Origin of the sequence: Veillonella sp. CHU740 (genome assembly GCF_003992055.1) — a bacterium.
Classification (GTDB): Bacteria; Bacillota; Negativicutes; order Veillonellales; family Veillonellaceae; genus F0422.
The window spans coordinates 230,685-286,421 of sequence record NZ_RQVD01000001.1 but is presented as its reverse complement, the minus strand read 5'-3'; the positions used below and the strand labels follow the sequence as shown (position 1 = coordinate 286,421).

The 55,737-nt window shown below is 37.0% G+C and carries 46 protein-coding genes; 43 read left to right on the top strand and 3 right to left on the bottom strand.

The genetic code is table 11. The annotated features are described in order from the left end of the window. Positions 1-293 precede the first annotated feature (293 nt). Positions 294-11,618, top strand: a complete 11,325-nt coding sequence (locus EO115_RS01325; protein WP_126937190.1) for an ESPR-type extended signal peptide-containing protein — start codon at positions 294-296, stop codon at positions 11,616-11,618. A 359-nt stretch (positions 11,619-11,977) separates the two neighbouring features. Further along, positions 11,978-15,250 (top strand): YadA-like family protein, encoded by a 3,273-nt coding sequence (locus EO115_RS01320; RefSeq protein ID WP_164724021.1) that lies wholly within the window; start codon positions 11,978-11,980, stop codon positions 15,248-15,250. A gap of 259 nt (positions 15,251-15,509) precedes the next feature. On the opposite strand, the gene EO115_RS01315 is transcribed toward EO115_RS01320, so the two are convergent. Further along, positions 15,510-16,331: a MetQ/NlpA family ABC transporter substrate-binding protein gene (locus EO115_RS01315; RefSeq protein ID WP_126937188.1), complete on the bottom strand. Its 822-nt coding sequence runs from the start codon at positions 16,329-16,331 to the stop codon at positions 15,510-15,512. Between the two features lie 349 nt (positions 16,332-16,680). Then, on the bottom strand, positions 16,681-17,586 hold the full coding sequence (gene menA, locus EO115_RS01310) for a 1,4-dihydroxy-2-naphthoate octaprenyltransferase (protein WP_126937187.1): 906 nt from the start codon (positions 17,584-17,586) through the stop codon (positions 16,681-16,683). A 316-nt stretch (positions 17,587-17,902) separates the two neighbouring features. On the opposite strand from menA, the gene EO115_RS01305 reads away from it, so the two are divergent. From EO115_RS01305 to EO115_RS01295, 3 genes are read left to right on the top strand one after another with little or no spacing between them, the layout of a single operon-like run. After that, positions 17,903-19,360 (top strand): nicotinate phosphoribosyltransferase, encoded by a 1,458-nt coding sequence (locus EO115_RS01305; RefSeq protein ID WP_126937186.1) that lies wholly within the window; start codon positions 17,903-17,905, stop codon positions 19,358-19,360. 12 nt (positions 19,361-19,372) lie between these two features. Continuing rightward, the gene (locus EO115_RS01300; RefSeq protein WP_126937185.1) at positions 19,373-20,185 is read left to right on the top strand and encodes a hypothetical protein; all 813 of its coding nucleotides are present in this window, start codon (positions 19,373-19,375) and stop codon (positions 20,183-20,185) included. A 4-nt stretch (positions 20,186-20,189) separates the two neighbouring features. Beyond that, positions 20,190-21,161: a hypothetical protein gene (locus EO115_RS01295; protein WP_126937184.1), complete on the top strand. Its 972-nt coding sequence runs from the start codon at positions 20,190-20,192 to the stop codon at positions 21,159-21,161. Between the two features lie 2 nt (positions 21,162-21,163). Here the strand turns inward: EO115_RS01295 and EO115_RS01290 are convergent, their stop codons facing one another. Continuing rightward, complete coding sequence (locus EO115_RS01290; protein ID WP_126937183.1) at positions 21,164-21,667, bottom strand: methylated-DNA--[protein]-cysteine S-methyltransferase; 504 nt, start codon at positions 21,665-21,667, stop codon at positions 21,164-21,166. A 127-nt stretch (positions 21,668-21,794) separates the two neighbouring features. Between EO115_RS01290 and EO115_RS01285 the strand changes: the two genes are divergently transcribed. The 38 genes from EO115_RS01285 (at position 21,795) to EO115_RS01105 (ending at position 55,457) form a co-directional block, all read left to right on the top strand. Continuing rightward, positions 21,795-22,169 (top strand): RidA family protein, encoded by a 375-nt coding sequence (locus EO115_RS01285; RefSeq protein ID WP_126937182.1) that lies wholly within the window; start codon positions 21,795-21,797, stop codon positions 22,167-22,169. Between the two features lie 469 nt (positions 22,170-22,638). Beyond that, positions 22,639-23,142, top strand: a complete 504-nt coding sequence (locus tag EO115_RS01280) for a hypothetical protein (RefSeq protein WP_126937181.1) — start codon at positions 22,639-22,641, stop codon at positions 23,140-23,142. Between the two features lie 5 nt (positions 23,143-23,147). Then, positions 23,148-23,738 carry a hypothetical protein gene (locus EO115_RS01275; protein WP_126937180.1) on the top strand — a complete coding sequence of 197 codons (591 nt, stop codon included), beginning with the start codon at positions 23,148-23,150 and terminating at the stop codon, positions 23,736-23,738. Next, positions 23,738-24,133, top strand: coding sequence for a hypothetical protein (locus EO115_RS01270; RefSeq protein ID WP_126937179.1), 396 nt, complete (start codon positions 23,738-23,740; stop codon positions 24,131-24,133). The genes EO115_RS01275 and EO115_RS01270 overlap by 1 nt, the downstream gene beginning before the upstream one ends. A 2-nt stretch (positions 24,134-24,135) precedes the next feature. Beyond that, positions 24,136-24,441 (top strand): hypothetical protein, encoded by a 306-nt coding sequence (locus EO115_RS01265; RefSeq protein WP_126937178.1) that lies wholly within the window; start codon positions 24,136-24,138, stop codon positions 24,439-24,441. Beyond that, on the top strand, positions 24,422-24,607 hold the full coding sequence (locus EO115_RS01260) for a hypothetical protein (RefSeq protein ID WP_126937177.1): 186 nt from the start codon (positions 24,422-24,424) through the stop codon (positions 24,605-24,607). The genes EO115_RS01265 and EO115_RS01260 overlap by 20 nt, the downstream gene beginning before the upstream one ends. Before the next feature lie 8 nt (positions 24,608-24,615). After that, positions 24,616-24,957 (top strand): hypothetical protein, encoded by a 342-nt coding sequence (locus EO115_RS01255; protein WP_126937176.1) that lies wholly within the window; start codon positions 24,616-24,618, stop codon positions 24,955-24,957. A gap of 2 nt (positions 24,958-24,959) precedes the next feature. Beyond that, positions 24,960-25,337, top strand: a complete 378-nt coding sequence (locus EO115_RS01250; RefSeq protein WP_126937175.1) for a hypothetical protein — start codon at positions 24,960-24,962, stop codon at positions 25,335-25,337. A 12-nt stretch (positions 25,338-25,349) separates the two neighbouring features. Further along, a complete protein-coding gene (locus tag EO115_RS01245; RefSeq protein WP_126937174.1) occupies positions 25,350-25,769 on the top strand; it encodes a hypothetical protein in 420 nt (139 codons plus the stop codon). Continuing rightward, positions 25,751-27,394 (top strand): DnaB-like helicase C-terminal domain-containing protein, encoded by a 1,644-nt coding sequence (locus tag EO115_RS01240; RefSeq protein WP_126937173.1) that lies wholly within the window; start codon positions 25,751-25,753, stop codon positions 27,392-27,394. Before EO115_RS01245 ends, EO115_RS01240 begins: the two co-directional genes overlap by 19 nt. Then, complete coding sequence (locus EO115_RS01235) at positions 27,394-29,241, top strand: DNA polymerase (protein ID WP_126937172.1); 1,848 nt, start codon at positions 27,394-27,396, stop codon at positions 29,239-29,241. The genes EO115_RS01240 and EO115_RS01235 overlap by 1 nt, the downstream gene beginning before the upstream one ends. Beyond that, a complete protein-coding gene (locus EO115_RS01230; protein ID WP_126937171.1) occupies positions 29,228-29,626 on the top strand; it encodes a hypothetical protein in 399 nt (132 codons plus the stop codon). Before EO115_RS01235 ends, EO115_RS01230 begins: the two co-directional genes overlap by 14 nt. Next, positions 29,623-30,075, top strand: coding sequence for a hypothetical protein (locus EO115_RS01225; RefSeq protein ID WP_126937170.1), 453 nt, complete (start codon positions 29,623-29,625; stop codon positions 30,073-30,075). The genes EO115_RS01230 and EO115_RS01225 overlap by 4 nt, the downstream gene beginning before the upstream one ends. Next, a complete protein-coding gene (locus EO115_RS01220) occupies positions 30,068-30,433 on the top strand; it encodes a hypothetical protein (RefSeq protein ID WP_126937169.1) in 366 nt (121 codons plus the stop codon). Before EO115_RS01225 ends, EO115_RS01220 begins: the two co-directional genes overlap by 8 nt. A 225-nt stretch (positions 30,434-30,658) precedes the next feature. Further along, positions 30,659-30,877 (top strand): hypothetical protein, encoded by a 219-nt coding sequence (locus tag EO115_RS01215; protein ID WP_126937168.1) that lies wholly within the window; start codon positions 30,659-30,661, stop codon positions 30,875-30,877. 15 nt (positions 30,878-30,892) lie between these two features. Then, positions 30,893-31,090, top strand: a complete 198-nt coding sequence (locus EO115_RS01210) for a hypothetical protein (RefSeq protein WP_126937167.1) — start codon at positions 30,893-30,895, stop codon at positions 31,088-31,090. After that, positions 31,050-31,871, top strand: a complete 822-nt coding sequence (locus tag EO115_RS01205) for a hypothetical protein (protein WP_126937166.1) — start codon at positions 31,050-31,052, stop codon at positions 31,869-31,871. Before EO115_RS01210 ends, EO115_RS01205 begins: the two co-directional genes overlap by 41 nt. 3 nt (positions 31,872-31,874) lie before the next feature. After that, positions 31,875-32,072, top strand: a complete 198-nt coding sequence (locus tag EO115_RS01200; protein ID WP_126937165.1) for a hypothetical protein — start codon at positions 31,875-31,877, stop codon at positions 32,070-32,072. Beyond that, positions 32,069-32,311 carry a DUF3310 domain-containing protein gene (locus EO115_RS01195; RefSeq protein ID WP_126937164.1) on the top strand — a complete coding sequence of 81 codons (243 nt, stop codon included), beginning with the start codon at positions 32,069-32,071 and terminating at the stop codon, positions 32,309-32,311. The genes EO115_RS01200 and EO115_RS01195 overlap by 4 nt, the downstream gene beginning before the upstream one ends. Beyond that, positions 32,308-32,541, top strand: a complete 234-nt coding sequence (locus EO115_RS01190) for a hypothetical protein (RefSeq protein ID WP_126937163.1) — start codon at positions 32,308-32,310, stop codon at positions 32,539-32,541. Before EO115_RS01195 ends, EO115_RS01190 begins: the two co-directional genes overlap by 4 nt. A gap of 13 nt (positions 32,542-32,554) precedes the next feature. Further along, entirely contained in the window at positions 32,555-34,066 is a 1,512-nt protein-coding gene (locus EO115_RS01185; protein WP_126937162.1) for a portal protein, read from the top strand. After that, positions 34,050-34,784: a hypothetical protein gene (locus EO115_RS01180; protein ID WP_126937161.1), complete on the top strand. Its 735-nt coding sequence runs from the start codon at positions 34,050-34,052 to the stop codon at positions 34,782-34,784. The genes EO115_RS01185 and EO115_RS01180 overlap by 17 nt, the downstream gene beginning before the upstream one ends. A 14-nt stretch (positions 34,785-34,798) precedes the next feature. Beyond that, complete coding sequence (locus EO115_RS01175) at positions 34,799-35,770, top strand: phage capsid protein (protein ID WP_126937160.1); 972 nt, start codon at positions 34,799-34,801, stop codon at positions 35,768-35,770. A gap of 108 nt (positions 35,771-35,878) precedes the next feature. Further along, positions 35,879-36,451 (top strand): hypothetical protein, encoded by a 573-nt coding sequence (locus EO115_RS01170; protein WP_164724020.1) that lies wholly within the window; start codon positions 35,879-35,881, stop codon positions 36,449-36,451. A 1-nt stretch (position 36,452) separates the two neighbouring features. Beyond that, complete coding sequence (locus tag EO115_RS01165; RefSeq protein WP_126937158.1) at positions 36,453-38,783, top strand: hypothetical protein; 2,331 nt, start codon at positions 36,453-36,455, stop codon at positions 38,781-38,783. A 19-nt stretch (positions 38,784-38,802) separates the two neighbouring features. Continuing rightward, the gene (locus EO115_RS01160) at positions 38,803-39,567 is read left to right on the top strand and encodes a hypothetical protein (protein ID WP_126937157.1); all 765 of its coding nucleotides are present in this window, start codon (positions 38,803-38,805) and stop codon (positions 39,565-39,567) included. Positions 39,568-39,569: 2 nt separating this feature from the next. Continuing rightward, on the top strand, positions 39,570-41,609 hold the full coding sequence (locus EO115_RS01155; RefSeq protein ID WP_126937156.1) for a hypothetical protein: 2,040 nt from the start codon (positions 39,570-39,572) through the stop codon (positions 41,607-41,609). A gap of 27 nt (positions 41,610-41,636) precedes the next feature. Beyond that, on the top strand, positions 41,637-46,241 hold the full coding sequence (locus tag EO115_RS01150; RefSeq protein WP_126937155.1) for a glucosaminidase domain-containing protein: 4,605 nt from the start codon (positions 41,637-41,639) through the stop codon (positions 46,239-46,241). After that, positions 46,195-48,372 (top strand): phage tail fiber protein, encoded by a 2,178-nt coding sequence (locus tag EO115_RS01145; RefSeq protein ID WP_126937154.1) that lies wholly within the window; start codon positions 46,195-46,197, stop codon positions 48,370-48,372. The genes EO115_RS01150 and EO115_RS01145 overlap by 47 nt, the downstream gene beginning before the upstream one ends. Before the next feature lie 43 nt (positions 48,373-48,415). Beyond that, positions 48,416-48,817 carry a hypothetical protein gene (locus tag EO115_RS01140; RefSeq protein WP_126937153.1) on the top strand — a complete coding sequence of 134 codons (402 nt, stop codon included), beginning with the start codon at positions 48,416-48,418 and terminating at the stop codon, positions 48,815-48,817. A 2-nt stretch (positions 48,818-48,819) separates the two neighbouring features. Continuing rightward, a complete protein-coding gene (locus tag EO115_RS08355; protein ID WP_164724019.1) occupies positions 48,820-48,960 on the top strand; it encodes a hypothetical protein in 141 nt (46 codons plus the stop codon). Continuing rightward, on the top strand, positions 48,960-49,538 hold the full coding sequence (locus EO115_RS01135) for a phage holin family protein (protein WP_126937152.1): 579 nt from the start codon (positions 48,960-48,962) through the stop codon (positions 49,536-49,538). Before EO115_RS08355 ends, EO115_RS01135 begins: the two co-directional genes overlap by 1 nt. After that, entirely contained in the window at positions 49,525-50,028 is a 504-nt protein-coding gene (locus EO115_RS01130; RefSeq protein ID WP_164724018.1) for an N-acetylmuramoyl-L-alanine amidase, read from the top strand. The genes EO115_RS01135 and EO115_RS01130 overlap by 14 nt, the downstream gene beginning before the upstream one ends. Continuing rightward, positions 50,012-50,581 (top strand): hypothetical protein, encoded by a 570-nt coding sequence (locus EO115_RS01125; RefSeq protein WP_126937150.1) that lies wholly within the window; start codon positions 50,012-50,014, stop codon positions 50,579-50,581. The genes EO115_RS01130 and EO115_RS01125 overlap by 17 nt, the downstream gene beginning before the upstream one ends. Positions 50,582-50,640: 59 nt before the next feature. After that, positions 50,641-51,888: a DNA (cytosine-5-)-methyltransferase gene (gene dcm / locus EO115_RS01120; RefSeq protein WP_126937149.1), complete on the top strand. Its 1,248-nt coding sequence runs from the start codon at positions 50,641-50,643 to the stop codon at positions 51,886-51,888. A 24-nt stretch (positions 51,889-51,912) separates the two neighbouring features. Then, the gene (locus EO115_RS01115) at positions 51,913-52,125 is read left to right on the top strand and encodes a hypothetical protein (RefSeq protein ID WP_164724017.1); all 213 of its coding nucleotides are present in this window, start codon (positions 51,913-51,915) and stop codon (positions 52,123-52,125) included. Between the two features lie 109 nt (positions 52,126-52,234). Further along, positions 52,235-53,965: a phage terminase large subunit gene (gene terL / locus EO115_RS01110; protein WP_126937147.1), complete on the top strand. Its 1,731-nt coding sequence runs from the start codon at positions 52,235-52,237 to the stop codon at positions 53,963-53,965. Between the two features lie 1,060 nt (positions 53,966-55,025). Further along, positions 55,026-55,457 carry a hypothetical protein gene (locus tag EO115_RS01105; protein ID WP_126937146.1) on the top strand — a complete coding sequence of 144 codons (432 nt, stop codon included), beginning with the start codon at positions 55,026-55,028 and terminating at the stop codon, positions 55,455-55,457. The last annotated feature ends 280 nt before the right edge of the window (positions 55,458-55,737 follow it).

The window sequence follows — 55,737 nt, the reverse complement described above, 5'->3', positions numbered from 1 at the left end:
ACTTGTATATATTGTTTAAATATGTAATTATACCAATTTTGAATATCAAGATAATTTGTATTGAAAAAAATCAAAAGTGGAATATATAATAAGGATAACAAAAATTAAATATAGATAAAGTAAGAAATGCAAGACCTTTATAAATTTATAAATATAAGTAAACTTATGTATTAACCGACTATAGCTTCATCACAGATCGAGTTATAGTCGTTTTTTTATAAAGGTATGCATGTAAAAACTGTGTATATTATCTACTTGTGTATTGGTAGTTTGGAATAAAGGAGAATGGAGATATGTCAGTCAATCATATATATAAAGTTGTTTGGAGTAAAACAAAAGGTTGTTATATTGTTGTATCAGAACTAGCAAAACGAGTAGGTCGCAATAAGGCGAAAGCTATTGTCATTAGCTCTGCTGCTATGGCTATGGCGGTGAGTTCAGTGATGGCAAGTACAGTCAGTGCGACTATAAATCAGGCAGGCACAGGGGGAAATGAGAGTGTTGCTTTTGGAGAGCAATCGACTGCAGGGGGAGCTGGCGCTGTAGCCTTGGGAAAAACGGCTACAGCTAGTGCTTCTGGTACAGTAGCCTTGGGACAAGAAACAAAAGCTGAGAAGAACAATGGTGTGGCCATAGGTAAAGGAGCACAATCTACAGAAGACAGTGCAATTGCCTTAGGTTTTGGATCTAAATCTACTGGTAACTGGTCAGTTGCTATTGGGTTGGAGACTAAAGCAAATAATAAGCAAGCAGTGGCAGTAGGTTCCAGAAGTCAAGCAAGTGGTGAGAATTCCATTGCTATCGGTAATGCTGCAAATGCATCGAATGAATTCAGTGTTGCCTTGGGTAGTAGTACAACATCAATGAATAAGTTCACCACAGCGGTCGGTGGAAAAGCTTTTGCGAATCAAGAAGGAGCTACAGCTTTAGGATATGAGGCTAGAGCTACTGCTACAAATACAATTGCTATAGGTAACTCAGCAAAGGCAGAACAAGAAGGAGTCTTAGCCTTGGGAGCGCAAGCATATGCAAAAGCAGCTGATACAATAGCAATTGGTAACTCAGCAACTGCCAAACAAGTGGGAGATATCATCATTGGTAAGGATGCAAAAAGCCGTGACCAAGGTGGGGGACGTAGTATTGCCATTGGCTTTAAAGCCATTGCGGGTAGTAATAGAAATGGTCATGTAAAAGATGATGCTAGTACGGAAAAACGGGGTGATGACGGTAGTGTGGCTATTGGTACGAATGCCTATACAGGACTTAATAAGAATAATACTGCCGTTAATAATTCAGTTGCGCTTGGTGCTGGTGCAGGGGTAGGGTATCGCTCCGTAGGGGCTGATGGAACCCCTCTTGGCGTTGGTACAGATGCCGATGATAATACAACCGTGTTGGTGAAAGCTTTTGGAGGCACTACCAGCAAAGTAGATTATTTTAAAAATACAGGAGCTGCCAACAAGGATGGATTCTTCTCATTTCAAGGCGTAGATATTAATGAAGGTACAGCCTTAGGCCGTAACACCCGTGCCATTGGTGACCAATCAGTAGCCATTGGTGCGCAATCTGTAGCCGGTATGGGATCTATCGTTATCGGTGGTAATGATATTCAAGCCTATGACCAAAAGAATTACTTCAAAGCAAAAAATCCTAATAGTGGAGAGGCTAAAGGCGTCAATGATTATAATGCTGAGGTAACTCCCGGGACTGGAAAAAATGGACAACCTATTACGATTACCAATAAATATAAGGAGCTTGTAGGTGTAGGTTTAGATAGAAGTTGGCGTGCCAGCTATGGTCAAGATGGGTCTACGGTTATCGGCATGCAGGCACATTCAACTACACCATTAGGCGTGGCGATTGGTACAAACTCTATCGTTCGAAAAGGTGCTTTTGGTGCTACAGCCATCGGTTCTGGTGCTTCTGTAGTGGCGAATGCAGAGGCGGCAGTCGCCATTGGTATGGGCTCGGAAGCACGAGGTAATTATGCAGTAGCGGCTGGTACAGCTGCACGAGCAAAGGAGTCTGCAGTAGCTTTTGGTTATAGTTCTCAAGCAGATGTAAATGCTGTTGCTGTGGGTAATAAATCAGTATCAAAAGGTTCTGCCGTTGCTGTTGGTGATGAGTCCCAAGCAGTTGAAGCTTCTGTAGCCGTAGGTCAATTGGCAAAAGCTAAAAAAGTGGCAGATATTGCGGTAGGTCAAGGTGCTGTTGCTTCTGGTGAGCAAGGTGCTATTGCTATGGGCTTAGGAACACAGGCACAAGGTGATTCCTCTATTATGATTGGTGGTTCCGAAATTACTAAGGTAGCTGCACAAACTGTGAACTATCAAAAAGAGAAAAAAGATGCACAAGGCCACACGATTATCAAATCCACTAAAAAGACAGAGACCATTGGCGGAGAACAAATTGAACGAACCATCCGTTCGGTAGAAATGGAGAACACTAGTGGTACTATCCAACAAGCTTATGGAGAGTTAACAAATGGAGGCACCTTAAATACAACTACATTAGATTATTCCTCAACAACAAATAAAAATGGTCATGGATCTATTTCTATGGGGGTACATTCCTTATCTACTGGAGATTTAGGAACGGCGATTGGTACAGGTGCTCGTGTGACAAAATTAGGTGGTGTAGCTTTAGGTACAGGCGCTATTTCTGAGTTACAAAATGGGGTAGCTATCGGGACTGGTTCTAGAGCTGATATGAATTCCATTGGTACTCGTCAAACAGATATTTCTTATGATAACGAAGGTAAAATTGTACCCTTTGATAGTAAAAAAGTAGCTTATACATTCTATTGGGCAGGTGGCACAAATACTTCTGAAGGTGACGTAGTTTCTTTTGGTTCACCAGGGGCAGAACGTCAATTGAAAAATGTAGCAGCTGGCCGAATTGCCGATGATTCTACAGATGCTATTAATGGTTCTCAGTTGAACTCCGTTACAAAGCGTATGTCTAATGGTTGGTCTGTAGAAGCTGAAAAAGATAAAACTAGCTCTGGTGTATTGAAATTAAATGGAGCGCTAGCTACAAAAGGAACTGAAGTACATTCTGCGGATGGTAAAACAACAACACGAGAAAACCCTGGAACAGCTACAGGCAATATCGATAAGATTCGCCTTAGTGATGAATTAAAAATTCGTGTAGGCGATAATTTGGTGTTACATCAAGAAGATGCATCTAGACCAGTCTATGAAGATCCAGATCATCCAGATCGTCAAACAGGAACTCGTGTAACCTCTAAATTTACTTATTCCTTGAATCCAGAATTAACGGGACTAAAAAGCGCTCAGTTTAAAAATGATGCAGGAGATACGACTACTATCAATGGAGCAGGAGTGACCGTCACTCCAGTAACCGCGGGAAAACAACCTGTTTCTTTAACGACTACAGGTTTGAATAATGGTGGTAATGTGATTTCTAATGTGGCAGGTAATTTGCCGAGCACTAAAAATAACGATGCAACTACAGGATCAAGTAATGCTACTACATCCCAAGCAGCCCCAATATTAGGGAATGCTGCTAATCAAGTGAATCCGACCAATGCAGCCACTGTATCTGACGTGTTGAATGCTGGTTGGAATTTACAAGGTAATAACAAAGCGGTAGATTTCGTGAAGCCTTATGATACAGTGAACTTTGTCAACGGAGATGGCACGACAGCTACTGTAGAAAGTACAGATGGCAAAACATCTACTGTAAAATACAGCGTAAACCTTGGCGAGGGTTTGAAAAAAGACGATAACAACAATATCACTGTGAAAGCAGTAGATAAATCCTTAACCGTAGGAACTGGTGGCGTTAAGGTGAACCCAGGTGATAAGTCATTAAAAACAACTGATGCTGGGTTAATCGTTAATACAGCTGACAAATCTTTAGAAGTAACTGATGCGGGCTTAAAGGTCAAAGCTGGGGACAACACGTTAACTACTGATGAAAAGGGTTTAAAAGTTAATACTGGTGACATCGAACCTGTTACTACTGGTACTAATCCAGGTACTGTGAAAGTAAAAGATGGCGATGCTGGCAAAATCGCTACCGTAGATTCTGTAGTCAATGCTGTAAATAGTGCAGCATGGACAGCAACATCTGCAGCAACATCAGCAGGTGAATTAGGGGCAGAAGCTAAGGATCAAGCTGTGAAAGCAGGCGACAAAGTCACTTTTGAAGCAGATAAAAATATTAAGATTACACAAGCAGGTAGTAAATTTACCTTTGCTACAAAAGATAATGTATCTTTTGATACTGTGCAAGTAGGTGGAGATCAGGGTCCTAAATTAAGTAAATCTGATGCGGGAGACCTTAAAGTATCTGGTACTAATGGTACGGATCCAGTGAAAGTTACTAATGTAAAAGATGGTGAAATCTCTGCAGATTCTAAAGATGCTATTAACGGTAGTCAATTCCATAAACTAGCGAACAATACTATCCAATTAAAAGGCCAAAACGGTACTGATGCCGCTACTGAAACTAAGAAACAAGAGTTAAATAAAAAAGATGGAATCGCTTTCACTGTTAAATCTAGCGATGGTACTTTGCTAGAAGTAAGTGCAGAAGAGGATACAATCACATTAAAACCAAAAACAGCGACCCTTACAACAGGAGCTGATGGCGTGCCAACAGCGGATACGACAAATGGCAAATTGGTGACTGCTGATCAATTGGTGAATACCTTAACAGAAATGGGTTGGAAAGCGACAGCAGATAAAGATGGCTCTGGTACAGTGTCTGGTGCTGCTACAGAATTAATCAAAGCTGGAGATACTGTAACTTTCAAAGCTGGTGACAATTTAGCCGTTAAACAAGATGGTAAAAACTTTATCTATTCTTTACAAAAAGAATTAACTGGTCTAACAAGCGCTGAATTTAAAAACCAAGCTGGTGACAAAACTGTAATCAATAGTGATGGTGTAACAATCACACCTGCTACTAATGGTAAACAACCAGTATCTTTAACAAAAGATGGTTTAAATAATGGTGGTAACCCAATTACTAATGTAACAAGTAATTTAGTTAACTATACGGACCCTGAAGTAAATGGTGTACAACCAGCTAAAAATGGTTTGCGTAACCTTGATGATAATTCTGTAGCGAATACAAATGCTGCTACTGTAGGAGATTTGCGCAACATGGGTTGGATTGTGTCCTCCGATAAAACAACAGGGGCTAAGGGAACAACAACTGCCACTGCATATTCTGAAGCAGTAAAAAATGCCAATGAAGTACGATTTGTCGGCGAAGGTAGTGCTATTGTATCTGGTAAAACAGAGGGTAATGTTCGTACTATCACTGTAAAAGTAGATAATCAAACAGGTGTTAACAAAACTGTGACTCCTGTGAATTACACAAAAGCAGATGGTACTAAAGTATATCCTCAAGAAGTGGATAATGGAGATGGAACTAAGACTGTTAAATTCTTTGAAAATCCAGATGGTACAGGTAAAGAAATTCCAAGTACAGAAGTCATTACCTCTGTGAACGGACCAAAAGGAACAACTACGCCAACTACATTGTCTAACATAAAATCTAACCTTCCTAATACAAAAAATAGCGATACTGCCAATACAGCAGATGCGCCAAGCAATGCGACAAAATCTCAAGGAGCACCAAATATAACAAATAAAGATGGCGACAAATATATCAATCCAAATAATGCCGCTAGTGTATCTGATGTATTGAATGCTGGTTGGAATTTACAAGGTAATGGAACTGAAGTAGATTTCGTAAAAGCATATGATACTGTAAACTTCATCGATGGCGAGGGGACAACTGCAACAGTGGCAAGTACAGATGGCAAAACATCTACTGTAAAATATAGTGTAAATCTTGGCAAGGGCTTACAAAAGGATGATACAGGAAATACAATTTCTGTAAAACCAGCAGATAGTTCTTTAGTTGTTGATGATGCGGGTGTGAAAGTTAACACAGGTACGATCAATAATGTTACTACAGGTGACAAACCAGGTACTGTGGAAGCCAATAATGGTGATGAAAATAAAGTCGCTACGGTAGGTAATGTTGTTAATGCTATCAACAATGCAGCATGGACGGCTACATCTGCGAAAACAAATGATGGAGAATTAGGAAAAGAAGCCACTAATCAACTTGTTAAATCAGGCGACAAAGTTACTTTTGAAGCAGATAAAAACATCAAGATTACACAAGATGGTAGTAAATTTACATTTACCACTAAAAATGATGTATCTTTTGACACAGTACAAGTAGGTGGAGATCAAGGTCCTAAGTTGTCTAAAACTGATAATGGAGACTTGAAAGTATCTGGCCCTAATGGTACGTCTAAAGTGAAAGTGACTAATGTAACATCTGGCTTAGATACATATGGAGATAATGTACCAGGTACAACAGATAAAAACCGTGGCCTAGTTGATTTATCCAAACCAGAAAATGGACAACCAAAAGTAAGCGACAATACAGCCGCTACTGTAGGTGACCTACGCAATATGGGATGGATTGTATCTGCCGATAAAAAGACCGGTGATTTGACTAATGCGTACTCTGATACAGTGAAAAATGCGAACGAAGTGAAATTCGTAGGTGCAGGTACTGCCATCGTATCTGGTGATACAGTGGACGGTGTGCGTACTATTACTGTGAAAGTGGATGACCAAACGTCTACGAACAATGCTGTAACACCTGTGGTATATACAGATAAAGATGGCAACCAAGTATATCCAACTGGCAAGAAAGATAAAGATGGTAACCAAATCTTTAATACAAAACCAGATGGAAAAGGAGCGGATGTAACAGGTCCAGTAAAAACGACTATCAATGGACCAAAAGGAATAACAAGTCCAACATCCTTAAGCAATGTTAAAAATAACATTCCAAATGTGAATGATGGATCCAGAACAATTACAAATCCTGATGGTACAGAAAAAACAGGAGATGTAGAAAACATCAACAAAGCTCCATTAACAGCAGAAGAAGCAGCAGCATTGGCAAATCCAAAAACAAAAGATGGACAAGCTAATCCGAAGTACATTGGTAACAATGCAGCTACAGTATCCGATGTATTAAACGCAGGTTGGAACTTACAAAACAATGGTGCAGCTCGTGATTTTGTGAAACCATTCGATACTGTGAACTTTGTAAATGGTGTGAATACAACAGCTGTGGTTACCACATCTGAAGATGGAACCACAAGCAATGTGACATACAATGTAACAGGATTACCTGTCACATACACTACAGCAGATGGAACACCAGTATCTAAAATTGGAGACGATTATTATACAGTGAATGATAAAGGTCAACCAATTGATGCAAATGGTAAACCAAGTACGAAAGTGAATAAAGATGGTAAACCTGTGGATGAAAATGGAAATGTTATCAAACCAATTGATACAACTGCGAACCCATTAACCTCTTCTTTGGTGAATCCAAATGTTAAAAATACAGATACTGAACCAAATAAGAAAACTACAGATCCTACACAATTAGGAAATGTAACATCTGGTTTACACAAATACGGTGATACAGTAGATGGAAAAGAAGTTCCAGGTTCTACAAAAGCGAACCATGGTTTAGTAGACTTATCGACTCCAATAGATGGTTCAAAACCAAAAGTAAGCGATAACACAGCTGCTACGGTAGGCGATTTGCGCAACATGGGTTGGATTGTGTCTTCTGACAAAACAACAGGGGAAACAGACAAGGCCTATACAGATACTGTGAAAAATGCAAATGAAGTGAAATTTGTAGGCGAAGGGACAGCCATCGTATCTGGTAAAACTGTGGATGGTGTTCGTACTATCACTGTAAAAGTTGATGACCAAGTATCTACTAATAATTCTGTAACACCTGTGAACTATACTAAAGCAGATGGAACAAAAGTATACCCTAAGATGGTTACTAATCCAGATACAGGAAAAGAAGAACTTAAATTCTTTGAAAACCCTGATGGATCTGGTGCAGAAGTTCAAAAAGGTGATGTGGTTACATCTATCAATGGACCAGAAGGTACAACAAGTCCAACTACATTGAAAAATGTGATGAACAACATTCCAAATGTAAATGATGGAACAGAAGACATTACAAAACCAGATGGAACTGTGGTAGGTAAAACTCCTGATAATGGCAATATTAATAAAGCACCATTAACAGCAGAAGAAGCGGCAGCATTAGCAAATCCAAAAACAAAAGATGGACAAACAAATCCTAAGTATATTGGCAACAATGCAGCCACAGTATCCGATGTATTAAATGCAGGTTGGAACTTACAAAACAATGGGGAATCTCGTGATTTTGTAAAACCATATGATACAGTGAACTTTGTAAATGGCCTTGGTACTACCGCGGTGGTAACAACTCGTGAGGGTAATACAGCGAGTGATGTTACATTTAATGTAAAAGCAGCTAATGGTTCTGTAACAGTTGATGAAAATGGCGTGAAAGTAACTACTGGGGAAATGAAACCAGCAGTAGGTACGGATAATAAAGAAACGGGCGCTATTGCTACACCTGCAGATCCAGCTGCGGCTAAGCAATTAAAAGACACCTTAGCAGCTGCTGAAAAAGACCTGTCTGCAGCAAGAAAAGCTTTGAAAGAAGCAGAAAAAGCATTAGCAGCTAATCCGAAAAATCCGGCATTACAACAAGCTGTGGCAGATAAGAAAGCTGATGTGGAAGCAAAACAAATACCGGTAGAGGCAGCACAGAGAGCGCATGATGAGGCAGGATTGAATAAAGTTGCTACCGTGCAAAATGTAGCGGAAGCGATCAACAATGCGGGCTTCAACTTGAAAACATCTGCTGACGGTGGAGAAAAACTTACTGGAACTAAGGATGATGGAGAGTTAATTAAACCAAGCAATACTGTGGAAATGGTAGCAGGCAATAATTTGACTGTGAAACAGGATGCAAATGGTAAAATTACATACGCTACGAAAGACAATGTGACTTTCACCAATGTGGATACAGGGACATTGAATGTAGGTAGCCCCAATACCTATACAGATGGCAAAGGCAATACATACACAAAAGTGGGCGACAAATATTACAAACCAGCGGATGTAGTGAATGGTGCTCCAAAACCAGATGCAACACCAGTAGATGTAACAACACCTGTTACACCAGTGAGCCCTGTGACAATGAAAGCAGAAGCGGCAAAACCTGCTACGAATAATACATCTGATGCACAACCATCTTCTGCGTTGAATATTACATCGAAGGATGGCAAGCCAACACAAATTACAGGCGTAGGTTCCACGTTGAATACAAATGTGGTTACGACAACTCCAGAAGGTACAGCAACGAAACCGGGTGCTGCACCAGATATAAAACCAAAAACCGAGGATGCTCATTTAGTAGACCTGAAGGGTACATCTGATGCGCCTGTCAACAAAAATGCAGCAGCTACAGTAGGTGACTTGCAAAATATGGGCTGGGTTGTATCTGCGAAAGATGGAAATGGCTACAAAGATGTGGTGAAAAATGCTAATGTAGTAGATTTCAAAGGCGGTAACGGCATTGAAATTAATGGTACCACATTGGCTGACGGTACTCGTGAAATTACAGTAGGTATCAAAGAAGGGGAAGTTACGAATAAAGTAACGATCACTCGTCCAAATGGTAAGAAAATTAAAGCACTTAGAGTTGGAAAGCATTTCTATAAGGTAGATAAAGATGATAACGTCACAAGTATCAGAAAAGATGAAAATAGTAATTTAGTAGGAACTCCATTAAGTGTTAATCCTAAGGAAGATACAATTACTAATACTGGTTCGGGTATTGTAACTGGTAATACAGTTGCTAATGCGATTCAAGCATCGGGGTGGCATATAGGTCTTGGAGAGACTGATAAAGATTTCAATAAAGAAAGAAAAGATTACGATAAAGTAAATCCTAATGATCATGTGAAATTCGTAGATGGCGCTAATGCAAACGTATCTATGGTAACTGTAGATGGAGTTAATACGGACGGTATTAAGGAAGAAACTACATTTGTCAAAGTAGATGTGAATAGAGATCTTAAAATTGATTCTGTCACAACTGGTGGTACAGCGGTTGATAAAAATGGTAACAACCTTGTGAAAGTTGGCGATGATTACTACAAAGAATCCGACATTGATCCAGTGACAAAACAACCAAAAGCCAATGCAAAACCAGTACCAAAAGCGGATGTAACACCGGCCAAAGATGGTGCTATGATCGTGAAAAATGCTGACGGTAAAGATGTGGTATCCGCTTCAGTAGGTAAAGACGGCAGTGGTGAATTTGCAGTTAAAGGCAAAGATGGTAAAGATGGCATTTCCATGACAGCGAAAGATGGACAAGGTGCAATCGGTGTGAATGGTAAAGATGGTGCTACCACAACCATTAAAGGTGATGCCATTACTATCAAAGATAAAGAAGGTAATACCAATACAAGTACTCCAACAACCAATGTATTGAAGGATACAAATGGAAATACGAATACGTCTGATGCTGCAGGAACGACTTACAAAGATAAAGATGACAATACAGCTGTAGTAGGACCTAAGGAAATTGCTTTAACAGATAAATCTGGTGATAATAAGACATCATTCACCAATAAAGATTTAATTTTTAATGCAAAAGACCCAAAAACCGGTGTAGAAAAAACATCGCATGTATCTGGTGATAAGATTGCCTTTACTACCACTGATGAAATGGAAAAAGTATTCGATAAAGATGGTAAACCAGTTATTGATCCAGCCACAGGTAAACAAAAAGAAGTGATTAAAAATCCTGGTAACTCCACAGAGTATACTAACGAAGGGTTGAAAGTTATTCCGAATGATATCGTGGCTCGTGATGCGAATGGTAGCCTTACATTCTTGGACAAAGATGGTAAGCCAGTATCGAAAGATACAGACGGTACTTACAAATATGTAGGGCAAGACGGCAAACCAGGCAAGGACTATACAGGTGCTGTGGAAGCCTTGAAACCAAATGTAGTAGATAATACTCGTGTTATCTCCTTCGGTAAGGATAAACCAGTGTTAGACAGCAATGGTAATCCTGTGAAAGGTCCAGATGGCAAACCAGTTATGACAGAAGGTATCTCAGCAGGTATGCAACAAATTCATAATGTAGCTCCGGGTACGAAAGATACAGATGCAGTTAACGTGTCTCAATTACGAGGTACAACGATTAATATCAATAATCGTATCAATCGTTCTGGCGCACAAGCAGCCGCTTTAGCAGGTTTGCAATCCATTCAGTACGATCCATTGGAGCCAACTCAAATTTCTGCAGGCGTAGGTTACTATCAAGGAGCTAGCGCTTTAGCACTCGGCGTGAACCATTACAAAAATGAATCTACTATGTTCCATGTAGGCGCATCCTTCAATGGCTATGGTAGTGAAGTGATGGCTAATGCAAGTGTGACTTGGAAATTTGGTGCTCGTGCTGATGAAACAGCAGTGAAGGATACATTCCGTCAAGGACCAATTAGTGCCTCTTACACATTACAAGATAAGGTATCTGCCTTAGAAGCGCAAACTAGAGTACAAAAGGAACAGTTGAAAACGATAAAAGGATTAGAAAAACAGGTGGAAATGTTGAAAGAGTTAAATGAAAAGCAACAAGAACAAATTGCTGAGTTATTCAAACGATTGAGTGAAAAATGATAAGAAGGTTGCAGTTGAGTTATTGAGGGGAAATAAGATAAGACTAGCAATAATAATGTGGGTATGCAAGCATACAAATTAGACCTATCTTAGATACAGAGCCACATGTATCTTAGAAAAGGATTGATTATATGCTTGCTACTCTTAACTAAATTGAGTACAAATTTAAAGAAATTTCTGAAAATATTTTTATATATGTTCTAGTGAACATGTTATATATATGAATTTTGTTAAAAAAAATTCAATTTGAATAGTATACACAAATAGTATATAATAAATTTAAATTAATTCTGTTTCAAATTGATTGATACAAGACCTAGCCGAGCAAGATGACTAGAGCGGAAGATGAGGGGAACAACATGAAGAAACAAAAAGTGGCATTGTATGTAGCAAGTATGTTAGTGTTGGGAAGTCATATAGTAGGTTATGCAGACGGTGACACGCATACGTATGTGTTGGATGGTGGACAAGTGACGGGGACGGATACCCATGCCATAGCCATCGGTAGTACATCCAGTGTGAATGGTGAATCTGCCATCGCATTAGGCAATGGTGCAAAGGTTACGACAGATCAAGGTGTTGCATTAGGTAAAGAGTCAAAAGCAACTGTAGAAGGTGGCGTTGCTATTGGGGCTAACTCGGTAGCAGATAGAGGAGCAAAGTTAGATGACTACATTGGTTATGATCCAATGTTAGATACACATTATAAGCATGGCTCTAGTGGGGCGGATAATCCAGACTTACAAGCTTTACGTGAAAAAATTCGTCTGGCAAACTATGAAGTTTTGCAGGCAGAACAAGATATAGAACGAGCAAACAATGCCAAAGAGAAAAAAGATCCTAAGGCAGATGCCTTATTAGCAGCGGCTAATGAAAAGAAAGCTAAGGCAGATCAAGGCTTAGTGGATGCAGAGGAAGCCTACCGAGTAGCTGAGGAAAAAGCGAATGAGCTAGGGAATGCAGCCATCAGTAGTGCTTGGAATGCCACAGATGGAGCCGTATCTGTTGGTGGTACGAAGGATGGAAAACAACATACCCGTCAGATTACAAATGTAGCTGCTGGTTATGAAGATACCGATGCTGCCACAGTAGGACAATTACGAGTGTTGCGAAATCGGTTAGAGCAAGAGAAAACTCGCTACGTATCTATCAAAACAAGAGATCTTGGCGAAGGTAGTAATGAATTTAATGATGGTGCTACTGCAGAAGGGGCGATTGCCATTGGACCGCGAGCAGAATCGAAAAGTACAAACTCTATTGCCATTGGTCGGTATGCAAAAATCGGTGAACAGTCAAAACATACTATAGCTATTGGATACAATATCGGTCAAACTGGCGCCTACAGTGTTACTATCGGTGAAGAATCCAAAACGAATGAAAAGGATAGTACAGCTGTTGGGGTAAGAGCGGCTGCAGGGAAGTCGGCAGTAGCCTTAGGTGCCTCATCTACAGCGGCAGCTGAGAATAGTGTGGCCGTAGGTCGCACGACGACAGCGGGAGATCGTGCGATAGGCGGTGTGGCTGTTGGTGATTCTGCCCATGTACATGGTAGTCAGGCCGTAAGTATTGGTTTTACTGCCTATGCCTATGATTTTGCAGCGATTGCCATCGGTGGTAATACGGTTACCCATGGTAGTGGAGCGATTGCTATTGGTCATGGTAGTAAAGTAGGAACTCCCTATAAAGATACCTATGGGGGAATCAGCCTAGGACTTGCTTCCGAAACATTGTCTAGAAATGGTGTGGCATTAGGTACAGGTTCCTATGCAGATCGCGAGGTAGGGTCTCCTTTTGATATGGGCTATGATCCATCCTTGCATGGAAGACATTTTAAAAATATCGCAGATATGAATGCTCAGATTGAAAAACATCAGGCTGTCATAGCTGCCAAAGCAGAAGTGACTGCCTTAGAAACGGAATTAGCCAGTGCTGCTGCTAGTGATAAGGCTGCGATTCGAACAAAATTAAGACAGGCTAAAGGTGCATATGAGGATACGAAAACATTTTTACAAAATGTGTGGAAACCTAATGAAAGTGCTGTGTCAGTAGGGGATAGACGATTTACAACTAATAAAACTCGTCAAATTATCAATGTGGCTGCAGGGTATCGAGATACAGATGCGGTGAACGTGGCACAGTTAAAAGCCTTAGAAAAACGCAGTACCATATTGGCTGGTAATGATGTATCTTTTAATGCGGATGGAACTGTAGCAGATACGACCACAGATACACGTGTGTATACTCCAGGGGATAAGGAAATAAAAATCCAAGGTAAGGCAAACACTGTGTATGGAGTGGCTCCGCAAGCTGGTGCAAAAGCTCCAGATGGTAAAAGTGAGTATGCAGCGCCAACGTTATATAGCTCTGATAACTTGATTACCTACAAGGATCCAACAGACTCTATCTTGCGAATTGGAATGTTGAAAGCACCGACTTTCACAGGCATACATTTTGATAATCCTGTAATGAATATTTCCTTGGGCAGTAATGATAAAGGGCAATTGACGTTGACATCGAGTGGTAAAGGTGATGGTGCTACATCCACTACAAGCCCTGTATTGACAGCGGCTGCTTTGAAGGATGTATTAAAAGCTGAAAAGGGGATTAAAATCACTGAAAAAGATGACGGCGACTATGGTAAGACCTATACGTTTAGCTTGAATAAGGATGAGTTGAAAGGTGATCCTGATTTCAAAGGCGATAAAGGTGATTCAGGTCCTAAAGGTGAGAATGGTACAGATGGCAAGTCTGCCTACGAAGTATGGAAAGAAATGCCAGGTAATGGAGAAAAAACAAAAGAAGAGTACCTAGCATCTCTAAAAGGTGAACGTGGAGAAACTGGTGCGGTAGGACCAAAAGGTGAAACTGGTGCAGAAGGCCCAGCAGGTCCTCGTGGTGAAGCTGGTACGACTGTATTGACGACTCCGCCGCCAACACCAGTACCAGGTCCAGAAGGTAAACCTGGAGCAACAGGCCCTAAAGGAGACAAAGGCGATACTGGTGTAGCGGGTCCTAAAGGAGATACCGGCAAATCTGCTTACGAGTACTGGAAAGAAATCAAAGGCAATGAAAATAAAACAGAAGATGATTTCCGAAAATCTTTAGAAGGTGGAACAAAAGAAAATACACATCATTTTGAAGAGTTGGAACGGCAAATAGGCGTTATTGGCAACGATTTACAAGAGCTACGTAAAGAAAGTCGTGAAGGTGATGCCTTAGGAGCCGCCTTAGCAGCATTAAAACCAATCCAATACGATCCACTAGAACCAACACAATTTATGGCTGGTATTGGACATTATAAAAATGCCAATGCCTTGGCTCTCGGTATTGCGCATTATACGAAAGAATCTACAATGTTCCATGCCGGTGTGTCCATGGTGCGAGGAGCTACGATGATCAACGGTGGTGCTACTTTCAAATTTGGCAATAGCCCAGAGAAAAAAGCAGTACCTGAACGCTATCGTAATGGTCCTATTTCCTCTGTACTCGTGTTGCATGATGAAATGGTGGCTATGAAAGAAGCTTACGGCCGTGAAATTACGGTGTTAACACAAGAAAATAATAACCTACGACAAGATATAGCAGTATTACAACAACAAATGCAAGAATTGCGAGCTATGGTGCGTAAATAATAAAAGGGTCCTTCGGGACCCTTTTTCGTGTGTTAAATAGGAGTATACGATATGTAAGGTTAGATAGTAGTACATGATGCATGTAATCAGAGAGAGAAATTGTAAATGCCATAAGTGTTGGCTACAGTATATACATAAAACAACAGAGGAACATTGAAGTAAATCAACGTTCCTCTGTTACTGTATGGTTAAGTATGTATGATAGTTGTTAGTGTTTATTTTTATTTTTATTTGGAGGGGTCTATTCTAAGCGATTCCATTAGAATGCTGGAAGAATAGCACCTTTGTATTTATCTTCGATGAATTTTTTGATTTCTGGGCTTTGTAAAGCTTTCACCAATTTTACAATTTCTTCACGTTTTTCATCGCCTTCACGAACGGATACGATGTTTACGTATGGAGAATCTTTAGATTCTAAGAACAATGCATCTTTAGTTGGGTTCAAGTTAGCACCTAATGCAAAGTTTGTGTTGATTACAGAGATTGTGGAATCATCTAATGTACGAGGTAATTGAGCAGCCTCTAATTCAACGAATTTTAAGTGTTTAGGGTTGTCTTTGATATCTTGTACTGTAGCAGAGATGCTGTTAGGATCGTTCAATGTGATTAAGCCAGCTTTGGAAAGCAATAGTAATGCACGACCACCATTTGTTGCATCAGATGGGATAGCTACTTGAGCACCATCTTCGATATCTTTCAAGTCTTTTACTTTTTTAGAGTAAATGCCCATTGGCTCGATGTGTACGGCACCTGCTGTTGCAATGTGAGTACCTTTTTCTTTATTGAAGTTTTCTTGATAAGGAATGTGAGCGAAGAAGTTTGCATCGATTTCTTTATCATTCAAGGATACGTTTGGTTGTACATAATCGCTGAATTCGATAATTTCTAAGTTGATACCTTCTTTAGCAAGAATTGGTTTTACTTGTTCTAAGATTTCAGCGTGAGGTACTGGGGAAGCACCAATTTTTAATGTTTTACCTGCGCTAGAACTAGCGGAATCAGTACCAGTGGAACCACAGCCACCTAATAATAAGGCAGCGCCTAATACAGCTGTTGCTGCTAAACTAAATAATTTCTTCATAAGTTATCTCCTTTTCTTTGTGTACTTACATAGTGAATTTCTACTTGCTTAGTATAGCAAGAGTTCAGTTATAAGTAAAATATGTTATATGTCTAAGCTGTTATAATTATAGGCTATTAGTTGGGTGGGTTATAGTATATCAAAGAAATTATATATGTAGTTGAAAGTTTGAATATAGCAATAGCATATACTAGGTGGGCCTAAAGGCTATATAAAATGGACTGTAACAAAATAGATTCTAATAAAATAGAGGAAAGTTGATCAAAAAAGTAGCAACTTTCCTCTATTTTTATATATATTTCTATATAGTAAGTAAATAAACTTGTATGATAAAAAAGTGATAATTCTATTACATGATTGTATTCAGTAGCAACCCTATAGCCCATAAGAAATGATACAAGGTACAAGAAATGGACGTAAATTTCATGGCTTCGTTCAAATGCACTGGATCCGCATAGATGTTAAAGATGTGGATGACTTTCATGGCTGGTAGTAAAGAAAGCAGAGCCAATAGAGATGTCCAAGGCATGATGCCAGAGATAGCCCATGCTACTATCCATAGAGAGCTAATGAGGAAGAGTCCACGTAACAGTTGGAGCCCTCTTTCACGGCCTAGAAGAATGACTAAGGTGCGACGACCGTGGTTAGCATCATTGGTAAAATCTCGTAAATTGTTGGTCATCATAATCGCACCGATTAAGATGGTGGATGGCACTGCAGGGATGAGGTAGGTCCAATGCAAGGTGTGAGTCCAAGCAAAGAGGGTAATACCTACAATGGCAAAGCCCATGGCAAGACCAGAGGCGAGTTCACCAAAAGGGGTACGAGAGATAGGCTTCGGCCCACCAGAATATAAGATACTGGTCAGAATGCAAAGCATACCCACAGGAATATACCACCATGTGACAGCACTAGCGAGGGTGACACCCAATACAAGAGGTAGTATAGTGGTAATGTATCCCCAACGTTTGATGATCGTTGGAGAAATGCCTTCACGAACGATAGAACCACTGTTTCCAGCAGCTTGTGTAAGATCAAGACCAGATTTAAAATCGAAGTATTCGTTCCAAATATTAGCTGCAATTTGTGCGCTTAGTACGCAGATGAGGATGCCCACAGTATATAGCAAGGATAGCCAAAGAGGTTGTGTGGCTTGAAATTGCGTAGCCCCCATAGCAGCGCCTAAGACAACGGGACTGAAAGCAGCTGTCAGTGTGCGTGGGCGAATTAAAGCAAAAAATTGTGAAAGATTCATAGTCTATCCTTTCCTAAGGAAATATATATCACGGTCATAGGTGTGATATAGAGGTAGTATGTGTATATAATATAGTTATCATACCATAAGTGGACATACAAACCAATATAGGGCTGTGATGATTCACCGTGAGCCATGGTCTAATAAAATATGATTAACAGATACAACCAGAAGGGGGCGATACTAATAGATAATTGATGATATATGGCATGTAAGAATGAAGAAGAAATATATTGCATATATTACAATATCAGGTATAATAGGTACTATATGGACACATAACATTCGTATCTACCCATAAGAGTAGGAGGTATTCATGATTACACAAGCTCTATTAACAGATATGTATCAATTGACTATGATGCAAGGTTTATTTACACAGCAAAAACATCGCACACGTTGTGTCTTTGATCGATTTTATCGGACAAATCCATTCCAAGGTGCATACACAGTGGTTGCTGGATTAGAACAAGTGATTGAGTATGTGAAAGGATTACATTTTTCCGAGGAAGATATTGCATACTTGAGGACTACCGGTGTGTTTATAGAACCATTTTTAGAGTATTTAAGAACATTCCGATTTACAGGCACGATTTACGCAGCACCAGAAGGATCTGTGGTGTTCCCTAGAGAAGTTTTACTTCGTGTAGAGGCTGCTAAGGATGAAGCCATTTTGATGGAAACAGCATTGTCCATGTTTTTAAACCATGAGTCCTTGATTGCTACGAAGGCACGTCGTATTCGTTCTGTCATCGGTCGTGATGGAGTCGCTGAATTTGGTATGCGAAGAGCCCAAGGCACTAGCGCGGCAGTACAAGGAGCTAGGGCTGCTTTCATCGGTGGTTTCGATAGTACTAGCGATGTGTACAGTGCAGCTTTGTATGGCATGCGCCCTGTAGGAACGATGGCTCATAGCTGGGTCATGAGTTTCCCTACAGAAGTCGACGCTTTCCGTGCCTATGCGGAGCAATATGCAGATAATTTGGTATTCTTAGTAGATACGTATAATACATTACACAAAGGTGTTCCGGCAGCGATTCAAGTGTTCCAAGAAATTCGTGATAGCCGTGGGGGTACGATGCCATCGCTCTATGGTATCCGATTAGATAGTGGCGATTTGGCATACTTGTCGATTGAAGCTAGAAAACTGTTAGATGCAGCAGGATTCGAAGAGGCCATTATTTTTGCTACCAATGATTTAGATGAATATAAAATTGCTGACCTTAAACAACAGGGGGCTGCTATTAATTCTTGGGGCGTAGGAACTAAATTAATTACTGCTGATGAATCACCAGCCTTAGGTGGAGTCTATAAACTAGCTGGCCAATGGGAAGAAGATGTGTTCATTCCAGCTATGAAATTCTCAGATAATATTGAAAAGGTGACAAACCCAGGTAAGAAAAAAGTTCTACGTCTGATCAATGCACGAAATGGTAAGCTCATTGGTGATTTAATTTGCTTAGATCATGAAACCATAGATACAACGCAAGACTATGTATTTAAAAATCCTTTACATCCATGGAAACAAACCTTGCTCAAGGCGAATACATTTATAGTACAAGAGTTATTAGTACCTATCTTTGTAGAGGGAGAACTAGTGTATGAGGCGCCTACCTTATCACAAGTGAAAGCCTATGGAGAAGCACAAATTCAATTATTATGGCCTGAGTTCCTTCGACTGCGAAGAGCGCCAGAGGTGAAAGTGAACATCAGCGAAGAACTGCATCAGTTGAAGTCACAATTATTATTAGAGAAAGTAGGGGAACCTAGTTAGGAAGGAGTTATTATGAATTGGAAATGTGTGATGGCCAGTGTGGCATTAGTTGGTACGATGCTTTCAGGAAGTGCAGAATCGATTGTATTCGATGGTCAAGGAAGTGTAGAGTTACCTAGTCATATTTCGATAGCTAGCTATGATGATTTAATTGCAGGTGTTTATAAAACAAAAGATACCGTAAGTAAGGTGATCACTAATGATTGGCATATGGATGAAAAAGAGGCTAAGTTGCTAGATGGAGTTGTTAGAGGTGTGGTTCAACGCGGCCAACGATATCAGTTGCATGGGCGGGATGAACGAGGCTTACATACGGCAGAATTGGTACACTTTCATATGACAGGTGCGGAAGCGGCTGAAGTGTGGCGGATAAAACATAAAGGAACTACGATTACGCCACAATCTATGGGAGAAGAATTATATAATAAAACGGTGAAAGAGGTACAAAATATAGGTCTTTATGATGTAAATGTTACGGATGGAAAAGGTATAGAAAAAAATGGGGCAGATTTAGTTCCCTTCGTTACAAGTACTAATCATGACTTGCGTGATACTGAGTTTATAAAAGACGTATTACCACTTACAAATGTAAGATTTCTTGATGGAGAGATTATGAAACCTGTACGCTTACAAGGAGACAAAGGGTTGTATACGCATGGTAGAGTCCAATTAGATGTAGATGGATTTGTATTACCAGCATATATTAGTTTTGTAGGACGGTATGGTCAAGATGGGGTATCTATCACATGGATCACAACGGCTGATACATCGAGAGCCTATTGGAATCCTGTTATCAAAAGCCTGTTAGGTGTGAAGGGAGAATAAGTAAATGAAATTTTGGAAGCAAATGGGCCTAGCTGTCTTAGTAACTGGCCTTATGATGGGCAATGGACAAGTATCTGCGCAAGTACATGATACTACCTATGAGGCGGTAGGTAGTACTGCATCAATGCCATATGGAATGACAGGTAGCAGTGCATTAACGCCAGATGGGATAGCAGGTACCAGTGAACTAATGCCAGATGGAGAAGTAGGAGTTCCTTTGGGGACCTATTTAGATATGGAGAAAAAGAAAAAAGAAGAAAAGAAAAAAACAGGCAAAGAAAAAGCGGCAGAGTTCGTGGCGATGCTTGATCAGAATCCATTGATTGATTTACGCCAAACCATAGGGCCCGAGATCACTGTTAAACAATTATCTTCCTCAAAGTTAGCTCAGGTAGGAAAAGGATATATGGATACTAACCTAGGTACAGTAGGGACTACAGTTTCTAAAGTAAAGGATTATGCAGGGCTGCAAAGCATGAAAGGTGGACTTAAGCTGGGACATTATATGGATGCTTATGAATTACAAGGTACGGATCAGTATGGGTTAAATACAGGCTGGGCTCTTGTATTCCCGCTACCTAAAGAATGGTTGATGGCTCCAGAATCATATGGAAGAGAGGGACTTTCACCGACGGAAATGGATACGTATGCGAATGGCATGAATGCCTTATTAAAGTACTTTAAAGTTAATATTGGAGAAGATAAAGATATTGATTATTCTCAAGATAAAATTCCAGCTAAGATACGATTACGGAATGTAGAACCATTACATACTTTAACAGATACTAAATATGGTACGATGACAACGGCGGGAACTATGACCTATGATATAAAAGGGCTTCAATATCCTGCGTACCTACGGGTAGCGCTAGTGGGAACGCCAGATCATTTTACAACGATTGTAATGGGTACTAGCGAAGTGGAAGGGACATTCTTTAAGCCGTACTTCCTAGAGATGTTACAACATATTAAGTAAGCCTACTTGTCCACGAATGAGATATTCTCGATGGATAGTAAGGCCCGTTTAATAGAGAGTCCTCCTGTATAACCAGTCAGGGATCTTCCTTTGCCTAAGATACGATGGCAGGGGATAATCAGAGAAATAGGATTGGCGCCTACGGCTGATCCGATGGCTTGAGCCCCTTTTGGCCGTGGTGAGTGAAAGACAAGTTGGCTGAGTTCCCCATAGGTGAGAGTGGCACCGTAGGGGATGTGTTGTAAGTGAGACCAGACCCTTTGTTGGAATGCTGTGCCTTGTGGTGCTAAGGGGATAGTCACCGTTGGGACTTGTCCAGCGAAGTATTGGTCTAACCATTGTATGGTGTGTGTTAGAATGGGCGAGGAAGTACGTTCCACCTTGCATATAGGGTCAGAAAAGGTTACAGATTGCGTGGGAAAGGTAAGTCCCACTAACGCTGATGCAGTGGCATACAAGGTGAGACATCCTAGAGGACTTTCATAGGTGGTATAAAAAATAGACATAGGAGATTCCTTTCATCGTGGGAATGAATGTAGTACAATATACATAGAAACTATATGCACCTGAATAGTATAACATGCTATACTAGAGTGCATTATATATGTCTTGCAATGCAGAAAGGGGACAATCATGAAACAAGTATATACTGAACAAGCACCAGCGGCATTAGGACCATATTCTCAAGCCTATGTAGCGAATGGATTTGTGTTTATTTCTGGTCAAGGTGGTATTGATCCAGCGAAAGGCGCTTTAGTAGAAGGTGGCGTAGAAGCACAAACATTACAAGCTATGAAAAATATTGAGGCTATTTTAAAAGAAGCAGGTACTGATTTTTCTAAAGTTGTAAAAACAACATGTTTCTTAGCAGATATGGATGACTTTGCTAAATTTAATGCCATCTATGCAGAGTATTTTACATCGAAGCCAGCGCGTAGTTGCGTAGCGGTAAAAACTTTGCCAGCTAATTTCTTGGTAGAAGTAGAAGTAATTGCATTAGCAGAATAATATTACTGTATTATATCACAGAACATTAGGAATTTATGAAAGGCTGTTACATTACGATTCACTCTTAATGTGGCAGCCTTTTATGTGTGATACTATGGTATAATACTAGGATAAAGTAAAACCGCATAATATCAATGGTTACAAGAGATAGTGTGTATGACTCATGATACACACAAGTTATAAACAAATATCAAAGCGGATACACAACTTTTCACACAAGAACGAAAGCACTTGTATAGGAATTTCCTATATAGGTGCTTTTCTTTTTGTCTTTAAAACTTGATTAATTTAATTGGGAAAGTATATGAACCGTAGTGATGCTTATTTTTAATTTTATTATTAGAAAATCTAAATGCAAAAAAAAAAATGCAACATATGCAATCTATTCTTTCATGTAGTAATCGTATCAAAATATTATGTCTTTATAGCATCACTACGGTATTTTTTTTTTATTTAAGAAAGGAGAAGTATGCCAAGAACAAAAGAAACTGTAGCAGAAGAAAAACTAGTTACAGAAGAAAAGACAAAAAAAGAACCAGTGTTAAAGATTTGTCCCATGAACCCTGAAAGGTTCGAATCGCCTACAAAAGGGACGGAAAAGGCGAGCTGTTATGACATTTATTTACAAGAAGACATCGTAATTCCAAGAGGATTACAAAACCCTACATGCATTAAATTAGGATTAAAAATGGAAATACCAAAAGGATACGATATACGATTATACCTACGTAGTAGTGTGGCACGTGATCTACATTTAATTATGGGAAATGCTGTAGGTATTATTGACGAAGATTTTAGAGGAGAACTAACAGCCTATGTTTACAATTTAGGTGGATATCCAGTTTTTCTAAAAAAGGGACAACGTGTTTTTCAATTTGAATTACAAAAGAAAAATAAATATCATGTAGAGTTTGTGTCTAATATTTCCGAAGAAACAGAACGAGGAGATGCAAGCGGTAGTACAGGGAGATAAATAAAATGGCAAAAAAAGATGTAAAAACACTTAATATTAAGGGCGTGTGTAAATGGGCTAAAGTATGGGAAAGTGGCGAATATAACGGTAAGTTAACAGGTTATTCTATTCAAGTAGCCCCAGAAGAAAAAGAAACAGAAAAAGTTCTAAAAGAATTGTTAGGAATATGGAACCAAGGTAAAGATGAAGTATTGAAAGACAAAAACTTTAAACCTAAAGAGGGGTATTTATATTTAGGTGGTACAGAACCTGACGAAGACGAAGAAGACCAAGCAAGATATTTTAAAGCAAAACGTATCCATGAGTTTAAAGATAGACAAACAGGAGAAATGATTCCTATTACATTACCTATCTTTGATGCATACGGCGTACCAATGCAAAAAGGAACTTTAATTGGAAATGGTAGTATTGTTACAATGAACGTACTCCCCACAGTATATGCAGTAAAAAAAGATACCTATGGTGTGTCTTTAAAATTATTGGCCTTACAAGTAAATAAACTAGTCGAGTATAAAAAAGATGCATCAAGTTATGGATTTGAAGTAGAAGAGCTCGAAGATGATGAAAGTACACCATTCGATGAGGTAGAGTTCTAATGAAATTTTCAAGGACACGAGGTTACTATAAACCAAAAGACAAAACGGTTCGAAGTAACTTTGAATATGACATCAAGTGTAATCTAGTAAAAGCTGGTGTGTCTTTTGAATATGAGACAAAACGTATTCCTTATACGGTCACTCATACGTATAAGCCTGATTTTATTTTACCTAATGGAATTATCGTAGAAGCAAAAGGATTATTTGAACCATCAGATAGACAAAAACACCTATATATTAAAGAACAACATCCAGAGCTAGATATACGTTTTTTATTTATGAGAGACCAATGGTTAACAGCAAAACGGAAACAGAAGTATAGTACCTGGTGTAAAAAACATGGATTCAAATATCACATTGGTACGATGATTCCAAAAGAATGGATAGAGGAATAACCATGATTAAAATAATTATTGCACGTGGGAATTTTAATAATAAAACGGCAGAAGCATTTAAACATATCATGCGTGGAGAAGGATACACCACATCACCTTATCATTTTTATGTGGATTGTAATGCAACAATCACAAGGCTAAAAGACATTAGCACTTTAAATAAAGATGATGAATTAAAAATAATGGTAGATTGTGGAAAGCTAAAAAAGATTAGTGAGAGACAAAAAAAGAAACTCCATAGATTACTTGCAACTGTTAAGGCACGTTTTAAAGGAGATGTGCAAGACTATGAAAAGTTATTACTATGAAGGTACTGTTATAAAAAAAATCAAAGGAACATTTTTATTAGATGAAAATATTGACCCTGAAGATTATATAGATAATCTAGCATGGAAAATGGATTCATTTTTTAATGATGCAGAATATAATGGTAAAATCACGGATATTGAAATTGATAGTGTTGTAGAAATTTGAGGTAAAATATGAATAAATTTGTGTCTTATGAGATTAAACCTTATGTGTATATTTCTAATGAAGGTGACGTAGAAAAGTGCAATGAGCTTGTAAACTTAGTCATTAACGAAAAATTAGAGGGATATATTGAACAGGTTATTTTGTATGATAATTGCTACACGGTGAAGTATATTGATGAAGAATTGAAAATAGAGTGGGAAACAACTACAGATAATGTAGTATCATACACTATTGAAGAAGGCATTCTACTTGATAGTTTAGCCGTGAAACAGCTTGAAGAACTTCTATCACGATGTGAAGAAAGTATGGAAGCATATATTATTAAGCATACGCAACCCGTACAGGAGTAAATATGAAACCATTAATTGATTTTAAATTAAAACATACAGTTAGGGTATATGCAGATACTGAAAAGGCATATACCCTATATGATTTGAAAATAGCTGAAGAATTAGATGGGTATCAACAAACAATGTTTTATAAGCAAGTTCGATACAAATTAGCTATTAAATGGCTAGGGGTGAATTGTTGGGAAATAGATGATTATGACAACACAGCATTATGTTTTAGTCTCAATCATGTAGGAGAAGAAGCTGTGTTAGATATGCAAGAAGCAGAAGATATACAAACAATATTGAATCTTTTTAAAACTGATATGTATCGTTACGTTAATAAAAATAAGTCGATGAAGGAATGGCTAGAAAGTGAAGATATTCACGTAACAATTTAAGGAGTGGACACAATGAAAGCACCAAATACCCCAATTAAATTTGAACTTTTAATACAAACCGTAGGACGTGATGGACATTTTATTACTGATGGTAAGAGATATTTCCGTATTAACAACCTACAAATTGACCAACGTTTAGAAGGCTTTAGTGACACTATTGTCTTACCTGACTATATGGGTAGAAAAACTACATATAAAGTATATTGTGTAAATAATGTATTAACAATAGTGAAACTTTCATTAATTGGAAGAGTAGAATTGAGTCTTTCTATTGAAGAAAACTTTGTTTTACTTGAAGTGGATGCAGAATATTTAAGACGAATTTTATATACATGTTTGGAAAGTATGAATGCATATACAAAGAAACAAAACTTTGTAGATAGTACATACACCCCAGTTGAGGTTAAGGATACATGGAAAATGATAGGCTAAACAAACAAATTGTAGAAATGCATTTACCTTGCCCATCTTGTGGTAGTCATGATGCCTTAACAACCTACGCAGATGGGCATTCCTACTGTTTTAGCTGTAAAGCTACAACATTTCCGAAAGAAGACCAAGAAGGGGGAACTGTTACCTCCGCCCCCTCTTGTGTCTTTATCCAAGGGCATTTGCAAGCCTTAAAAGCTAGAGGTATTACCCTTGCCACATGTAGTAAGTATGGATATGTTACAGGTAGTTACCAAGGCAAGCCTTGCCACATAGCCAACTACTATGATGAATATGGCAAACTGAAAGGGCAAAAACTACGTTTTCAAGACAAAACATTCAAGGCGATTGGCAGTACTACAGGTACATTCTATGGACAACAACTATATTCTAAAGGTAAGCGATTAATCATTACCGAGGGTGAAATTGATTGTCTAACAGTGAGCCAAATTTATGGGAATATAGCATGTGTTGTGTCTATTCCTACAGGTGCTGGAAGTGCTAAAAAGACGTTTGAGAAAAACCTTGAATGGCTGAATAACTTTGATGAAGTTGTTGTAGCTTTTGATAGTGACAAAGCAGGCATTGAAGCTATTGAAAGTATTCAAGGAATATTGCCAAGTGAAAAACTAAAGGTAGCAAGGCTACAGCATTACAAAGACCCTAACGAGTACCTTATGGCAAATGAGGGGGATAAGTTAGTAAATGCAATCGACAATGCGAAACCCTATAGCCCTAGTAACATTATCAACGGTAGTGAACTATGGGAACTCTTAAAAGAAGAACCTGAAGAAGTCAGAGGTTACTCCCTACCATGGGAGATTGATGCAGATACAATGATCAAGGGCATTCGTAAAGGGGAAATAACATTAGTCACGGCAGGTACTGGTATAGGTAAGAGTACGTTTGTACGTGAAATACTCTACCATTTAGGAGTGCATCAGCACATGAAAGTAGGCATCATGATGTTAGAGGAGAATACCAGACGAACCGCAAAGGGGATTATTGGTATCCACTTAAATAAACCTATTCATATAAGCCGTGTAGAGGTTAGCGACAGTGAATATAAACAAGCCTTTGATGAAACTTTAGGTAAAGGACTGTTTGTCTTATATAATCATTTTGGATCATTGGAAACTGACAAGCTATTAAATGCAATGCGATACATGGCAGTCAGTGAAAGATGCGATTTTTTGATTTTAGACCACGTGAGTATAGCAACGAGTGGTATTGAAGCGAAGAACGAAACAAAGATGATTGATGTTTTGATGACAAGACTACGTAGCCTTGTAGAAGAAACAGGTACAGGCATGGTGGCAATTTGTCATTTAAAACGTACAGAAGACAAAAAAGCACATGAAGAAGGTGGCCACGTATCACTAAATCATTTAAGGGGCAGTCAATCGTTGGCACAATTAAGTGATACGATCATAGCCCTTGAACGAAACCAACAAAGCGAAAAGGATAGGGATGTTATGGGTATACGTATACTAAAATGTAGACATACAGGTAACACAGGGTTAGGAGGCTTTTTGTCTTTCAATCGTGAGACAAACAGATTAGAAAAGTATCAACCACCAATGGAAGCATATGGATTCGATACTGAAGATAATGGAGGTGAGTTCTAATGCTTATCTTTGATATAGAAACAGATGGGCTATTAGATACTGTTACAAAAGTACATTGTGGGTGTATTTACAATACAGCAACCGAGGAATACAAATTATACAGACCACAAGAAATAGATAAAATGCTAGAAGAATTATTAAATGCTGATAGCATATGTGGACATAATGTTATCATGTTTGATATACCAGTATTAGAAAAGCTATATAACGTGCAATTTGACCAAGAAAAAGTCATAGATACATTAGTATTAGCACGCTTAGTATATTCTAATATCAGTGATATTGATGCAGTATTGGTAAGACAAAATAAAGTATCAAGCAAGTTATGGGGCAGTCACTCATTAAAAGCCTATGGACAACGATTAGGAGTTTTGAAAGGTACCTATGCAGAAGATACCGAAGATTGTTGGGCTTGTTTTAATGAAGACATGCTAGCCTATAATAAGCAAGACGTGGTAGTCACAAAGAAATTATATGAAAATTTGTTGTCTAAAGGATTTACCGAAGATTCAAGCCTACTTGAGCATAAGGCACAGTGGCTTATGTTTAAAATGGAGCAGAACGGCTTTCCTTTTAATCTTGAAAAAGCATACGAACTCAAGGCAATACTTGAGACTGAAAGACAAAAAGTAGAAGCAGAACTAACAGAACAGGCTCCATTAATTCCAGATAAAGTATTCATACCAAAAGTGAACAATAATAAATTAGGTTATGTAAAAGGAGTACCAATCCAAAAGTATAAAAAGTACAATCCAACGAGCCGAGACCACATGAAATATATATTTGAGACACACTACAAATATGTGTTTAAAAAATGCATGTATGATAAAGACGGTAAATTAAAACTTGATGAAGAAGCCTTAAAACATATTGAAAAAGACGAAACAACGACAGACGAAGTACGGCATATTGCTAGCCTATATCGTGTGTCTTTTTTATTGTCTAAACGCTTAGGGCAATTATCAGAAGGTAAAAATGCATGGCTAAAGTTAATAGGTAGTGATGGTAAAATCCATGGTAAATGTAATCCTAATGGTACAGTGAGTGGCAGGGCATCACATAGTAGCCCTAATGTAGCACAAGTACCTAGTGCAAATAGTCCTTATGGAAAAGAGTGTAGAGAATTGTTTGAAGTACCACAAGGATGGTATCAAGCGGGGATTGATTGCAGTGGGTTAGAGTTACGATGTTTAGCACATTATCTATATCCGTATGATCATGGAGAGTATGCACATGAAATTCTTAATGGAGATATCCATACAAAGAACCAAAAGAATGCTGGACTAGAAACACGTAGTCAAGCCAAGACATTTATATATGGCTTCCTATATGGAGCAGGTGATACCAAGATAGGAGAAATTGTAAATGGTACAAAAGATGCTGGGAGAATGCTTAAGGAAAAGTTTTTAAAGAATACGCCCGCATTAAAAAAGCTACAGAAGCAAATTAAAGACACACTATCTAGGTTTAATACAGCAACAAGAAAAGTAGAGATGAAACGTAACTACTTATATGGATTAGACGGAAGAAAGTTATATGTACGTTCCTTGCATAGTGCATTGAATTTACTGTTACAGTCCGCAGGAGCCCTGATTTGTAAACAGTGGATAGTACGCACGGAGCAACGATTATTAGAGCGTGGATTAAAGCATGGATGGGATGGAGATTTTGTCTTGATGGCATGGATCCATGATGAGCAACAAATAGCATGCAGGACCAAAGAGATAGCTGAAATTGTTGTCTTAGAAGCACAGCAAGCTGTACGAGATGTAGGGGAGCATTATGGATTCAGAATGCAATTAGATACAGAAGGAAAGATAGGAGAAAACTGGTATGGCACGCACTAGGGGATTGTATGTAATCATAGCCTTAGTGGCTTGTATCGAGAATGATATGCGAGCCCTAATTACCTATTTAAACTATGATGGCAAACTAGTAGATGAAGCTAAAGGAGTAGAACGATTTTTAGTAGATATTGGTGTCTTCATGATACCACTAGTAAAAAGTCATTCCTGGAAATTACGATGCATTGATGACTATCAAATGTGGTGTGACGTATTTTATACCATGGGTAAATTAGTAAATCAGATTAATATTCAAATGAAAAAGAATAAAAAAGAGGTGCTGAAAGTATATCCACAATTAAAGGCTTCTTTTAGACGTTGCCAAGAATTGAAAGGTGTACTTTTAGAATACAACCTATTTTTAGAGGAGGTATACGAAAACAGATGAACGAAGAAACGGTACGTACTAGAGTTATCTTAGACGAGACAATAGAAGAGAAATACCCTATTAATTATGATGTATTGCAAGAGTTAGCAGAAAAGGCAAGTGCATTAAACAGTTGTACATTTGTTCCTTATTGTGGGTGGTATAAGGGAGAGAAAAGTACGTATGTTGAGTATTTAACATTTAGAAACGTCTTACAACAATTTTATATTAGTATTATTATTGACCTTTTACATAAGGATGGTATAGAAGAATTCACAGCAACCTTTTTATCCTATAGAGTGTTATTCAATTTAGTTATCAATCATGAGAAACAATGGCATGTAGATATTTTTAACACATGCGAAACACCTAAGGAAGCATGGGAACTGTTTAATCGAATTGAATATCTAATCAATAACTTTGAAACAGAAATCTTGTTGTCTGATACGGAGGATACCGAGGATGTTTAACTTAGAAAGGTTAGAAGCATTAAAAACTAATGCACTTATTGTAAGAAACGGATTAAATGAGTCAGTTATTACTACATCAATTTATACAGAACCTACCATTGCACAAGCAATAGCAGTATTTACTGCATGTGATGCACTTGTATCTAATGTGGATGATTACTTAACAGCTCCTGAAGAATATGGGGACAGAAACCTTGACTTATTTTTACAAGGGATGCACTACCTATTCCGTAGTATTTGGACAGATAAAATAGGTTACTGTTCCGTTGTATTAGGTGGTTGTACACATGGAGTAAGGGGACATTTTGGTGATATGACTGATTCTTTAAAGGAACAGCTGTATTACGAAGAAGCATAAATGATTAAGGACGAACTATGGACGCACCTTGTAAAAATTGTCCATATAGAGAAGTGGGCTGTCACGATAGGTGCTCCGCTTATCTATCTTTTAGGGCAGAAAAAGATAAAGAATGTAAAGACCGTTTATTTACTATGCAGATTTTTTATTATCCAAGTAGTGATAGTACTTGTTTTAAAAACAGAAAGACATTCCAATGGAGACGAAACGTAAGGAGGTATTAGTATGACACCATGGCATGAGTATTTGATGGATGTATATATTACATCTAAGTTCTTAGTGGCTATTACATGTATTCCAATTGGATTACTTATGACTGGTATAAACGCAGATTTACATAATTTTAAACTAACTATATGTGGGTTACTTTTAGCCTTTTTAGGCTTAGCGATTCCAATGCTATTACCTACACAGCAAGTACTTATAAAACTTTTAGATTGGTAAAGGAGCAAATAAGATATGACTACTGAAGATTACGAAAAACGTATCAGAGATTTACAGACAAAAATTTTTGTCTTAGAAAATACGGTAGAGACCTTAACAGATGATGTAGACAATTACCGATTAGAATTAAATAATGCAAACAACAAAGTAGCTTATTTACGTGGCTACATTCATGGGTTTAGTGAAAATGGCTTTGACGAAACTATTATTTGATGCAGACATGCTATTATATATCGCATGTGAAAAGGCAGAACATGTAGTACATTGGTATGATGATTTATATACATTACATGGCACTTTAAATGAAGCTATTATCCATTTTGATAATCACGTACGAGATTTAATTGAGTTAGTATGTGAACATTGGGAGATAGAGGGGGAGTATGAAGTAATTATGTGTTTATCAGACAATGAGCACAACTTTAGAAACCTTATTTACCCTGATTATAAAGCAAACCGTGGTGAGAAAAGACGGCCAATATTATATGCACCTATGAGAGAATGGGTAATGAATAGTTATAATGCTGTTTGTCTACCATGGCTTGAAGCCGATGATTGCTTAGGGTTACAAGCAAACTCTAAAGACACAATTGTAATCAGTGGTGATAAGGATTTACGTACAGTCCCTAGCAGATTTTATGACTTTTCACGTAATATATTTTATGAGTACGATAAAGAAGCATCAGATAACTTTCATCTAATCCAAACGTTAACAGGTGATCCTACTGACAATTATAAAGGGTGTCCTAACATAGGTATCTCAAGAGCAGAAAGACACCTAGACAAAGAAGGATACAATTGGACAAACGTTGTGAATATGTATAAAAAGCAAGGTAGCACAGAAGAGGAAGCCCTCACGAATGCACGCCTTGCTTTTATTTTACGTAAAGGTTTTTACGACAAAAAGAACCAACGTATCCGGTTATGGCTACCAAATACAGACAAAAAGAAACTACCTATCTTAGATTTAAAAGCACAACAGGAGGACTTTTAAATTATGGTAAATCGTGAAGATGTATATGTACATAGTAACCTTGTAGAATTTATTGAAGAGAATTTTAGTTTAGACTATCTACTTAATAAGCAAGGATGGAATAGTGATAAAGTAATCGGTGCTTTGTGTCTTAGAACAGAACTACTAGCACTGTTACATCGTATTAAACAGGAACAAGACGAAAAGAGGTATAACGTATGAATGACCCAGTAGTATCTCCTAGTCATTATAAATTGAAAGGCTTAGGAGACATTGAAAGTATAGATGTGCTTAGGGCTGTTTTGTCTAAAGAAGAATTTAGTGGTTTCTGTCATGGAAATACATTAAAGTATCTTATCCGTGCTGGAAAGAAAGACAACAAAGTACAAGATTTAGAAAAAGCAAAAGTATATTTACAATGGCTAATTGAAAATGAAATGAAAGGGGGTGAGACAGAATGAGTTTTTTAGGACATCTTTTAGGTAGTATCTTTGGAGGATTATTTGGAGGTGGAAATAAAACAATTACAATTCCACAACCAACGGTTAGAGCACAAGACCTGGTGCCAAAAACAGAAGCAGAAACACCTGAAGCACCACAATTAGGGCAGACAAAACAGAAGAAAGGCCGTAAGTCATTATTAATTGATCGTAACACAGGCGGTACAGATTATAATGCAACAAATATGTAAGGAATAAAAAGATATGGCGACACAACAGGAACAAGCAATATTAGCTAAAGAAGTATTTAAAAAGCTTTCACAAGCAAAACAACCCTATATAGATAGGGGAATTAAAAATGCTAAAGTCACTATTCCTATCTTATTCCGTGAAGAAACAGACGATGGTAACAAGGCACTAGATGATTTATATTCAAGCATTGGTGCACGTGGTGTTAATAACTTAACATCAAAACTCATGCTTGCTTTATTTCCGCCTAATGAAAAGTTCTTTAGACTAGGGCTAACACCTGAAATGAAAGGACAATTAGTAGGACATGAAGACAAAATAGCTGAAGTGGAGCAACAGCTGATGCAGATTGAAGACACAATCATTCGCAGTATTGAAGAAAACCAAATACGAATTACCATTCAAGAAGGCATATTGCAGTTATTAGTAACTGGAAATTGCCTTCTTTTTTTGCCTCCAAAAGAAAACGGAAGTAGGTTATATAGCCTACATGATTATGTAGTAGAGCGTGATGCAATCGGTAACATCCTAAGGATATGTACAAGGGATAAAGTAACAAAACGATCACTACCGCCACAATTGTTATCGATGGTAGATGAAAGTACAAAAGAAGATACAGTGCTTGAAGTCTACACACTAATTGTAAGAGAGCAAGATAAATTTGTGTCTTTCCAGGAATTAAACGGTAAACGTGTGGCAGGGAGTGACCAAACATTTCCAATTAATAAAAGCCCTTATATACCTATTCGAATGAGTAAACAGGATGGGGAACATTATGGGCGTTCGTTTGTAGAACAATACTACGGTGATTTAAAAGAATTGCAGAACCACGGAAAGGCATTATCTTTCACATCCGCAGTAATGAGTAAAATCATTTACCTTGTACACCCTAATGGCGTGACGAGAGCACGAAAACTACAAGAAGCAAAAAGTGGTGATTTTATAGATGGACGAGTCGAGGATGTGCAAGTACTACAGACACAAAAGTATAACGACTTAGCTATCGCAAAAAACTACATGGATAACATCGAGCAACGATTGAGTTTTGTCTTTTTGATTAGTAGTGCAGTACAACGAAATGCTGAACGGGTAACGGCTGAAGAGGTTCGTATGGTAGCACGTGAGTTAGAAGATACCCTAGGTGGTGTCTATGCGATCCTTACGCAAGAGTTACAACTACCACTTATACGGCAACTGTTAGCAAAACTCATGAGCCGTGGTGAAGTAGTACAACTACCAGACGGCTTTATTGAACCTACTATTACAACAGGAATGGAAGCATTAGGGCGAGGGCATGACTTTAGTAAATATAGCACATTTATTCAAATGTTAGGTGCTTTACCAAACGGCATAGCATTCTTAAAAATTCCACAATTAATTACATCACTTGCAACATCTATCGGTATTGATACGCAAGGGTTAGTTAAAACAATGGAAGAAATACAACAGGAACAAGAAGAAGCACAAGCCCAACAAATTGGTATGCAAGCAATGGAAGGAGGATTAAAAGGTGGAGGTAACGAGTAATGAAGGCGTAGTTACAAATGAAGTAAGTGTTAATGAGGAAAGTATTCCACAAGACACAACACAGACTAACGAAACTACACCAACAGAGGGTACACAAACCGAGGGAACACAAACCCAACAGAACACAGAAACAAGTGGTACTAATACATCTATTACCCAAAGTGATGTAGATAGTATTAATGCCACAGAGAATGCATTACAAAAAGATTTAGAAGCACGTGGCGTAGATTTTACAGCAGTAGAAAATGAATATCTACAAAACGGTAGTTTATCCAATGAGACACAAAGTAAATTAACTCAAGCTGGATACCCTAAAGAAGTAATTGATAACTATATTCGTAACGTAGAGCGTGAGGCAAATGCTTTTGTGTCTACGGTACAAAGCTATGTAGGGAATGAGCAAGAGTGGAATACCTTTGTGTCTTTTGTGCAATCACAAGGTGATACAGCAATCAATCTATTTAATGATGCAATTAACACAGGCAACTTAGGTATTATCCAAGCAACTGTAGGGCAGTTAAAGACACAAATGGTAAATACCTATGGAACAAATAACCCTACGTTTATGAGTGGGGGCAGTGCTACAGGAGCCGTACAAGAAGGCTTTGCAAGTAGCTATGAAATGCAACAAGCGATGAGTGATAAGCGATACGGAAGAGATAGAGCTTATACACAAATGGTGGAGCAAAAAGTTATTAATTCTAAATTTGATTATTAAAGGAGAAATGAACAATGGCAAACTTAACTAACATTCAACAACCAGGTAAAAATAATGGAACAGGTACACCACTTGATTCCTTGTTAAAAGTATTTAGTGGTGAGGTATTAACGGCATTCAACCGCCAAACATTGGTAATGCCTAACCACATTGTAAAAACAATTGAGAGCGGTAAATCCGCACAATTCCCAGTAAGTGGCCGTGCAGAAGCACGTTATTTACAAGCAGGGGCTAACCTTGATGATACACGTACAGAAATGAAACACAACGAGAAGTTAATCCACATTGATGGCTTGCTTGTGTCTGATGTATTAATCACAGATATTTATAATGCTATGAGCCACGTAGATTGGCGACAAGAGTACTCCAAACAATTAGGGGAAACATTGGCACAGCATGCAGACTTAGCCGTATTAGCTGAAATGGCAAAACTTGCTAAAGAGCAAGAAACATTACCAGGCTTAGGCGGTGGTACTGTTATTACAAAAACATTAGGTGCTGGAGCAACAGGTATCACGCAAGCATTAGGTGATGCAGTAATTCAGGGTTTAATGGAAGTACGTGCAAAATTCACTAAGAATTATGTACCAATGGATGAACGATATGTATATATCACTCCAGAAGCCTATAACTCTTTATTAGCAAGCAAAACAGCTATTGATCGTGATTATGGTGCAGTAGCTACAATTGTTGACGGTAATCTTGATAAATTGTTAGGCTTTAAAGTTATCGAAGTACCAAATATTTCCACAGGTACATCCGCAAATGGCGTTATGCAAGGTGTAGGGCATGTATTCCCTAGTGACTTAACAAACGTAGCATTTATTGCTGGACACCGTTCTTGCGTAGGTACTTTAAAATTAAAAGATTTACAAATCGAACATGGTCGCCGTATGGAATACCAAGCAGACCACATTGTGGCAAAATATGCTATGGGACATGGTGGTTTACGACCAGAAGCAGTAGCAGTATGCAACATTAAATAGGATATTCCAAAGACAACAAATTAAGGGAGTAGTAGCAATACTATTCCCTATTTTTGTGTCTGTTCTATTATAAATAAAGTAAACTGTCCTGAAGAAAGGATGAAAAGTATGATTATAACACCAAATACAACACTAGATGCTATCAATGAAATGTTAGCAAGTATTGGCGAAGCTCCAGTTGATACTTTAGAAGAAGTAGAAAACGTGGATGTAATGAATTGTAAACGTATTTTAGATAGCGTTTTACAAGAGATACAAGAAGAACAATGGAGCTTTAATTACCATCCACAATATACATTAACACCAGACACACAAACAGGATACATTTATTGGAGCCCTACTTTCCTAAGACTAAAAGGAACGGACGGTAAAGTATATCAAGAAAGAAGTGGTGTCTTATTCTCACTCACAGATAACACATCTACATTTACATCTCCAATCACGGTAAGTGTAGTTATTCTAGTACCGTTTGAAGATTGTCCTACAGCGTTCAAACGATACGTTACAGCAAGGGCAAGCAGATTATTTAGTAGCCGTTATTTAGGGGATGGACAAGTAACACAAGAACTATACGAAGAAGAACAAAGAGCACGAGCAAGATTCTATAGTTATGAAATTGATATGACACATCCAAGCATGGCGAACAATTCAGAAATTCAACAACTTATGAATAGAGGTTAGTATGCGAGTATCACAGACGATCAAGAACATAGTGGCAGGTATAAGCCAACAGCCCCCAATACTTAGACATGCAGAACAATTAGAAGAACAAATTAATGGATATAGTACAGAAGCTGATGGACTACAAAAAAGACCACCAACAGTATTAATGAAGAAATTGAAATCATTTCAATTAGTACAAGACAAACAGCCTAAAATTCATTTAATTAATCGTGATGAAAAAGAACAGTACTTTGTGTCTTTTAATGGTGAAAGAGTACAAGTGTTCGATTTAAAAGGTAATGAATATACCATTAAGAATGCAACACATCCATACATACAAACAAATAAGCCGTTAGAAAACATACATACGATTACACAAGCTGATTATACGTTTATATGTAATACAGAAAAAGTTACAAGGATGAAAGAGGATATGGAAAGCAATGCCTATGCAGATGGGGTATTAATTTTTATCAAAGAAGGACAATATGGGAGGTTATACTCTATAAAATTAAATAATAAAGAGATAGCCTTACATTCAACACCTACAGGGAAAGATCCAGACGACACAAAGTGGTTAGATACTATTTACATAACAAACGCATTAAGTACTAGTTTAAATAGTCACGGGAGAAAACATATTAAAGGGGCTCATTGGATTTACCTACAAGACATAAAAGAAGGGAAAGTTACCGCTAGTGATGGGTTTAACAATCAAGCACTGAAAGTTATTCGAGGGGAAGTAACAAAAGTTACTGATTTACCATCCACCGCTCCTGATGGATATATTGTAAAAATTCGTGGTGATGCAAATAAAGACGATGACTATTATTTAAAATATGATGAAAAAGCCAATATATGGAAAGAAACAGTTAAGGATGGTGTAAAGACCACAATTGATGCAAGTACTATGCCACATGCACTAGTAAGAAACAGTGATAATACGTTCGAAATAAAAGAACTGGAATGGGATAAACGATTAAGTGGAGATGAAGACAGCAACCCTACCCCTTCATTCATAGACAACAAAATTACAGATATCTTTTTCTTCCGTAACCGTTTAGGGTTCATTAGTGGTGAAAATGTGTGTCTTAGTTGCAGTGGCGATTACTATAACTTTTTTGTAGATAGTGCTACAGGGATCATTGATACAGACCCGATAGACCTAGGTGTATCAAGTACTAGGGTGTCTACATTGCATAGTGCAGTACCATTCAATCAAGACCTTGTATTGTTTAGTGACTCCGCACAATTTATCTTGCATGCAGAGGGTGTCTTAAGTCCTAAGAATGCTTATTTAGCACAGGTTACAGCCTTTAGTAATGATACAGCGGTAAGACCTGAAGTAAGTGGACGTAACATTTATTTCACATCAAAACGTGCTGAATATACTTCTGTAAAAGAATATTATGCAATAACGAGTGATAGCTCCATTAAGGATGCAAGCGATGTAACAAGCCATGTACCTAACTACATAGCTAATACAGTATATGATTTAATCAGTAACACCAATGAAAACTTATTGCTTGCTTTGTCTACGGCAGATAAGACAAAAATCTATGTATATAAATATCTATATGCACAAGAGCATAAACTACAAGCGAGTTGGTCGCATTGGCAATTTAAAGGTGAAATCCTAGGGCTAGGCTTTATCAATTCATCCTTATACATGCTAATGAAATATGATAACCTTGTGTGTCTTGAAAGACTGGATATCACATTTAATACAGAAGATTTTGACAAAGAACCTTATCGTTTAATGATGGACAGAAAAGAAAACATTACATTACAGGGTACATATGATGAAACCTTAAGTACCTTTACCTGGAATGCAAAAGAACATTTTGAAACACAAGGGGACGTAGATTTTAAATACTTTATTGTCTTATACGATGGTAGAGTATTTGAAGGGACAGACAACAAAGTTACAATACCTTTTGTAGAAAATCTAAATGGCCAAAAAGCTTATGTAGGAATTGCTTATAATTACAAAATTAAACTATCTACTATCTACATTAAACATAGAGAGCAAGAAGGCACACAACCAATGGATAACTATAGGTTAATCCTACAGTATTTAAAGTTACAATATTCATCAACAGGTAACATGTTTGTCTTAGTGCAAAGCACAGGGAAACCAATTCGAAAGTATCATTTTACAGGACGTAAAGTAGGTAATGAAGTAAATAGAATTAATGTACACCCAATCATTACAGGTGAATGGAAAATACCTATACATGGTACAAATACAGACACAAGTATAACAATAGAAAATGATTCACCGTTACCTAGTACTTTAATTGGTTATACATGGATGGGGAACATGACAAATCGATTCAGAACAATTTAAAAGAAAGGAGGGGGAGTGTATGAACCCAATGTTTATACAAATGGGCTTAAATATGTTAGGAGCAATCTTTCAGAATAAAGCAAGAGAAAGACAAGCGATTGCAGAAGGTAAGGCAATGCGAGCTCAAGCATACAGTGCAATTAAAAGTATGAACTATGCATTCCAAAACTATGAACATGAAAGAAGAGATGCGTTTGACAGTGCAGTAGCTAGCCTTAGTAAAATTACAATGCAAGGTAGAGGATTACAAGGGGGTGTAGATAGTGCAGTAGCTGAAGAGTATGGAGATGGCGGAAATACAGGGAGATTACTACAAAGAAGTACACATGCTGATACACTACGAGCACTGACAGGAATAAAAGATAACTATGTACGTCAATCAGACGAAATAGACCTAAACAAAGAAGCAAAGTTAATAGAAACAAAAGATTTTACATCTAATTTACATCCACCAAAAGCTCCCTCTATCCTAAGCAATATGCTTAATGTGGGATTAGCTGGATTGCAAGGCTATATGCAATTTAAGGGTGCACAAGCAAGTCAAATGATTAATGGATTTAGAGAAAGCTATAACAATTATACTGACAATCATTATGCAGGCTATGTAAGACCGTATGATAAGTATGTAGGAGATAACAGCTTTATTTATAAACGAGGTGTGTCTGATAATACATATGATGGTATCTTTTCTTCATTTCCTCAATTAAACTATGCAAATAATATGAATAATGCATTACATTTTAATAGTGCTTATGGATCAAGATTGAAGATTGTAAGGAGATAAAAATGCCAACAAATACAAGCAATGCAATTGCAATTGAAAAACAATATACACCACAGGAACCACAGGTATATCAAGAACGATTGCAAGGTATACCAGTGAACTATAATATCTTTGCACAAAAGAACTATAACAGTGAAGCCTTAGCTACTGGAATGAAAGCATTAGGTGTAGCTTATGGAGATTATAAAAACTCTAAAGATGAACAAGATTTAAAAATAGCACAAGCATTAGCACCAGAAGCGTATAAGAATAACCAAAACCGTCATACATTAAAGGCAGTAGAGATGCTTGCTAATGTAGGCGGTTATGATTTATCAGACAATCCATATGCAGTAGGTATTATAGATAAATTACGTGGTGCAGAATTAAATAACAAAATCAATGCTGACTATCATGCCTACCGTGAAAGACGAAAAGTAGCAGGTACAGCTGAAGAAGAGCTACAAAGCTATGAGGATTTTTATCAGAAAGCATTAGAAGAATACAAACAGAATAATCAAAGTGTGTCTAATGAATATGCGTTTGAAAGTGGGTTACATAACCAACGATTAGAGAATACACAAACAGTGTTTAATGCATATCATGAAGACAAAAATAAAGAACTGTATCGAGACAGATTACAAGGCTTTCAAAGTGAAATAGACAAACTAGCTAGGGATTGGCAGTACAGTAAATTAAAAAAAGAAGAACGTGCTGAAAAATTTATGGATATTATGACCCGAATTAATATCTCACAAGGTCATGATGTAGATACAGAAGTAAAGCTATTACAGAATTTTATGGAAAGAATGGCAAGTACTGGTAATAAAGATGTACTGGATGAACTAGGAGAATATCAAGCCTTTAATGGTAAATTAGTAAAAGATATTGTGTCTCCAACAGCATATTATGATCTAGCATATAAATATGGGGCACAAATTAGAAATGAACAGTTTACCAACATGATGGATGACTTAAATAAAATAACAACCATACAAGCCGTAGATAAAAAGTTCGCAGAGTTACGAGAAAAAGATCCAGAAAAGGCAAAACAAATAGCACCATATATTGATGGTCGAAAGAATGCGATATTAGCAGAGCAAAGAGCACGCATGGCACAAGCTAAAAAGGCAGTAAATACAGGAGCAATTGCTGACCTTGTAAGACGAGTAGCACAAGGTAAAGTAGACAGACCAACAAGCGGAAGTGAATTAAGTGCGTTTGGGGAAGGTGCAAAAGGCGTATATATCCAAACAGGGTTAGAACTAGCAAGCGAATACTTAGCAAGTGGAGACACAACAAGTTATACAAATTTAATGATGGATAACATTATTGGTAAACCACTACGAGAGAATTTATCAAGACAAATAAAAACATCCTTAGCAAATGGCAAAATGGATGAAGCACTACGTATGGGGTTACATTTCTTAGACGACAATTTAAAACATCAAGCTCCAAATCTATTAGGAGATGCCTATGCAGATATTGTGTCTTTGAACAATTTAATTGCAAATACAAATGAGCAACAAGCATTAGAAACAATGGCAAGAGCTTATGTAAATAAACAAAACAGTACAATATATGATGGTGTAAAGAGTACGGTACGTGGTATGGCATTAGATGCAAATATTTATAATACAGGTGATGATGACACAAATTATTACAATTTTAGTGATCATACAACTACACAAGCATATGCAGAATATGTGAACCTTGCAGAAACATTTATGTTAGCTGGAGATAGTGCAGAAACAGCATTAGAGAAAGGTAGACGTATTATGGCAGATAACTATGTATTAAGTGCTGGTTGTCTATACCCAAAATGGGCATACAATAAAATGCAGTACTATGCACAATCACAAGGTATAGATTCATTGAATCATGCAATAGGTGGAGCAATTTCTGAAATAAGAAATACATTTAATGCATGGAGCACGACTGAAGTAACATTTGAACAAAATGGCAGTGAATACCAATTCAGAGTAAGAGATATAAATAATCCATCAAACGAGAAAGTTTACACACAAGGCCAAGTAGAATATCTAATAAAAGGCTACTCATAAGACACAAAAGAAAGGAGGTAGGCTATCATGGCAGGGCTAGGAAGTTTAAAATACATTGCAGATAAGATACATGAACAAACAGGCATTGATGCTAGATTAATATTCGGGCAAATGTATTTTGAAACAGGGGATGGTAATAGTCCCCTTGCAAGAGAAGCACATAACTATGGTGGTATTACACAGGTGGAACCAACACCATATCCACAACCACCAGAAGACGGGAATTTATATTATATGGTGTTTGATAGTGATGATGCCTACGCAGATTATAAATCTAAATATTTATCAAAATATTATCCAAAGGCAATACAAGCACAGTCACCTGAAGAATTAGCAGAGATATTAGGGCGTAATGGTTATTTTGTCCCTCCTAAAAACAGTAATAAAACACTAGAACAAGCTATTGCAGAATATGGAGCAGGGATACGAGCACGTGCACAAGAATATGATGGTACTGATGCATTCGCAGATAAAACCTATGTACCAGGTGCTGGACGATATTCAGACAAAAATTATTTATCACAGATGACAGCAGATGATAATTTTCAAAGACCATGGGGAAATTCATTAACTAATCCTGATAGTATGTATTATCTAAAATCTATAGGACAGATAGAGCCTAAAGAAAAGCACGAAGAAGGCTTTTTTGAGAGGGCTCAAAAGTGGATTAGTAATAATACAGTAACATTCAAAGATGCCTTTAGACAGGAACTAGACGATAGTTGGTTAGGGCGTTTAGTACAAACAGGGATAAATAATGAAAATAGCTTAGCATATAGCACTGTTACAAGTAAGCTATTACAAAACAATCCACAAACACAAATTACAAATGATGACATCGCACAAGCCAAAACACTATTAGGTGTGCAAGATGGTGTAGATGATGAACGATATAGAGCCTTAATGTATGCACAAGCAAATGCAAGCAATAAGGCTCATTTTGATTTATTAATAAATAGCAAAAAAGATTTTTTTGACAGACAACAAAGAATAGAAGAGGGTGGATGGAATACAGGACGTGTCTTAGGTACGTTGGTAGGTACGGCAGTTGATCCGATTAACTTTATACCAGTGGCAGGTGAAGAAGCACTTACGGCTAAACTAGGTGCTAAATTCGGTAGTAAAATTTTGTCTAAAATTGGTGAAAAAGCTATCACAAAGTACGCAGAAATAGGTGTAGCAAATGGCCTATTAAATATGGTAGACGTAGGAGCACGAGAACAGCTAGGAGGAGCTAAAGCAGATTATGGTAGTGCATTCTTAGTAGGTAGTGTGTCTTCTTTTGGCCTAGGCCTATTGTTACATCCATTTACTAAAGGAATAGGTGGTAAGGCTACTAAATTAGAAGAAGCGAAGCTATTAAAAGATAGTATAGATGCAGTAGCTACCATGGATGATAAAGTAGTAAAGACAAAACCTATACTAAACATTGACTTACAAAAATTTGCTAAAAAGTATGGATTTGAAGCAACAGCAGAAGGTCTAGGTAGTTTTTTAAAAGGTAACAGAAAAAGTAAGGGATATAACATTATAAAAAAAGAATTATCCGAGGCAATGGATACAAGACTATCTAATAGTGATTTGGATGCAATCGCAACACATCTAGCTACAGGAGAACCAGTAGAAACAATTAGTATACCGTTATCAGATGGTAGAAGCTTAACAGGCGGAAAAGTAAGAAGTAAAGAAGAACTTGTGTCTTTAGCACAGCATGATAGCCCAGTATTGGATAATACACCGTATGTAGATATTGAGCCTAAACCTAAAGATAGAATTACATTTAGACCTGAAGAGACACAAAAAGAAGCACAATCGGTAGAAGAACTCCCAAAAGAAGATGTACCATATGCAGAAGAGATAGCAGATATTCAAAATGGTGCACCTAAATATGAAGAACGTACTGAACCACCTACAGGGCAAACTTTTAGGGATGAAATGAAAGAAGCATTAGAAGAGCGTGTGCGTGATCCAGAATCAGTGCGAAAAGAAACACAGCTAGGCTTTTTAGGTAAGACAAAACTAGGTAGAAAAATAGGACAATGGCTAGATCGTGGTAAATTCATTGGGGATATTAGTGGTCTTTTTATGAACTCCACATCCTCAACGTTACGTACATTAGGAAAGTTTTTACATAGAGACACAAGACAACGTTACAATGCTAATCATTTAGATGCAGAGACTGTAAAAACAATTATTAAAAATGAATATATGCCTATCATAGATGAAGTATTAGATACCTATAAAGAATATATTCAAGAAAAAGGATGGTACAAATTACCAACTAATGAACAAGCGAGATTGTGGTCTATGGACGTAGTCGATGCCTATCATGCAGTGTATAGGGATAAGACAAAAACACTAGATGAATTGAGCGAACCACTTAGAAAAGCAGTAGAGGGTGTCAAGAAATTCCGTAGAAAAGACAAACAAATTATGGCTAATAGTGGCTTAATTAATGACTTTAGTGGCAGTGGAATAGATGAATTAACACGTATTCCTGATGCAGGTAAAGTTGAATATATTAACAGCCTATTTGCTAGTGATGAAGAATACAAAAAATTCATGACAGAGTATTTCAGAGAGGCAATACGAATAGATGATAACTTTATCAGACACTATATGTATGATAATGATATTATTGATGAGTTACTAGTAAAATATGGAAATGAAATGAAAAAAGTAGATGGTGAATGGATAGACTTATCCACAGGTGAAATTTTGACTGATGATGCAATTCGTGAACGATTGATAGATAAGTTTACATCTATACCATCAGATTTTATAGATTATCTAGCAAAAGATATGGCAAGTTGGCATACCTCTTTAGACAATGAAAAAATATTTACATTACATCCATCAAAAGACGGTAAGCAAAACTACTGGAAAGCACGTGTACCACTTGACTACACAGTAAAAAAAGAATTACCAAATGGAGCTTTATTTGACTATGATTCTATTCGTGTTAAAGATATTCCAATGACAATGCAATATAAAGCCAATCGAACAAGTGGAGCAGTAGGATTATATCAAGCTACAGGTATTACAGATATTGCCAAAGATGTAAAAGAACTCCACGAAAGAGTAGTAGAAGAGCTAGACACAAGCGTTCGAAAAGGTTATATCACAAAGACACAAGCAGAACGAGAGCTAGATGCTTTAGAACATAGTCTTGAGGGAATTACTGGAGCGTATCTATTTGAAGGCAGACAAAGAGGTACAGACGGTGTAGGAGCTGAACTATCACAATTACTCCGTAAACTATCTTATGGTGCTAATATGATGAATGCTATGGGTAACCAATTGTCAGAAGGTTTTGGTGCAATTGCTATTAATGGTAGTAAAGCCCTACTCCATTACATTCCATTTCTTAAAAGAAGAGTAGAGGATTTATCAGATATCCATCTAACTAGTGAACAAAAGCAACGGTTTATAGATGAAGTACTAGGCTATGAAAATGCTCACGATCGTTTTTATTCACCTGGTGCACAGCCTTCCTATGCTAGACATGAACTAGAAAATCAAAGTACTACTTTAAAATTGTTGGGGATGGCCAATAATGTGGCAGACACAATAGCTATGGTAACTAGTAAGCTAAACATGATGAATCCATTAACCACTAACTCTATTCAGATGATACAGGCTGATTTGTTTACAGATTTAATTCGTTTTTCACAAGGCAAATTTAAAAGTACATTACGTGCAAATATATTTAGTGAGGAACACTTTGCAAGAGCAGGTATTACAGATGTAGAAGCTTTTTTGTCTACCGTACGTAAGTACACAAAAGATGGCCGATTAGATATGAAAAAATGGGCTAAAGAAGACTTTCATAGCTACGTACAGATGAAATCATATCTACAAAATGAAAGTCAAAATATTATCATACAGCCTAATATTGGCAATAGTGACCTTGCAAGTAAACATCCATTCTTTGCTTTAATGATGCAGTTTAGGAACTTTAGTAGAATTGCAGTAAATCAACACATGTTAAGGATGTTGTCTAAGCCTGAAAGAGAACATTTAATTATGACACTTTCAACAGCTATTCCAGCAGGTATATATTGGGCTATGCGTGAACGTTTAAAAGCGGAAGAAAAGTTTAAAGACAAACCAAAAGAAAAACAAAAGTGGATAGAAGAGCATTTAACACCAGAGAATATCATAACAGCGGGATTATTGCGTAGTAGTACAGGTAGTGGTTTAGGATATGCACAAGATGCACATTCTATTTTAACTGGATCAGATAGTTATAAAACAACCGTTAGTAGCTATGCAGATGATGATAATCCATTAGAGCGATTAGTTAAGAATGCACCACCAATTGCAACGGCTTATAGTGGTATTCGAGGAGTAGGACATGGCATAGATAGTATATGGACACATAATAAAAAAGAATCCGATAAAGCAGGTAGAGAACTAGAAAAGCTATATCCTATACGAAAGTTTATGCCTATTCGTGTAGCGACCGCATTATGGAGTGATACCGCTGATAGAGACAAAAAGCAACTAACTAATTTTCAACAACAACTACAGGAAAAGAACGAGCGAAGAGCAAGAAGACAGGAAAAGAAAGGACTAGGTAAAAATGATAAGACAGTACAAAAGCAAGGTATCCTTGACTACTTCAAATAATCAGAAAAACTATTCATTTAGTTTTGATTATTTAAACAGTACATTTATCCATGTAACATTAAATGGTAAAGAGCTAGAACAACCAAAAGATTTTATAGTCAATCAAAATGAAGTAATTTTAAAGGCACCTCCACAAAATGGGGTGTCTTTAATTATTTACAGAGTGACACCGTCAAACCGTATTGTATCGTGGACAGATAATAGTATTTTAAAAGCTGATAATTTGAACCTATCCTACATCCAATTAATGCATCTTGCAGAGGAGCAAATGGACAATGTACGTGATGAAACGATTACACGTGCACTTGATGAGGCATGGGATGTAAAAGGAAGCCGTATCAAACGCTTAGGTACACCTACAGATGATATGGATGCAGTACCTTATGGGTACGTTAGACACCAAAAAGAAGAGGTCGAGCAACTGACCGCAGAGGTACGACAACATAAAAGTACAATCGAACAAGCACAACAAGATGTTTTGTCTAGGCAGTCAGCAGTGGATGCTACGGCACAACGTACCAATGAATTAGCACAACGTGTTACAGAACAAATGAACACAAATAACATGGAGTTTACAAACAAGGTTACAAAAGCAAAAGCTGACATTACAGGGTTAAGCCAAGAAACAAATACAGCAATTGCTGACAAGTTAAGCAAAGCAACAACAGCTATCACTCAATTAGGGGAACGGACAACCACTGATGTAACAAGCCATATCAATAGTGCTAAAAGTGACCTAACACAACAACTAACCAATGCAACCAATACTATTAATAGTAAAGTAGCTACAGTGAATCGTGAAATTGATACAAGGATTAATAATACTACTAGTGCTATCAATGATCGTATCACCAGTGCTAAACAAGAACTAACAGCACAAGCTAATACACTAAAACAAGAACTTACATCAAATGCTAATAGTGTTACATCCACATTAAATACAACCATTCGTACAGCGAATGAAGTAAAGGAACAAATCGAAAGTGCATCAGAAAAGCTAAAAAGTGGTGTACTTGATGAAAAGACAAAAAAGGATATTGCAAATTCTTTGTTGTCTAAACAAGAAGCCTTGATTAACAATCGAATTGCAGAAAATAACCTTGCACAAGCAAGTGTACATGAAGCAGTGATTACACGAAAGATTAATGAAAACAACGCGTCACAAGCACGAGCAAATGAAAGTTTAATTACATCTAAAATTAGTGCTAATAATAGTACATTAAAGAGTGAGATTAGTTCTGACATCACCTCTAAAATCAATGCAAATAATAGTACATTGAAAGCTGATATTAACAGTACTATTACCACTAAAATTAGTGAACACAATACAGACACAACCGCACATAACCTAAACAAATACATGAGCATGAAGCCTATGCCTACTGGTATCAACGATTGGAATAATCTCACAGATACTGGTATGTATGAAGCAACAGCAAGCATGTGGGGGTGGAGAAATGCACCGAGTGCTACACGTGTTTACTACTATGGTGTAGTACAGGTTATTAAAAGTGATACTAACAAGATTACACAAGTATTCTACTCTTATGGTGCGAATAACAAGCCTTGTAATATTTGCTATCGAACATTCTATAATGCGTGGGGGGCATGGCACTATCATGGAGATTATGATGCAACCGTTACGGATATTGCAAAACATAATGAGGGACTGACTATTACCAAAGGTGATACAGCTAGTCTTTTGAAATTGTTTACCAATAATAAAGCAGATACAAATACAAACCTTGTCCCTACACTGGCAGTGGTGAAAGAACTGTTAGGTAATGCAAATGTAGATATTACAGAGCTATTAAAAAGCAAAGGTGTAAGATATGATTTTAGTAATGAATCAGCATGGTATTTGTGTTTAGGGCAAGCATTTGGTGGTCTAATTATCCAAGGAGGAATTTATCAAAACAGAACAGATACGGATACTGTAACGGCATTTCCTATTACGTTTCCCAATCGTTGTTTAATCGCTTTAAGGGTTGGCTATATGTATAACGAGGAATATAGTACAAGTGAACTAGTGATTAAAGAATGGTATATAGCGAGTGTAACTAACTCATCTTTCCGAACTGACCGTCTTTCTTATAAACAAGGTTATAAGTATATTGCCTTAGGGATATAGTACGAAATGTATATAGCATTATTTTTATATGAAAGGAGCACTCATGAATAACGAATATATTTTTATCCTAAATGAAAAAGGTCTTCGAGTGGCTACCTATTTAGTAGGTTTACATGGAGACACAGAAGAATCAGTATTAAGCTTTGCTAAAATGCAATATCCGAACCATACATACTTATCAGGTACACAAGAAATGCAAAACGAGTTCGTAGCAAACAATAAATGCTACATTAATGGTAACTTTATTGACTATGTACCTGAACCCGTAGCACCTACTAAAGCAGAACGTATTGCAGAGATTAAAGGCTATTATGACAAACGTTTTGAAACATTAGAACAAACACTAGCAAGACGTACATTGAGTGGTGCTAGTGTAGTAGATTTACAAGAGCAATATAAGAAACTCACACAAGAAATGATTACAAAGATTAAAGAGGTGAAATAAATATGGATAACTACGAAGTACATTCTGATATTCCAGTAATGCATTTTTGCGAATGGTGTTATGCAACACTTAATAAAGATGGTATATGCCCTACAGAGGGATGTATTCATAATGATTTAATGGATTTAAAAGAGGAAGAATAATGAGTTATCTACATATAGCAATACCAGATAAAGCGTTATTAAATGCTATAAACATGATGTTATTAATAGCAATACTTGTCATTCTTGATGTAATCACAAAATGGTTTATCGTAGTTGATAACTATAACAGAGACACAAACAGAGAATGTAGTTTTTATAACACGTTTCGAGGTATCTTTTTTAGAGCATGGCAGAAAGGATACCTTGAAAGCCGTGAATTTAGAGAAGGGCTAGGGCAAAAGACACGAGCGTATGCCTTAGCAATTCTTATGGCAATTGTTGTCTATCTATTTCCAGACTTTGCCTACAATGGTTTAAAAGCTGATGAGACAATCTCATTTCTAATCTATCTAACTGTAGTAGTAGCAGAATGTTTTTCTATTGCAGAAAATCTAAAGGAAATGGGTGTAAAGGAAGCATCATTTTTAAAAGATGGTATTTTAGCCGTTTTGTCTAGGTTCGGAGTAAATAAACGAGTAGAGCAAGAAGTTGTGAAAAGGACTACAGAAGATACAATAGAACGCACAGTAAATACCACATCTTATGAAGGAGGAGAAGGACATCATGAGAGAGATTGATTTTTACGATTTATCAGACTATACAACAGAAGCACGGGGCAATATCAATATGATTTATTTACATTGGAGTGCTGGACGTTATGGACAGTTCTTTAATGACTATCACTTAAATATTGATCAAGACGGGCGTATTTATACAAGTATGAACTCATTCAATGAAAGAAAAGCACATACATGGAGACGTAATACAGGTGCTATTGGAATTGCCTTAGCATGTGCTTATAAAGCAAGTATCTTTAATGACGGAAACATTGATTATGGAGAGTATCCACCTACAAATGAACAGTACGATATGATGGGTAGAGTAGTAGCTAAACTATGTATCGAGATTGGTATTCCTTTAGATAATGTACTCACACATGCTGAAGTAGCTGATATGGACGGCTATGGTATTGATGATGACGACCCTGACATGAGATGGGATTTATATGGTGATGGTGACTACATTAGATCAATAGCAAGGGGGTATATGGATGCTTGGGGTTATTAGTACAAGAGTTAAAATCATACTATACATCATTATAGGTACATTAGTTTTTGTCTTAGCACTAGCAACATTCATTCACTTTGCATTAGGTGGACATTCACACGAAGACACACCAGAACAAGAGAACTTTCAACCTCCAGTTAAAGTAGAGATGAAGGAACAGAACAAAAGAACCATTCATTATGTACCAAAAGCAAAGGATGAAGATACCGATATACAAATTGAAGATAAGCAAACACCTATTGTGGTAACAGTGAATGGTAAACGTCACGAAGTGCAGACAACAAAAGTTAAAGAAAATCATAAATTTGATAACGGTAAACTTGTGGTCTCCGAGGAACGGCAAGTAAATTTAGATATTAAAGTACCAGAACAACCACGTTTTAAAAAGGGTGTTTACGTTGAAACAGACACAAATAAAGATAAAGTGGTAAAAATGGGTGCAAGATTATCCTATCAAACAAAAGAACTGGATATTGATTTAAAAGCAGATATCCTATCGTTGCAGAAAAATACAGACAAAAGAATCACATTGACGGCTACAAAATGGTTATAAAAGATAAAGGGGTTAGAGCATACGTTCTAACCTCTTTTTGTCTACATTAGGAGGTATGAATGTTACGTGTAATAGAAGCCTTTAGTGGTATGGGGGGGCAGAGGAAAGCCTTAGAAAATATTGGTGTGCATTATGAAATAGTAAATACTATTGAATGGGATATTGGTGCTATTCTAGCTTATGATTGTATGAAAAATGGAATGCAAGATATATCGAAATATAATGCACTAACTAAAAAGGAATTGGAAGATAAGTTATTTGAATTAAATTTAAGTTTAGATGGAAAGCAAAAAATTACTAAAAATAGTTTAAAAAGATACAATGCAGAATTTTTAGCAAAAGTACTATGTGCTTATGAACGAACAAGTAATCTAGGGGATATAACTAAAGTAACAAGCGAGGTACTCCCAACAGACATAGATATATTGACGTATTCTTTTCCGTGTCAAAATTTATCAATTAGTAGTACTTGGACAAGGAATTGGACAGGAATAGCACGAGGAACAAGCAATAGATCAGGCTTATTATGGGAAATAGAGCGAATTTTACTTGACATAAAAAGTACAGGGAAGAAACTTCCTACAGTATTATTGATGGAAAATGTTAGTACTATCCTTGCAAAGAAAAACATAGAGAATTTTAAGGAATGGCAAGGAGTGTTAGAAAAATTAGGGTATTATAATGTAGTATACACACTAAATGCTAAAGATTTTGGAGTGCCACAGACAAGAAGGCGAACTTTTATGATAAGTACATTATGTAAAAATGTATCTATGAAAAATAAAATAAAACTATTTTTAAATTCCAATAATTTGGAAGAGATATATAAAACTCAACCTAAACCTTTAAAGGAGTTAGAATATTATTTAAAAACAAATTATGGATTAAAAAAGTATAAAGATGAAGCAAATACCTCTAACCCCAATAACACGAAAACTAGACAAAAAATATATAAAGAAAATAAAATCATATTTAATGGTAAAAAGGCTGTAGCAGATACTGTAGGTACAATAACAACAAAACAAGATAGACATCCTAATGCAGGTATCCTCACATATCCTACGGCTAGACCTGGTAAAGCACCTTATAGGACATTGACACCTAGAGAGTGCTTTTTATTAATGGGATTTACTGAAAGTGACTATGAAAAAATTGTAAAAAACAACCCGTTGTATTGTATAAACAAAACATTTTTTACAAGAGAAAGATTGGAGAAATTAGCTGGAAATAGTATAGTTGTAAATGTTTTAGAAGAAATTTTTAAACAAATTATAGAACTCATTAAAATAAAAAGGGGTGATGACTAAGATATGGATGTAAAGAACCGCCGAATGCAAATAGACACAATTGCAGAACTTGAAACAACGGCACTACTTGAGGGCTTACATGATGAAGAACTTAGGAGAGACCCAAAGTTTTTAGCGACTGTACGAAAGTATTTGAAAGACAATGAGTTATATACTACAAAAAACCTTACAGAAATTGTGGTACAAGAGGTAAAAGAAATACCAATATTTGATGATGAACCACTAGACTTAAAATAAGCTATTAAAATATATTCGTAATATGATTATACCTAAAATATACTAGAGGGGTCTTAATGGCGAAAATAGATAGCTTAAATTTAATATTATGTAAAAAGGTATATCACATATGGCAACCAAATGGACACAGACACAAATTGATAGGGCAAAGGAAGACTTCCGTGTATTCCTATACATGGTATGGGATAGCATTAGTCTACCAGAGCCTACCGAGATACAATATGATATTGCAAGAGCCTTGATGAATCCACCAAGTGATCGTTACATTATACAAGGCTTCCGTGGTGTAGCTAAATCATTTATTACATGTGCATTTAGTGCATGGACATTGTGGAAAGACCCACAGAAAAAGGTCTTGATTGTATCCGCAAGTAAAGATAGAGCAGATGCCAACGCAATATTTGTAAAGAAAATTATACAGACACTACCCTTTTTGTCTGATTTGTTACCACAAAAGGGACAACGAGACACACAAAACATATTTGATGTAGGACTTGCTACACCAGATATTTCACCCTCTATCAAGTCCGTAGGTATCACAGGACAAATTACAGGTAGTCGTGCTGACCTACTCATTTCAGATGACGTGGAAGTATCAAACAACAGTGCTACACAGACACAAAGAGATAAGCTATTTGAAGCTGTTAGGGAATATGATGCAATTCTAAAGCCTAACGGACAAATAGTTTACCTAGGTACACCACAAAATGAAATGAGCCTTTATAACGAATTACAAAACAGGGGATACCGTACCAATATATGGACTGTATTATACCCAGAGACCCCCGAGGAAAGGGAACACTATGGAGATAGATTAGCACCTATTATTGCTAATAGATATGATGCAGAGCCACAACGATGGAGTGGTAGACCAACAGACCCAAAACGATTTAATGAAGAGGAGATAATTAAACGTAGACTATCCTATGGTAAAGCAGGCTTTGCTTTACAGTTTATGCTTAATACGAATTTGAGTGACTATGAACGATACCCACTAAAAGTATCCGACTTGATCGTATCCTCTTTAGACAAAAAGTCCTCTTCTCTTAAATGGAATTGGACAAATGAACGAATGTATAGAATTGATGACGTACCAAACCTTGCTTTAAAAGGAGACTATTTCTATGAACCACTAAGCCGTAGTGAGCAAGTAGCAGACTATACAGGCAGTGTACTTGCTATTGATGCCAGCGGTAGAGGGCAAGACGAAACAGCTTATGCTATTATTAAATATCTAAATGGATATCTATTTGTCTTAGACGTAGGAGCCTTTAAAGGCAATGGATATGCAGATAATGTGCTTTCACAGCTAGCCAATAAGGCTAAATCCTTTGATGTAAATGCAGTCCTTATCGAATCTAACTTTGGTAATGGCATGTTTACTCAACTATTTACTCCGTACCTTACAAAGACACACCCTTGTGCTATTGAAGAGGTACGAAACTTTAAACAAAAAGAACTACGTATCATTGATACACTTGAGCCTATCATGGCACAACATAAACTTATTATTCATAAACCTATCATACAGAACGATTATCAAGCTAATGAAAAGACACTAAACTATAGCTTGTTTTATCAGATGACTAGAATCTCTAGAGATAAAGGTAGTCTTGCACATGATGACCGTTTAGACGCCCTTACAATGGGTGTAGAGTATTTTACTGATATTATGAATAGGGATGCACAAACAGGTATTGATGAAGAAATGGAAAACCGTTTACTTGATTGGTTAGACCCTGATAGGGGTGTTTTATTTAATATTAAGACACACAAATATGATGATCGTAGCAGTATTAACAATAATTATAACTTTTTAAAGAATCATAGAATTAACTGATTATTCGACTATGTACACATGGCAATTAACTTGATTAATTTAATTGGGAAACTATATGAACCATTATAGATTGTTTATGGCTAATCGGACTGAAGATTGGATGTCATATTCAGACTATTTTATTGTTCATCACTCACTCTTTTCTTCTCTTTTGACTACTTTTCTCTTCTTTTAAAAAAACTTATTATAAGAGTTCTTATATAATATCTATATAATACTATATATAATATATTAAGAATCTTTATAGAAGACTTAAAAGAGGGTCTTATCTCCACTGATAAAAGTAGGGTTAAAGAGCTTATTAAAGATGTGATAAAAGTGGGTATAGAAAATTTGTAAAAAATTTATGAGGGGATATATACACAGGTAGAGATTTAAACACCCCCCGTATGGTGTCTCTTACCTCTCTATATTATCCTCTCTCACTCTATCCTATTCCTATATACCTTTCTCTTACCTTACCCCTTTTCTTTTTTTTTGAGGGGGGGTTATGTGTCATAGTCGATAGACACTTTTTATAGTATTCAAACCAGTAGCAAATAAGGAATACCTGTAAAAAAGTAGAAGACATTCATAACATTATCAAAGATAACTTGTACAAGTACCAAAGAATCCAACTGGTACTAAAACACGTAGTGGTAAAGACTTATATTAAATAATGTGTAAGAAGTCCTGAAGAATACCTGATAAAAGTACATAAGAGTATCATAAGCCTTTTACATGACCAAAGAGGAAAGTAAACCATAAAATATGATAGTGCCATGATGAACTTTTCAAAGACTAAAAAAAGAGGAGTAAACTTGTTGTGTCTATTTTATTAGCCTTTGAAAAGTCTATATAAGCAAGAGCTGTATAGGAATGTAAGCAAATTAAATAGAATAAAAAGAAATGATCATATCAATTTAAAACAAAGATAAAAACAGATAAAAGCAACAACCAAAGAAAAACAAAGATATAAATCAAAGTCAAAAAGAATTATTGACAAGACAAAAAATAAAACAAAACTGTATTTCCTTCAAATTGTCAGAATGTTACAATAAAGACAAAAGGAGGGGATGAAATGAAAGCAAGAAAAGCAAGCCTATTTCTTTTGTGTCTTTTAGTGGCAACGATTGCCACGCCTAATACATCACATGCAAGGGTGCTAGAAGATTGGGAAATAGGCATAAGCCGTTACACACCACAAGCCGAGAAGGAAAGTCGAAGAGCTTCATATTTGCATTATAAAAACGAAGCCGATTCCTTATATATTGGTGAATGGATCAATAAGCGAACGGGAAAGCCGTTAATCATTACCGCCGATTATTGGGGCGAACAGCAATACACCTATAGAAGTACTAGTTTTGATTATAGTAACTTGAATAAAAGAATTCTATACGTGGAATTAGAAGGACATAAGCGTACTATATATTTTGATGTAAGTAAGCCGAATGAATTCACGGCATATAATCCAGAATATAAGATCACGAGCTATTATATACGCAAGCAATAAAACAAACATCACCAGGAGCACAAGGGCAAATCTTTATATAATTCCTGGTGGTGCTTTTTGTCTTTCCGTTAATCGGGGAGAATGTGACGCCGTTATAGTTTTGTTGTGTCTTTATGTGCATTGCATAGATAAAAATTATAAGAAAACTCAAAAAATTTATATAAAATGTATTGCATATCTGCATTACATGTGATATAATATAGTCAAGAGGTAAGGGAAAGACAAACGAACCCGAACCACAAAATTTTTTATCCATCATGTAATGCAAATAAACATTACA

Coding starts and splice junctions, on each gene's coding strand:
- EO115_RS01245 (WP_126937174.1), top strand. CDS start 25,350: ATGAAAGCACCAAATACCCCAATTAAATTTGAACTTTTAATACAAACC.
- EO115_RS01290 (WP_126937183.1), bottom strand. CDS start 21,667: ATGTCTATTTTTTATACCACCTATGAAAGTCCTCTAGGATGTCTCACC.
- EO115_RS01145 (WP_126937154.1), top strand. CDS start 46,195: ATGATAAGACAGTACAAAAGCAAGGTATCCTTGACTACTTCAAATAAT.
- EO115_RS01105 (WP_126937146.1), top strand. CDS start 55,026: ATGAAAGCAAGAAAAGCAAGCCTATTTCTTTTGTGTCTTTTAGTGGCA.
- EO115_RS01285 (WP_126937182.1), top strand. CDS start 21,795: ATGAAACAAGTATATACTGAACAAGCACCAGCGGCATTAGGACCATAT.
- EO115_RS01160 (WP_126937157.1), top strand. CDS start 38,803: ATGAACCCAATGTTTATACAAATGGGCTTAAATATGTTAGGAGCAATC.
- EO115_RS01315 (WP_126937188.1), bottom strand. CDS start 16,331: ATGAAGAAATTATTTAGTTTAGCAGCAACAGCTGTATTAGGCGCTGCC.
- EO115_RS01275 (WP_126937180.1), top strand. CDS start 23,148: ATGGCAAAAAAAGATGTAAAAACACTTAATATTAAGGGCGTGTGTAAA.
- EO115_RS01265 (WP_126937178.1), top strand. CDS start 24,136: ATGATTAAAATAATTATTGCACGTGGGAATTTTAATAATAAAACGGCA.
- EO115_RS01225 (WP_126937170.1), top strand. CDS start 29,623: ATGAACGAAGAAACGGTACGTACTAGAGTTATCTTAGACGAGACAATA.
- EO115_RS01155 (WP_126937156.1), top strand. CDS start 39,570: ATGCCAACAAATACAAGCAATGCAATTGCAATTGAAAAACAATATACA.
- EO115_RS01130 (WP_164724018.1), top strand. CDS start 49,525: ATGAGAGAGATTGATTTTTACGATTTATCAGACTATACAACAGAAGCA.
- EO115_RS01255 (WP_126937176.1), top strand. CDS start 24,616: ATGAATAAATTTGTGTCTTATGAGATTAAACCTTATGTGTATATTTCT.
- menA (WP_126937187.1), bottom strand. CDS start 17,586: ATGAATCTTTCACAATTTTTTGCTTTAATTCGCCCACGCACACTGACA.
- EO115_RS01235 (WP_126937172.1), top strand. CDS start 27,394: ATGCTTATCTTTGATATAGAAACAGATGGGCTATTAGATACTGTTACA.
- EO115_RS01280 (WP_126937181.1), top strand. CDS start 22,639: ATGCCAAGAACAAAAGAAACTGTAGCAGAAGAAAAACTAGTTACAGAA.
- EO115_RS01190 (WP_126937163.1), top strand. CDS start 32,308: ATGAGTTTTTTAGGACATCTTTTAGGTAGTATCTTTGGAGGATTATTT.
- EO115_RS01195 (WP_126937164.1), top strand. CDS start 32,069: ATGAATGACCCAGTAGTATCTCCTAGTCATTATAAATTGAAAGGCTTA.
- EO115_RS01325 (WP_126937190.1), top strand. CDS start 294: ATGTCAGTCAATCATATATATAAAGTTGTTTGGAGTAAAACAAAAGGT.
- EO115_RS01320 (WP_164724021.1), top strand. CDS start 11,978: ATGAAGAAACAAAAAGTGGCATTGTATGTAGCAAGTATGTTAGTGTTG.
- EO115_RS01220 (WP_126937169.1), top strand. CDS start 30,068: ATGTTTAACTTAGAAAGGTTAGAAGCATTAAAAACTAATGCACTTATT.
- EO115_RS01215 (WP_126937168.1), top strand. CDS start 30,659: ATGACACCATGGCATGAGTATTTGATGGATGTATATATTACATCTAAG.
- EO115_RS01170 (WP_164724020.1), top strand. CDS start 35,879: ATGATTATAACACCAAATACAACACTAGATGCTATCAATGAAATGTTA.
- EO115_RS01270 (WP_126937179.1), top strand. CDS start 23,738: ATGAAATTTTCAAGGACACGAGGTTACTATAAACCAAAAGACAAAACG.
- EO115_RS01200 (WP_126937165.1), top strand. CDS start 31,875: ATGGTAAATCGTGAAGATGTATATGTACATAGTAACCTTGTAGAATTT.
- EO115_RS01205 (WP_126937166.1), top strand. CDS start 31,050: ATGGGTTTAGTGAAAATGGCTTTGACGAAACTATTATTTGATGCAGAC.
- EO115_RS01140 (WP_126937153.1), top strand. CDS start 48,416: ATGAATAACGAATATATTTTTATCCTAAATGAAAAAGGTCTTCGAGTG.
- EO115_RS01165 (WP_126937158.1), top strand. CDS start 36,453: ATGCGAGTATCACAGACGATCAAGAACATAGTGGCAGGTATAAGCCAA.
- EO115_RS01185 (WP_126937162.1), top strand. CDS start 32,555: ATGGCGACACAACAGGAACAAGCAATATTAGCTAAAGAAGTATTTAAA.
- EO115_RS01150 (WP_126937155.1), top strand. CDS start 41,637: ATGGCAGGGCTAGGAAGTTTAAAATACATTGCAGATAAGATACATGAA.
- EO115_RS01240 (WP_126937173.1), top strand. CDS start 25,751: ATGGAAAATGATAGGCTAAACAAACAAATTGTAGAAATGCATTTACCT.
- EO115_RS01125 (WP_126937150.1), top strand. CDS start 50,012: ATGCTTGGGGTTATTAGTACAAGAGTTAAAATCATACTATACATCATT.
- EO115_RS01250 (WP_126937175.1), top strand. CDS start 24,960: ATGAAACCATTAATTGATTTTAAATTAAAACATACAGTTAGGGTATAT.
- EO115_RS01305 (WP_126937186.1), top strand. CDS start 17,903: ATGATTACACAAGCTCTATTAACAGATATGTATCAATTGACTATGATG.
- EO115_RS01135 (WP_126937152.1), top strand. CDS start 48,960: ATGAGTTATCTACATATAGCAATACCAGATAAAGCGTTATTAAATGCT.
- EO115_RS01175 (WP_126937160.1), top strand. CDS start 34,799: ATGGCAAACTTAACTAACATTCAACAACCAGGTAAAAATAATGGAACA.
- EO115_RS01115 (WP_164724017.1), top strand. CDS start 51,913: ATGCAAATAGACACAATTGCAGAACTTGAAACAACGGCACTACTTGAG.
- EO115_RS01260 (WP_126937177.1), top strand. CDS start 24,422: ATGAAAAGTTATTACTATGAAGGTACTGTTATAAAAAAAATCAAAGGA.
- dcm (WP_126937149.1), top strand. CDS start 50,641: ATGTTACGTGTAATAGAAGCCTTTAGTGGTATGGGGGGGCAGAGGAAA.
- terL (WP_126937147.1), top strand. CDS start 52,235: ATGGCAACCAAATGGACACAGACACAAATTGATAGGGCAAAGGAAGAC.
- EO115_RS01210 (WP_126937167.1), top strand. CDS start 30,893: ATGACTACTGAAGATTACGAAAAACGTATCAGAGATTTACAGACAAAA.
- EO115_RS01230 (WP_126937171.1), top strand. CDS start 29,228: ATGGCACGCACTAGGGGATTGTATGTAATCATAGCCTTAGTGGCTTGT.
- EO115_RS08355 (WP_164724019.1), top strand. CDS start 48,820: ATGGATAACTACGAAGTACATTCTGATATTCCAGTAATGCATTTTTGC.
- EO115_RS01295 (WP_126937184.1), top strand. CDS start 20,190: ATGAAATTTTGGAAGCAAATGGGCCTAGCTGTCTTAGTAACTGGCCTT.
- EO115_RS01300 (WP_126937185.1), top strand. CDS start 19,373: ATGAATTGGAAATGTGTGATGGCCAGTGTGGCATTAGTTGGTACGATG.